Source organism: Pseudoalteromonas sp. Of7M-16 (genome assembly GCF_022347805.1).
Lineage (GTDB): Bacteria > Pseudomonadota > Gammaproteobacteria > Enterobacterales > Alteromonadaceae > Pseudoalteromonas > Pseudoalteromonas luteoviolacea_F.
Window position 1 is genome coordinate 57,672 of record NZ_JAKRFY010000025.1, and the last position, 44,072, is coordinate 101,743.

Consider the following 44,072-nt stretch of genomic DNA (forward strand, 5'->3'; position numbering starts at 1 on the left):
ATCATCAAATGGGTAGTTTAATTCCCATTTAGTTACATAACTCATTCGATATTATTAGATAAACGTCATAAGGATATTTTTTAAAAAATTCGTAATTGCGAGAAAGTATGGCTAAAAAATCCGCTTGAGATATGTAGTATTGTCAGACTGTCAAACGAGGTAGTTTGATTTAATGGTAGGTAAGCAAGAAAAGTCTATAAAAAGTAGATGGTCTAAGTTAGAACAATGTAGAGCTCAAGTACAGCTTAAGCTCTACATTAGATATGGTTACAATGACAAGCTATTTAAAATATCGTCATCCACATTGTTTGAAAGCGTGACTTTCAGTTTTGGCGTTCTGGCCATTTCACGTTTAATTGCAAAATTTGCTTCTTCGTTACGTGCCCAGCTACGACGTGCTATACCATTGTTCACATCAAACAATAGCATTGACTTCAAGCGGCGCTCAGCATCGCTCGATCCATCTAGCAACATACCAAAACCACCGTTAATCACTTCACCCCAGCCTACACCGCCACCGTTGTGGATAGACACCCAAGTCGCACCACGGAAGCTATCGCCAATAACGTTGTGAATAGCCATATCTGCTGTAAAGCGACTTCCATCATAAATATTTGATGTTTCTCGGAAAGGTGAGTCTGTACCACTTACGTCATGGTGGTCACGACCTAGTACAACAGGGCCAATTTCACCACGCTCAATCGCATCGTTGAACGCTTTTGCAATTTTCATACGGCCTTCTGCATCTGCATACAAAATGCGCGCCTGAGAACCCACAACCAGTTTGTTTTGCTTCGCGTCATTAATCCAAGTGATGTTATCTTGCATCTGTTGCTGAATTTCTTCAGGTGACTCAGCCATGATCTCTTCAAGCACTTTCGCGGCAATCGCGTCTGTTTTATCCAAGTCTTCAGGCTTACCAGATGTACATACCCAACGGAACGGACCAAAACCATAGTCAAAGCACATTGGACCCAAGATGTCTTGAACGTATGACGGGTATTTAAAATCAATGCCATTTTCCGCCATCACATCGCCACCAGCTCGTGACGCTTCAAGTAAGAACGCGTTTCCATAGTCGAAGAAGTAAGTACCTTTTGCTGTGTGCTTATTCACTGCATCAGCGTGGCGTTTAAGCGTAGCTTGTACTTTTTCTTTGAATACTTCAGGCTCTTCACGAATAAGACGGTTTGACTCTTCGTAGCTAATATCAACCGGATAGTAACCACCTGACCAAGGGTTATGAAGTGACGTCTGGTCAGAACCAAGGTGAACAAAGATGTCTTCTGCAAGGAATGATTCCCACACATCAACGATGTTACCGATAAATGCGATTGAAACTACTTCCTCGCCCGCTTGCGCTTTTTTAACACGAGCGACAAGATCTGGCATGTTATCAACTAGCTCATCAACCCAGCCTTGTTCGTGACGCTTAATTGCCGCTTTTGGATTTACCTCTGCACACACTGTAATACAGTTAGCAATGTTACCCGCTTTAGGCTGCGCACCACTCATGCCACCAAGACCCGCAGTTAAGAAGATCTTGCCTTTCGGGCTGTCACCTTTTTCTAGTACTTTACGGAATGCGTTCATGACCGTGATAGTAGTACCGTGTACGATACCTTGCGGACCAATGTACATGAATGAGCCCGCAGTCATCTGGCCGTATTGTGTTACGCCAAGTGCGTTGAACTTTTCCCAGTCATCTGGCTGAGAGTAGTTAGGGATCATCATACCGTTGGTAACGACAACGCGAGGCGCATCTTTTGATGATGGGAATAAACCCATAGGGTGACCTGAGTACATATGAAGTGTTTGATCTTCTTCCATTTCGCTCAAGTACTTCATCGCAAGTAGGTATTGCGCCCAGTTTTGGAATACAGCACCGTTACCACCGTAAGTGATCAGCTCTTCTGGGTGCTGTGCTACAGCTGGATCTAGGTTGTTGTCAATCATCAGCATGATTGCAGCTGCTTGCTCGCATTTAGCTGGGTAATCTGAAATTGAACGCGCTTTTAACTCATAGTTAGGCTTAAAGCGGTACATATAGATACGACCAAAATCCTTAAGTTCTTGTGCAAATTCTGCAGCAAGCTCTTGGTGCCATTCTTTAGGGAAATAACGCAGCGCGTTTCTAACCGCCAGCTGCTTATCTTCAGGGCTTAAAATGTCCTTACGCTTTGGCGCACGGTTTGCTCCAGCAGGATACGGCTTTGCTTCTGGCAATACGCTAGGGATACCCTGCTTAATTTGTTCTTGAAAGTTCATCTCGGATTTCCTTAGTTCACTGTAACCGTAAATGCTTGTGACTTAACAAACTCAACCATAGCATCAATGTCTGGTTTAAGTAGTCTGTCTTCTTCAAGCTTCGCGACCTTTGTACGGATCAAGGCATGATTTTGTTCAATAATATCTGAACACGTATTTGGACGTCTAAAATCAACAGCTTGCGCAGCATACATCAATTCAATCGCGAAGATTTTTTCTAAGTTGCCTAAGATTTGATTAAATTTACGACCTGAAATACTACCCATAGACACATGGTCTTCTTGGCCCATAGACGTTGGTACACTATCCGCAGACGGTGGGAAACACAGTGATTTATTCTCTGTAACCAAAGCCGCTGTAGTATATTGCGGGATCATCATGCCTGAATTCAAACCACCAGAAGTAGTCAACAAACGAGGTAGGCCGTGTAAGCCTTCTAGTAGCAAATAACAGCGACGGTCTGAAATATTACCAAGTTCAGCTGCGGCAATCGACGCGTAATCAAGTACCATTGCCAAAGGCTGACCATGGAAACTACCGCCTGAAATGGCTTCTTCTTCACTGATCACAATTGGGTTATCTGTCACTGAGTTCATTTCAGTTTCAGCAAGTTCTTTTAAGTGGTTAAATGCATTGCGAGATGCACCATGAACCTGTGGGATACATCTCAGTGAGTATGGGTCTTGTACGCGATCGCACTCTTCGTGGTCTGCCATATTCTGTGAGTCTTTAAATAGACGGCGCATACGTTTTGCAACAGCGATGTTACCTTCAAATGCACGAATTGCATGTAACTCTTCGCGGAACGGCTGCTCACTGCCCTGCATACCTTCAATGCTCATCGCACCAGCAACATCTGCAAGATCCAAGAGGTAACGCATCTTTGTCAAACCAGTGATGGCGTGAGATAAGATAAACTGTGTACCATTGATAAGTGCCAAACCTTCTTTTGAGTCAAGGTCCATTGCTTCTAAATTATTGTCAGCAAGTACTTTCGCCGCAGGCTGGATCTCATCACCTACCCAAAACTCACCTTCACCTAAAAGTGGTAAAAATAAATGTGAAAGTGGTGCTAAATCACCTGACGCACCAACAGAACCCTGCTCCGGTACAACTGGGATAATATCGAGTTCGATAAACTTCAGCATGCGCTCAACAACTTCCAGACGAATGCCCGAGAAACCTTGGCTCAACGCGTGAACTTTGGTGATAAGCATCAGCTTAGAAATAGACTTTGCGATCGGGTTACCTACACCTACTGCGTGGGTAATAAGAAGATTTTTTTGAAGTAACTTTGTCTCTTCAGGGGAAACTTGGGTGTCGCACAGCGGGCCAAAACCAGTATTAATACCATAAACGGCTTTGTCAGATGCTGCCATCTTGTCTACACGTTGACGGCTATTGTTAATTTTATCTAATGCTTCCTGACAAAGCTCTGCTTCAATACTGCCATCGGCTATGCCGTTCACAATATCAAGGTTCAGACGATCTACACCATATCTAAACGTCATCTTATTCTCCTAAATATATGCTTTTCCTAAGCAACTGTGTGCTTGATGACGCAATATTACTCCTCAATTGATGTTTTATAAATTGTAGATAATCGTATTTCATTCCGATTTTATCAAACTTTAAGTTTTCACTTTGCTGAACATTCCTCTACAATAGCCGTAATGATGTTTTAAGGCCTTTTCTAAGCGTAAATATGCGCGGCTTTTTGGAGATAAACCTGTGCAAGTTCATGACGTTGACTTACGTCTACTGAGAATTTTTGTCGCTATTGTTGAGTCTGGCGGGCTGTCTGCCGCAGAGTCTCGCCTCAACATAGGGCGATCAACCATCAGCTCCCACCTATCAGATCTTGAAGTACGACTCGGAATCAAACTGTGTAAACGAGGACGTGGCGGGTTTGAGTTAACCGAACCGGGCAGAGTAACTTATCAAGCATCTCTTGAACTTTTGCAGCAATGTGAAGCTTTTGCAACTACCGTCGCCAGCTCTAAAAATGAGCTCTCTGGGCGTGTCACTATCGCAGTCATTGATACCATGGCCAGTGATCCTCGATGCGGTATTGCAAACGCCATCGCTTCTCTTAAAGCACAAAGTGACAACATTCAGTTTGATATTAATGTATGTGAAGCAAAAGAGGTTGAAACCTCAGTGATAAATGGTCGCTCATTAGTTGGACTTGGAGTTAGTCGCCACCACTTACGCGGCTTAGAGTACATTCCACTTTATGACGAAAAAAACTACTTGTACTGTGCAAAGGGTCACCCATTGTTTGACTGCAAGGCTTCTCAGGTAAGCAAGCAACTTAATAGTGCAGAGGTTGTTTCTAGTAACTATATGAGAGATAAAGAAGTTAGAAATGATGGACTTAACTACATGAACAGCGCTATCGCTTACCATGATGAGGGCATTGCTCACTTAATCCTTTCCGGTGCTTTTATTGGCTACTTACCGGAACATTACGCGAGCTATTGGGTTGATAAAGGGCTCTTTAAAGCAATATCTCCACAAAAATACGCTTATACTATTCCTGTCTCATTGATAACAGCAAAAAACTACTCAGCTTCCCCGCTTGCAAATGCCATTATTGAAGAGCTAAAGCGCAGCCATACCTATTAAAGCAATACTTGAGGGAAACCTTCCCGTTTCCCTTACGCAAATTTATTGTTTTTGATAAAACTTTTTGGTCATACCTTGACTTTTAGGTGAAACCAAACGATACCCTAGCTTTTCATAAAACGCTGGTTCATCGGCTATCATCGATACGTATGATCCTTCTAAAGCCACTGATGCTAAATATCGGTCAATAAACGTCATCACTTCACGGCCAAGCCCCCGCCCCTGATACTTTGGGTCGACTGCAACGTCAACGATTTCAAAGTTACAAGCACCATCACCAACAACTCGCCCCATTCCTATTAACAGCCCTTCTTCACGAATTGATACGCCGTATAATGAATTAGGTAAGCCAATTTCAGCGGCCTGCAAAGACTTAGCAGAAAGCCCTGCTGTCACCCGCAAATCACAATATTCTTGTGGTGTAGGAGTTTGTTCTTCAACTGTATAATTCATAATCTTTCCTCGGTAATATTGGGACGATTATACACGGAACTGTTTATTTATACAGTGCTTTGTTAATTTCCCCTCCTAGCTTCTAATATTAGAGAGATAAAATTTGATTCTTGAGTTGGCTAGTCGTAGAAGAGAAGAATAAGTAGCTAAGAATAAAAGTTCATGGAAAGCTAGGCTTTGCAAATAGGTAAGCGAAAACGCACTGTAAAAGCTTAATTTATTGGTATTAAAAATAATGTAGGGCTATTGCTAGCCCCTATTATCAATAATTATTGTTTAATATAAGCCGCATACGCTGTATTTGTATTTTTTCCACCCCAAGGTGTCGCGCCACAATGACTTGCCCAAAATCCTATTTTTTTACCACTGGCCATTGCTGTCAAAGCTAAACTGTACATCTGGTCAAAGCCCTCTTTTGTTTTATCAAGCTTCACAACTCCTGAGATATCGCAATTTTTAGGGTTTTGCATTCCATCTCCCCACATGTACACATGCCCATGCTCTACTTGGATATGTTTTATTAAGAATGCACCTGTATTAGCACTAGATATAAATGGAGCACATAAAAGGGCAAAAGCGATTATCTTTTTCATTATCATTTCCTTTAGTTAATATCAAAACAATAATAAGCAAAGATTTTAACAAACTCAACATACACATTAAAAATAGAGTAGCACATTATAAAATATATGAATTATTACATAAAATAACATCGAAAATAAATTACAAAAACCTGATAAAATAAATGGCTAACTAGCTTAATCTCACATCACTTAAAAACACAATTTTGATCTAACCCTAACACCCTAGCCAAAAATAAATGAGCATTTAATTCAAAGATCAGCATGTTCAATTACTGTTAGGTGATAGTAAAACTAATGATAGTCAGCTAAAGTGCAATTAGCCGTTAAATGCGGTTGGTGAGACCATGTTTTTAAAATTAAGTAAACATACTCTAAAAACAAAGTCTCTGCTAAAGAGAGGTATTACTAACAGAAAGTGCTGAGTTATGCCGCAGTAGTTATAAGATACTTTTCGGCGGTTTGCAGCCACCTGCTCTCCCCCTAAGATTGTAAACGCGTCCGATGTTAATAATATCGAGTATTTATGAGACAACAACCAATGCAACCCAAATAAAAGCATCTGAATTAGTCGTTTTAAAGCGGACATTGCAATTCTTAGATACGCGTTAAATCAAACATTTGGATATGCCACAACTAGCCATCTAGCGGTTTCATTTACCTAGCCCTTAATCTTGTTTCACGAATTGATTGCACTTTCTAATGCCAATTGCAGTTATCAAAGTAAACACACCATACATAACTATTTTTCCAATCCATGTAGATGAAGGCAGAGAGTAAAACAACCTTAAATAGTCATTTACAATAAATATGCCTAAGCCAACAATCACTGCTATTAATCTAAAGCACCAAAACCCACCATGTTTAATGGTATTCACAGACAATAGCAGCACAAGCATAGACATATAGTATGCAATTACAGACATCGCACCAGGTACGAAGCTAGGAGCATAGAGAAGAAAAGAAAAGACGACTAACAACCAATAGTAAAATCTTAGAATAAAGCTCTTATATTTCATTATCTTTCCTTGATATTCAGCGTATTTAATTCCAGTGCGATAGCTTTATTCGGCCATTTCCAATATAAACAAAAGTCAGATTAACCGCCCCAGCAGTATTATTGATTTCAACCAACTTATCACAATCAACCTGATTTGCGCATTCAAATACTTGGCCCAAAAATTCAAAAGATCCATTGTTCGATACAAAGGTGCTGTCCAGCAAATCAACATTTTGGTATTCGTAAACAGTATTGATTGAATCTTCTTGTTGTGAAGATATTTCGCTTAATTGATATCGCTTACTGCTACTATCCGCTGGGGGGTTTTCAATGTCCTTAACCTCGACTATGAGTTCGTAGCGTGTGCCCCAACGATAGTCAAAATTTTCAATGTCCCCATAAAATAGTTCAAACTCCTGTTCTTCATCTCCCTCCACTCTCAAGCACAGTTGCTGCGTAACACTTGTGCAGGGCGAGCGGTAAGGCGATAGCTTTATTGTTTCGGTATATCCTTTGTTGATATTATTTTGAGCCGACTCTTTTATGCTTGAGTCTATATTTGTGTTTTCACTAGATGACCCGCAAGCTGCTAAACCGATTGATAGAACACATAATAAAATGCGTTTCATATTATTCTTCCTTATATTGAAACATATAAAGAAGAATTGCATATTATCTTGCATTATTCTGTTTCTATTTGTAAACGCCACTACTTATCATCAAGCACTATTTTGCTTGCAAGCCCGATAAGCAATAAACCCGAAAGACCTTCAAGCACCTGTGTGTACTGCTTGGCTTTATCACTGCTAAACATCCAACTCCCAGCGATTGCATACACTAAATTGCAAATTGTTGCTAATGAGCTAAAAATCAAGCCATAAATTAATAGATGCAATGCGGCGTTTTCGCTATGGGGGTCGATAAACTGAGGTAAAAAAGATAGGAAAAATAACGCAACTTTTGGATTTAAAACACTGACGATGACACCTTGCATAAAGATATTGTTTGCTTGCGTTCCTTTATGTGTTAAGTCTAGTTGTGATGTCCCTTTATACACTGAAATCAGACATTTTACTCCTAGGTAGCCAAGATATAGTGCACCCAGTATTTTTACTATGTTAAATAACAGAGCCGAACTTAAAATAACAGCAGACAACCCCAAACATGCCGCAATAGTATGACAAACATAACCGGCACCAAGCCCCGATGCAGCCTTTACGCCACTTGTGACTTTTCCTCTCATGGTATTTGTTACGATATAAATAACATCTGGTCCTGGGATCAAGTTAATCGCCAAACAGGCCAAAACAAACACATATATAGAACTAAACTCCATTTATTGCACCTCTCACTCTATATTTACCTTTAAAACTGTCGTGAAATGAATACTCATCTATATAAAGGTAAAATGCACGATTAATGGTGTGCCTCTTTTCCCTTGGTATTCTTGATTGACTACTAAAATAATTGCTAGGATTAACCGTTCTCGATAATGAGTTGATTTACTTCCGCGTACATGTTCATATTAAACCCATCTCTGTTTCAATCTCTAGAAAATACAACTATATGAATTTACAGTTTTTGACGGCTTTTTGCTTTGCCAGCTTTGCTAGTCAACCTTATGCTAGTACACAACTTCCTGCAAACTCAACCTCTATAAAATTAAAACAGGTTATACGTCATGCAGACAATCAAGACTTTGAAGTCGCCAACCCAAGAGATGCATGGTTAACCGATGAAAATGCTCTACTAATAGTGAGCGGAGACAGTAATTCACTCTCAATCTTTAATTCGAGTAAAGATCACGCTTTCACTTATTCACAGAGCTTTTCTAAACAACATGATAAATCAGCATCGCTAGAAGGTGCTTCTAGTATTTCTTTTTTAAAAGATTCTGACATTGCTATTGTATCGGCTTTTTACAGTGGTTCACTGTCAACATTCAAGCTGGATGATAAAGGCCAATTTAATCACATTGAAACAGTCAGTGATCACCTAGATATAAAGCAAGCTTTCACTGCATATCAAGACTTGAAAGACCGGGATGTGTTCGGCCTTGTTGGAGCATGGGGTACGCATCTCAATCGAGATAATCAGCACTTATATGTTGCAAGCTACCAAAGTAACTCTGTGAGCGAGTTTAAAGTACGTGAGACAGGCCAATTAAGCGCGTTGGGTAGATTGCTTCCAAAATACGATTGGGGCCGACCAACATCTATAACCCAATCCAAAAATACTGATTGGTTGTATATCAACGGTTTCGAACAGAGCAAAATTTCTGTTCTATCTAAAACATCAGAAGGAAAATTCGCTGTCACACAGACAATACAGCATGATAAGAACGGGGTTAAATCCATGCTCAACCCACAGCAACTTATCGTGACACCTGACAATCACTATTTGTTTGTCGCTGCATCTAAAAGTAACGCCATAAACGTATTCAAAAAAGATACATCAGGGCACCTTAACCTTCATCAAGTTATTACAAATGAACAAACTCAGGGGTTATCAGGCGCATGTTGTATGGCGTTTTCTGACAATCAGAATGCCCTTTTTGTTGCTGGTGAAACGGATAAAGGCATACTCATTTTTGATTTCACACCGAGCACGGGGAAGCTTAAGTTTAGGCAGCATATAACTGAATTTAATCGCCACCAGCTTATGGGCGTTTCATCATTGAGGCTATCGGAAGACGAAAAACAATTGGTTGTTACGACAGGGAAAAATAATGAAATCTTTATTCTGAGCCTCGACTAGTCATTGAGCTAACCTGATTGCTTTGTCCGGTATGTCTTCCGATTTAATCATACCCATTTGTTATAAATGCATATATGTAAATTGGTTAATTAGTTGCCAAACCGGACCAGTAATTTTTTGCCAGCCTTTTTAGCCCCTTTAATATAAAGTGCTTAATTTTACCCACTCAAGCTGCCCTACATCTCTTGGAACGTCTAATTCTTCTGCGATATCATAGATTTGGTCAACCTGTTTATTTTCAAAATCTCGCTGAAAAGAACCGAGTCGCAACTTCATCCAGCTTTCAATGGAATCAGACTTATCAAATAGGGCAGGATTGTTTTCGATAGTCTCGTTCAACGCTTCCCAAATGTTTGATTGGATCTGGGGAGGTGTATCTTTCAAGTGTCCCACCACATCTTCCATCAAACCAACACCTTGATTTTCATAAGAATCAATTAAATTACTATATAGCTCCGTACGCTGTGATTCACTGGCCATTTTTTCAGTAAATAAGACATATCCTCCGTACGAGCTCTCGTATGCACTGGTATACTGACTGACATCTACCTGCTTGCCTACGTATTCAAAGATGTTGTTTTCACTGTCTTTGTCTACTTCATCAAGCATGTTCAAAAACGAAACCCTGTCATTATTTTTGACGTTTATCGCCATATCAATTATACCTCGGCTTTGCTCAAACGAACTTTCCTGTAAATGTTGATTAATAGACATCAGATCTCCTTCTGAATAACGATTTTCCGCTAGTAGATCAACGTATTGGTGAGTCAATTTACTAAAATGAATACTTTGCTGTAAGTGAGAACGATGATCCGCAGTCTGCGAAAAGCTATGCAACTGGATTTCAGCGGGTCCACGATACCCAAACGCGAGAATTGGTGAGTCTGGTTTATCGTTTATTTCTTTATCTGACAAATGTGCTAACGTATCGACAGTATCCTTAATTTGTTCTTCAGACATGTCGCTCATTAATGAAATCAACTGTTGTGATTTCTCTTTGTTATGACCAAAAAGACTGTCTAACCCAAATGAAGCGGATAACACATCAACAAACGCCGTCAGTGTCTCGTCATCCATTTTATCCATTACAGCCAGTAAATCTTTTGAGGGAATATAGGTTCTAAGAATATCACTTTGTTCCTTGCTTAACCTATCCTGATGGGTCAGAAATGCTTCAATATCGTGAGGGTTGGTCAATTCGCCATATTGGTATTGGGGTGGTTCGTTTGGAGATGACAAATTAATAACTTGGTAACGCTTTGCGCGAAATGGGAATGACATCAGATCTGGCTCTTGCTCAATTGTGGCAACCTCTCTACTGCGCAGCACCTCGTCAAGTTCTTCCCTTTCAGATTTAGAAACTTTAGCGTTTGACGCAAGTTGACGCATAGCCAACGAATCAACACTTTGCCCTGACTTAATTTGCATCTTAATCTCCTTATATTAAGTACAACAACATATCGGCAAGAATAACGGTATCTTTAATACTTATTGCTGAAATTTAACCACTTATTTGACTATCCTATTCTATTTATGTCGTTTATCAAAACCGTTATAACTATCGTTTATAGACGCATAAATTATTAAGCACTCTCACCTTTTTATTAATACTGTAAAAGCTTACTAAGTATTTAGGCTTGATAAAAAACGACACAAAAGTTAACATACTGTAAATAACGTATCTTTATCTCAACGTCGGCATTTACCCACTGTGATTAGTAAAGATTCTTAATGAGACAGGATACTCAATATTTTTATGGCGACAAAAAGCCCTAAATGATACTTGGCGATGTTAGTACTTGTATCACTTTAAAACACAACAAAAATCAATAAAATAAACATTAAGGAAGAAAGATGAGACTTAATAAAAAGAAACTAAAAAACCTAAGCCAACAAAAAGAGTTAGTGCAACAGCAAACACCAAATATTGCCGGTGGCTTTATTCGTTCGTTTGGGTGTGGACCTAACACATATCACCTTGGTACCTGCCCTTCTCATATGCCTTACGAGACAGGCTGTGCGTGCCCAGATACACACCCAATTCACTGCGCATAACACATTTACTGATATACACCTTAAAGATGCATCTTAAACGCATTTTAAATTGTGGTTTTTGCGGTATTGCGTAAATATTAAAGGCTGCTAAAACACCAACAAGTTTTATACAGCCTTTTAAATTCATAATAAATGGTGGTCACCCCCCATCCACAGTGTCAAATACATTGCTTTGATAGGTGTAGATTAAAGCCGACGCTGACAACTTTCATACACTAATTAGCTTACTTAGGTAAACATTGAACAATACCTGCTGTAAGTCGTTTTAAAAGCTTTTCGTTGATTTGGTTTTCACCTGCTTTTAGGCCTAAGATGTAGTCTTCTTTTTCCTTAAACGACATCTTGCTATTTATCTCTCCAACCATACACTTACAAAACGGACCATATTGAGGATGACCGCTGCGGCAAAGCAAGTTCATACGAACTTGAAATGCTGAATCGCCCGCATAAACTACTTTATTGTCTGTGAGATCATATACCACAGGAAACCAACGATATAATGTGTTTTCTTCGCCTTGCTTAACGACAAAACCGCCAATATGATATGTATGACCAGCTAATAGATTAACCTTAAATCGCTCAGGAAAACTATGACTTGTTCTTAGTGCATGATGAGCAAGTAATTCGTGCAAACCTTGAACTGTGTATATTTCAAGACTACCATCAAGCGTTGAATTAAACATTTTCCCGACTGATATATTTCTGTTATAGCCGCCTTTTATACCGTTAACCTCTAATAACCTTGATTCTGCTGCAACATATTTATTGTCAAGCTCGAGCGCGCTTTTAATTTTATTTTCGCATTCAGCATCGCATTGATTTGTCAACAATACACGCTGATCCGCTGACAAATCAAGATCGTTATACAGATATTTAGGCCCACTAGTACAACCAGATAATAGTACGATGAATAGAATAACAATATGCTTCATAAATATTCCAACAACTTAAATTTACAATATACAATAACTGTCTTTCACATTATCTCTACTGCGATGACGGCTATACTTGATTTACGACTGCAAAGGCGCACTCTAACATAGCTTTGCTGCGAGTTAACTTTGCGCATTGCTGCAATTGAGGGTGTGCTTTGCGATATGGTTTAATTGGTTTTCCATCCACACGCCGAAGACACTTTTCTGATGCGTATGGTGCGTAAACAGCTATAGGTAACGTGTCGTAGTCATAGATTTCATCAATAATATCGTACATGTTCAATGCAATAATGGCACTCGGAACAGTTTGATCATCATTTTCTATTTTTTGTTTATCAGGCAACGGCGCCAACATTTCCTGCTTACTTTTTCCCTTTGCTTTATAGTCAATCGCAGACGCCGCAATTTGATACAAAGATAGGCAAGCTGCCATACCATTATTTTCATTTGCTGCTGTAAAATGAGTCGAAAATAGAAAAGTGAGGCACACGCCTATTTTATACATATTTAGTCCGTTTTCATTGTTATTATAAGGTTTACTAAACGAGTTCAGGCCGATAAACAACCTTTATTTATTAAACCTGAAAAATAAACAAAAATACAATCTGTTATATAAGTAAAAAACCTGTTTTACTCGTTCAACACTGCATATGTACCACTTTCCGGCTTACTGTGAACCATTCACGAGTTCATTAAACCTACTGGTTGACACCGCAGCTGGGGATTTGACTTAGTCTAGGCATTTTCAGCAACCCAATTCTTTGGAAAAGCTTACCTGAATATAACAACTAAATTAGTGTTTAGGCCTTCACTTCACATTCAGGCTCAACCTCATGCGGCCTCTGCACTTTCCAAATCATGTACTAAGAATATCATTCTTATGAAATAAAAAATAAAATAATCAGCCAGTTACAAGTTTGTTTTTTTACTCACTGAAGGTGTGCTAAAGTCAGTTGATAAAAGAATAATAACTAGTTACCCCGATAAACGGGACGGACGCTCTATGGTAAAGCAATATTGGATCGGTGATTTCTTCATCGATTTATCCAGAAACCAAATCACGCAAAACAAACAGCCGCAAGTAGTCGCGCCAAAAGCATTAGCCGTTTTAACACTGCTAGCCAAAAATCAAGGTGAAGTAGTTAGCCAAGAAACACTGCTTTCAACAGTTTGGCCCGATACGATTGTTTCACCTAACAGCTTACAACGCAGCATTGCACAACTTCGCAAAGCCCTCGGTGATGATGGAAAAGGCCAAGTTTATATCAAAACACACTCTAAACAAGGTTACAGTTTAGAATGTGAAGTTAATTGGCAAGCAAACGTAAAAACTAAAAACACGGACTCTTGTGCATCGGTAACTGTAAATTCTGGCCCGCAGCCAACAACTCAAAAAGCACCAACCATTACTGAAAAGCTCACTCAATGGCGCTCAAAACTCCTTTTGCTGTTCTCCTTTATTTTTGTAAGTGGTTTTATTGGGGCGCACTTTTCAGCCTCTAGTGACACCCCGATGTTTTCTGTTGGCGAATTACGCGCGTTAACCTCATCGGATGGACGGGAGTTTGCCAGCATCTATTCTCCAGATGGTAAGTACATTATCTTTCATCGTTACTCTGAAGAAGCATGTGTCAACAATATTTGGGCAAAAGATCTCGCGACTAAGCAGGAATATAAACTTACAGACAACATAGACAGCTATGGCCGTCATAGTTTTTCAAAAGATGGAAAACAACTGGTTTTTATACGTACGGTCGACTGTGACGAACCTATCACACAAAAAAAATGCTTTCAGCTCATGAGTATTGATTTTGCCAAGGCTCTCAAGGCCCCCCAGCCTATGCAGCTCTTACTTGAATGTAAAAACTCAGAAATTACTAGACCGCACTGGTTAAATAATAACAACATTGCTTTGCTACAAAAAGATGAATCCCAGTGGCAACTGATCAGTTATTCGATCAGCGATAATGAAAGCCAAGTTATACATAAAGTGAATGATGGCAATATCGTCTATTATGATTACTCTACCAAAGACGATCTTTTGGCAGTTATTAGTATTCATAAAGATAACCAGCATTATATTGAACTACTAACCCCCAGCGGCGAACTTATTTCAAGCAATAAAATCGTATTTCCACCAGACACCGGTCGTCAGCGACTTTTTGTCGCAAACTTCTCTCCAATTGAAAACCACCTTGTGTTTAGTACCGGACGACAAATGTTTACCTTGTCTTTTGATGGACAAATAAACAATGTCAGTATTCCACTCGATCAACCGGCATTCTCGCCAAGCTTTCACCCTGACGGCGATCGGGCGTTAATTATAAAAGGCCAGTACGACAGCGATATACTGTCTATTCCATTGGCGGACCTTACTCAGAACAGCATTAATGATGACCAAAGTTCGATAACGCTTAATCGATCAACGGTTGCAGATGACAGTGCAGTTTTACAACCAAATGGTGAAACCGTCGCGTTTGTCTCTGCACGCTCTGGAGAAGATCAGGTTTGGCTAAGTAATAAGCAAGGTGTGAAGCAACTAAGTCAATTTCCCTTAGACAGCTATATATCTGGCATAAAGTGGTCTGTCGATGGCGCTAGCCTTCTAGTTAATGTGAATAATAAACTGGTCCAATTACAACTAGATGCACGTCAAACCAGCTATTCAGATGAGTACATAATACTAGAGCTGTTGCACTGGGACAGCGTAAAAAACACCGCGCTAACTCTGGCTAGCTTCCAAGGTGTTAGTAAGTTGACAGAATTCAACCTAATAACCGATGAAGTTCGTATTTTAACTGACAGACGGGTTAATTGGGCAAGTAGAACTGAAAGTGGAGATCTGATTTACTCGGACCATTTGGATAGATTTTGGCGCTCCGGAGCCGTGGAGGCTGAGCACATCCCGGCACTAGATGGGCACGGTGGCGATAGAAAACACTTTTTAGTCAATGGCAGTACAATTTATGGAGTGAGCAACGAACTTGAGCTTTGGTCTTACGATCTCAGCAACGAACAATTTAACGTTGTAGGCAAACTACCTAGCAATATCGCAAACATTTCTGAGATAAATGCCAGAGGGCTTTTTGCCACCGCTCGAATTTCGTCGAAAAAAGAAGTTGTCGAACTACTATTAAACTTATAAAAAATAGCGAGTTTAGATGCCCAAATAAACTTTGAATTCGCCATTCAGAGGTTCGTATATTGGGCAACTCTATTTTACGGTATGACCTATAAAACAGCTGGGACAATTAATTCATCCCAGCCATCTTGTTTTAATCTACATAAGAAGTCATTTTTTCTAAGTAGCTCCCTACATATTGTGTTTTGTCACTCGCGCTGTCATCAGAGTTATCTGAAAAGCCTGAAATAGACTGCACAAGAAGTTCAAAGCTATCATTTAAGGCATTGAATTTATCTTGAGCATGAGGCAGCTGGTTGTTGATGACATCATCTAAGTTAATTACTGCTCCATTAGCGAGTTCTGCTCTATCAACTTTGTCGTAGCCACTTTGATAGTAATTTTTGATAGTCAATATTTCTCGTGTTGATTTCAATTGGACTTGTAAATCATCATCATTACGCGACCAGCTTAAGTCTTCAAAAGAAATACCAGCTTTGAACACTAACCTATCGATATCTCCGTCTTGACCAGGGTTATACTTATCATGATTGTAAATGCTGTCATTGCCAGAACCTTCGCCCCAGTAATAAATATCATTGCCCGAACCACCATACAAGGCATCATCACCTTCGCCACCATCGAGTTTGTCATCGCCTGTTTGACCTTTAAGCCTGTCATCTCCTGTGCCACCATGGAGTATGTCGTTACCGGCCCTACCATATAACCTGTCATTGCCATCTAAGCCCAATAGCGTCTCATCTAGATCAGAAGTATAAAGTGACTCATCACCTTGGGTGCCTATAACTATATTTCCGCCTTCTGCGATTGAATCTGATATTATCGCCAGGTCGAGCACGCTGCCATCAGACAGTTCAGCTACTTTTAACTTTAAATTGTCGTCAGTGTAGTAGTCGAAATGATGTTTGATACTGAGCGTTTCACCACTAGAACTGAGCGTCACTTTTAAATCATCGCCATCACGCGACCAAACTAAATCGCCTGCCGAAACACCTTTTTTAAATACCAGCTTGTCAACGTCATTTGCGTTTCTTTGGCTCCAGCTGTCATGATCACCTTTGTCAAATGGAAGCGCTCCCCAAGGATCAACATTGTAAATTTGGTCATTACCTGACCCCACGCCCCAATAATACGTATCGTTGCCTGCACCACCATCGAGTATGTCGTCACCTGCGCCGCCATCGAGTATGTCGTTACCAACTTGCCCTTTCAGTATGTCATCTCCAGCGCCGCCTTGGAGTGTGTCGTCACCAGCTCTACCATATAAGCTATCGTTGCCATCCAAGCCCAACTGTATCTCACCTAATTCAGAACTATAAAGCGATTCGTTGCTTTGTGTACCTAAAACAACATTTATGCCTTCTGGTATAGATCCGTCTATAGCTGATAAATCGAGCTCGATTCCGTCAGACAATTCAACGACTTTTAACTTAGAGTCACTATATTCGATATCAAAATAGTTTTTGATACTCAGAGTTTCCCTACTGGTGATCAGAGTCGCTTTTAAATCAACCCCGTCGCGTGCCCAAGTTAGGTCGCTAGCAGAGATCCCCGCTTTAAATACTAACTTATCAATATCGTTTGCATCGCCAGGGCTCCATTTGTCATGGTTGTATATAAGGTCATTACCTGAACCAAGTCCCCAGTAATAAATGTCGTTGCCCGCACCACCATACAATGCATCGTTGCCAGCTCCGCCATCTAGTATGTCGTTGCCTATTTGCCCTTTGAGTCTATCATCACCAGCACCGCCATGAAGTCTGTCGTCTCCGGCTCTACCGTATAGCCTATCATTGCCATCTAAACCCAATAAAACTTCATCAGGATCAGACGTATAAATAGATTCACCGGCCTCAGTGCCCATCACAACGTTCGATGCGTCTGTGACTGACCCTTCTATCGACGCAAGGTCAAGCACAGTCCCATCTGCAAGCTCAACCACTTTTATCTTGGAGTCACCAAATTCGGGGTCAAAGTGATTTTTGATGCTCAATGTTTCCCCACTTGAGACCAGCGTCACTCTCAAATCATTTCCATCTTGTGACCAAACTAAATCGCTCGCTGAAATGCCCGCTTTAAATACCAATTTGTCGATATCACTCGCGTCACCTGGACTCCACTTATCATGGTTATAAATTCGGTCATTACCTGAGCCTAGCCCCCAGTAATAAATGTCATTGCCAGCGCCGCCATATAAGTCATCGTTACCCACGCCACCATCTAGTTTGTCATTACCAATTTGTCCTTTTAGCCTATCATTACCAGCACCACCATCGAGTATATCGTCACCAGCTCTGCCGTATAACCTGTCATTGCCGTGTAGGCCTAATATAACTTCGTCGGATTCTGTAGTGTAAATAGAGTCATCGTCCCCAGTACCCTTCACGAGATTGATATTCTCTACCGCGGCTTCCTCTATCGCCGCCCGATCTAGTATCGTGCCATCTGCGAGCACGAACGCGTCTAACTCCCAAGCGCCACGAGCAAAATAAAACACAACTCTGAGTGTTTCACCACTTGAGTTCAGCATCACTTTTAAGTCATCACCATCTCGTGACCAAGTTAAATCATTATGTGAGATCCCTTCTGTAAACAAGAGCTTATCAAAATCATCAGTGGAGCTGTGTGAATCGATACTGAAATTTGTAATAGTATCATTACCCGAACCAGCGCCCCAAAGGTAGGTATCGCTGCCACCTCTTCCTTCTAACTCGTCATCGCCAGCCCCGCCATCAAGTATGTCGTCGCCACCGTAACCTATCAGATGGTCATCGCCTCCCAAGCCCTTTAACACATCATCATTTCGATGGCCATGAAGATAGTCTGCACCTTCTGTACCTTTAGGAGTATTTAGTCCTTTTTCAATGGATGCTAGATCTAGCACTGTACCATCCGCCAGTTCTACTGATTCAATCTGATATCCGTCATATGTCACGTGGTTTTTTATCGACAAGGTTTCACCTGTCGACTTAATTGTCACTAGTAGATCGTCTATTCCGCGTGTCCAAATTAAGTCATTCGCGGTAATACCAGCTTTAAAAATTAGCTTGTCGATATGGCGAGAGTTACTTTGATCAGCACTGCTATAGTCATTAATGGTGTCATTCCCCGAACCTATTCCCCAAAAGTAGCTATCATTGCCCTCATCTCCTTGCAGGTAATCACTCCCGGTTCCGCCATCAAGTAAGTCGTCGCCTTCTCCTCCGTATAAGCGATCACTACCGGCCCCTCCATCAAGAACGTCGTCGCCTTCTTTCGCATATAAATTATCGCCACCACCTAAACCGAATAAAAACTCACTGAACTCTCCTCCATGTAGCCACTCATTCCCTTCAGTGCCCGTTATTGTATGAATTTCTTTCTCTATAGAATCAAGGTCTAGCACTGTGCCATCTGCTAACTCAACAACTTTTAACTTATAATCAATGTACTCTTCATTAAAATGAAATTTGATTCTCAGCGTTTCACCACTTGAGTTAAGCGTTATTTTTAAGTCATCGCCGTCACGTACCCAAGTTAAGTCACTCGCAGTAACTCCTTGTTTAAATACAAGCTTGTCTATATCGCTATTATCTTCGGACAAACTATAGCCAAAGTTCCAAATTTGATCATTTCCAGAACCATAACCCCAGATGTATGTGTCACTACCTAGGCCACCTTCTAAGCGATCATTTCCAGACCCGCCGTCTAAAATATCATTCCCAGAGCCAGCATTTAGTTCATCATTACCTAAACCGCCACCAAGAAAGTCATTGCCGGCCCCGGCAAAAATCCAGTCGTCACCACCTAAACCAAACAAGTAATTGTTATTTTCATTACCCTGTATTTTGTCGTTTCCTTCAGTGGGAATAGCCCTTCCAGACGTCAAGTCGTAGACAATACCAAGGGTCTCTGGGGAATAACCCGATATGTCTTCTGTTCGTATAAATTGCTCAACTGCATCGTGAAGTTGTTCTATGCTGACCTTATTGTATGGGTTTACTCCACGAGTAGCCTGAACAAAGTCCAATAGAGTGTTTACTGTTGACAAGTTTGTAGCATGATTTGCTTCCACATAGTCGAATAAATTATTAACCACTCGGTTAAAATCGCCCTCCCATACACCCGTTACAGCATTCTTGCTCCAATCTATTTCTTTAAAAAACGGTTTTAAATGGCTTTGGGCTGCAAGCTGATAAAAGACTGTATCTGACCAATTTCTAAAAACCTCTTCATAAGCCAAACCATAATTATGACCTGTCCCTCCTGGTCGAGGAAGATCAAAGCCATAAAAGGTCTCTAGCGCGCCAATTTTTCTAGCATCAATATGGGAAGGGTAATATGGTCGTTGCTCACCAGTCTGCCCTGTCCAAGCAAATATAATTTTCTCTAATAATGGCTCACGTTCAGCTCGTGAAGAGGCTGTTACAAATTGGGTTACTAAGCTTTGTAACTCACCAGTCTCATCTTGCGCCATAGCTTGATGAAGGGAGCGAGCTTTTCCTGAGCCTAAGGCGTCGGGCAGGCTGGCAATAGTATAGGAGGTTTCAATAGTACTATACTCGGATTCGGCTGGGTTCTGGTTGAACCAAACATCTGTCATTGTAATCTTTATGCCGGCGTTATTGGTATAACTACCTACTTGGCGATGTTCATTACCAAACTCATCAATGAATGTTTGATTGGTATATGAAATGCTCAATGACTCGACACCCGCTTCCGTAAGGGACAACAGCTCGCCTTCGTCGGTTTCGCCATCTTGATCAAGATCCTGAAAGATTCTTAGCTCACCAAAAGATTCATCATTTACATCAATAACACCATCACCATTTGAATCTAACTCTGCAAGCGCCTCAAAGCCATTGCTCGCCTTTAAGCCACTGGCTAATAAAGTCTGATCACCAAATAGTTCTTTACCAGAATTAATAACGCCGTCACCATTTAGGTCACGGACCAATAGCCCATCATCCGCCGCCACAAAACCAGTTAACTCTTTGAAGCCATCTCCATTATGGTCAAAGTGTATATTTGCCATCAAACCAACGGTTTCTACGCCATCACCATCTAAATCGAGAATAATAGGGCTAGCTGGGTTAGGTGCTGGGGTTTGAATCGAAATAGGAGCCAATAAATCTTCTTTAGATGAATTGTCAAAAACAGTTGTTAATCGCGTTACTTCTCCTGTTACCGTGTTGAATGTAAACTCGGTTGTATTTCTATTTTGATCCGTAATCTTAATGTAGTCGATATACCCATTTTGGGAAGTATAAGAAACATCGCTTTTTTGCGTGTCAATCACCAGCTTTCCTACCCCATTACTGGTAAAAGTCATTAAGCCTGTAAATTCATTAAATACGGCATCGTCGCTCGCTATCAAGTTGTCGTCAATACCGTCTCCATCACCGCCATTATTCTTATCTATGCCACCAGAAAATACTTCTGTGGTAATCGTTGGATTTGGCTCCTCACCTGAGCCAGTATCTCCTGAGCCGGTGTCACCTGAGCCATTGTCACCTGAGCCATTGTCACCTGAACCAGTGTCTCCTGAGCCATTGTCTCCTGAGCCATTGTCACCCGAGCCATTGTCACCTGAGCCATTGTCACCCGAGCCATTGTCACCCGAGCCATTGTCACCCGAGCCATTGTCACCCGAACCACCATCTCCTGGATTACCCGAATCATCAATTGCACTTTTAAAGGTGTATGCTGTAACCTCTATATTTTCTGCCGCAAGTTCAGCAGCTAAAGTCGTCATTTGATCATTAAGGGCAGCAAATAATTCGTCACGTCTGGTTTTAGTTATTGGCTCATAAACATTATTTGTTTTATCAGCGTGTAACTCATCAATATATTTTGTGATTTCTGCTCTTTTTTCATATAGCTTTTCGTAAAGTTTCTGCTTGTCTGCAATCGAGATCCCTTCAATCATGGCTGACGCTTCTTTTAATCTGCGGTTGTGCAAACCATTTATGCGTACTTTTTCACCATTAACGGTATTTGAGTTACTTGAATAGGCTATTTCGTAGTATGCTTCAGCCCAATCCTTATCTTTCAAAGCCTTTGATAAACTCGGTCCCACCATAGGAGAGCCACCATTAAAGGTCAAAGAAATCAGCGCTGCCTTTCTCCTATCTGATAAACCATCAAATACTGCTTGTGCAGCAGCTCTATCTCCATCCAGGTTATTATCTAGTCCGTCAATTGCTAACTTTTGGTAAGTAGGTAGGATGTCATTGAATACAGCTTCCATACTGCTGGTGTCATCAGGAAAAACAAAGGTTTCCTCTGGAATGGAGTTATCAAGCCGTTTGTCATCCGCCTGGTAGATTTTTAAAACATCGTTAACTTCTTTTATTCGATCATCTTTATTCGACTCTGTCCATTCCTTTCTAAATATAGCTTCCAAACTTATTTTTAAGGCATTAAAGTCAGTCTCTGATAGCGACGTTGTAGAGTAATTAAACTGTTCGAGTATGGCCTCTAGTACTTCTTCTTCTCTGAGGTTAAAACCTACGCCAATGGTCGGAATGCCTTTTGAATCAAGATAAATAGCTTTGACCGCGTCTTCATGGCTTTTAATTTCGGTGAATAAACTCATTTTAACTCTCTATTTTTTATCATTTAACTTATAGGAACATACCGGAGTGGCGCCGTAGGTATTTTTTGAACTGATATGCCCTGAAAATTCAGCAATTGAAAACCAGGTGCTATGATTAAGGTCTGGTATATTCTTAAAGCTCATCCCACTAGGGTAAGTCGGGTATATTTTATCCTGATATATTAAAAATCGACCTTTAGCACTAAAAGTGCCTTTTTTAAAATTCTTTTCTAAGATGGTGTAACTACTGTAAAACCCGTTAATTTGGGCTTGCTGTATTTGTTGTTGTTTTGTCATGGCCTCCCATTGCTTAACTCGGTTCCTTGACATGCTAACAACATCCACATCATTACCAGCCTCACCTTTTTCAAGCGGTCTACAAGTTTGTAAAGGCATTAACCTTCGAATGACGTGTTCTTTCTTACCATCATTATTGGCATCAAAAAATGCTTCACCTAGTCGGAAGTAGCCTAGCTGATAATCTTTTTCTCTATCTGGCCAAGCTTGCTCCCAAGTCTGTCTACCGCGGTATATCAGTTGATCAATTTCTTTAATTCTTTCCCCTTGAATTGGTGTAAACACCAATTCTTTAATATCCGGGTTATGTATGGTAGGTAATTTACATTTAAGTAATTCATCCCAAGGGCTTTGGTTAAGCTCTGCTAAAAAGGCTTCACACAATCCATTATCTAAATGATTTCTGGAGAGTTTAAAACGAGGCTGATGCTGCTCATTACCCGTATGGGGTGGTGTGTGTGTTTTGGCCACAGAGTTACTAGCAACTACAGTGCCCTGTTTGTGATCAGCTATGGCGTGCGCTAGTCTCTGAACGCTGCTAGCTCTGGCTTTGGTCGAAAAAAGCTGATTAGATTTTTTGTAAGCGCCGAGCGCTGCCTCATAATTTTTCAAACGCTCATAAGCAAGCCCTTGGTTATAGGCAGCACTAGCCTGCTGTTTACTGTTGCTACTTTGCTGCAAAACAATATCAGCTGTCTCTATAGCCCCTTTAAAATCACCATTTTTTATTTTAACAAGGGCTAAATTACCTAACGCATGGTAGTTTTTCGCATTGCGATTAACTTGTTCCATAAAACAAGCTTGCGCTTTAAGGTAATCCTTTTGACTATATAATGTAATACAAAGATCATTTAAAGCACGTTTTGATTCAGGGAAATCATTAGCTTGAGCATATAAACTCAAACTAAAAACCCCTGTAATTAACCCCATAATTTTTTTAAATTTATACATGTTAATCCTACGATAATATAAATTTGATTTTGCTTTTTTTGAAAAAGTGTATAGACATATTGGTTACTGACTAATGCCAAACTGAACTTTTTAAACATCGTAACCTCTACTTCCTGTTTATTCTGATTTAACGCTCTCTTGCCCCTTCATCTAAGTGCTGAATAATGGGCGAAAGTAAAAACTCTATAATGCGGCGATTGCCGGTTTTAATTTCAACATTGACGCTCATACCTGCACTTAAGGGGACACTCCGGTTTTCCACATTAATGTGCTGACTGTGAAGACGCACTTTAATCGGAAAATATAAACCGAGCCGCTCGTCTTTAACTGCATCGGTTGATACTTCAGTCACTTCACCCGTGATTGAGCCATAACGGGTAAACGGAAAACTGTCTACTTTGACCACAACGTCTTGCCCCACAAAGGTAAAACCAATATCTTTGTTTAGTAGTTGTGCATTCACTATAAGCTCATCATCGTCAGGCACTACGGTTAATAATTGTTGCGCCGGGGTGACCACTTCTCCTATGGTCGATAGCTGTAACGCCTCAACAATACCGTTTACAGGCGCTAACAATAGATTTTTTTCTGTGAGATATTGTTGCTTTTCAAGCTCTTGCTGCAGCGTTAATATCTCTTCGTTGATTTGACTAATTTCTGAGTGAAGCAACTTTTGAAGCTCAGTTGAGTGGGTTCTTTGCTCTTGGGCGTTTGTTTTAATGGCATGGTTAATTGAACTCACATTGGTTAGTTCAATTAGACGTTGCTCTTGTTGCTGTACGGCTTGCTGTTTAAGCTCTAAGTAAGTCGCTCGAGCGACAAGTTTTTGGTCTTGTAATGATTCTAGCGAGTCAACTCGCTCATTGAGCAAAGGCAAAATTTTATCTAGCTGCACAAGCTTGGCTTTTGCGCCTGCAAGTTGAGCTTCTAACTGCGACAATTTCGCATCATACACAGCTTGCTCATTTTGATATTGTATAAACTCTGCGTTTAGTAGTTGTTTGTGTTCAGTAGTTAACGCAGGGCTCACATCATCAAATATTTGTGCATTTTGTACCAGCTGTAATAGCTGTAACCTTCTTAACCGTTGCTGCTCAAAATTAGCTAACGACTGCTGGGTTTGTCTATAATTTGACTCAGCCAGTACAGGCTCTAATGATACGAGTACCTGACCTTTAGTAACTTTGTCACCATCCTCAACATGTATTTTCTGTACTGAGCCAGTTTCTAATGGCTGGATCACTTTGACTTTTTGTAGCGGTATTAACTGACCTTGTGCCTTTGCAACAATATCAATACGCCCAACTATGGCCCAAATAATTGCCAAGCTAAAAAAGCTAACGAGTGTCCAAAGTACTCCACGCACCAGTTTAGGCGGCGGTGCAGTTTGAACTTCTAATACTGGGGGTAAGAACTCGATGAGCTTGGTATTTACAATCAATTTGCTCATTATACAATCGCTCTTTTGGGCGCTTTAGATTGCGCGACCTTGTTATCTTGCAGGCTCGCTAAATGTGCATAAATACCTTCTAATTTAAGTAGATGTTTATGATCACCCTGCTCAACGATACGGCCATTGTCTAGTACTAAGATACGATCTGCGTCTCTAACCGCTGACAAGCGATGCGCCACAATAAAAACGGTTCTGCCTTTGGCTATCTTTTGCATATTTTGTTGAATGATGCGCTCAGACTCATAGTCAAGAGCACTAGTGGCTTCATCAAAAATTAGTATTGCTGGATCTGACAACAGCGCCCTTGCGATGGCTAAGCGCTGACGCTGTCCGCCCGATAAGGCTGAACCTTGCTCACCAACTTGAGTATCATAAGCTTCAGGCAGTTTTAAAATAAATTCCTCAGCCCCTGCTAATTGCGCAGCTTCAATCACTCTCTCAATGGAAGCCGAGGGATCAGAGAGTGCAATATTTTCACGAATCGTGCCGCTAAATAAAAAGTTTTCTTGTAGCACAACGCCAACTCTAGGCCTTAACCAAGCAGGGTTGATCAAATTGATATCAACACCATCGATATAAATTCTGCCCGAGTTCGGTAAATATAGTCTTTGCACCAGTTTAGTCAGTGAGCTTTTTCCAGAGCCTGAGCGCCCTACTAACCCTATTACTTCACCTGCTGAAACTTTTAGATTGATATCATTTAATACATTGGCTCTTTCAGGCGAGTAGCTAAAAGAAGTATGCTCAAAAATTACTTCTCCTCGTAATTTTGGTAGTTCTAGCTTGCTATTTGTGCCTGATTCAGTCGGCGTGTTGAGCACATCACCTAAACGTTCAATAGAGATTTTTGCCTGCTGAAAGTCTTGCCATACATTGGCAAATCGCATGATTGGTGCGGCAATTCTTTGTGCTAGAATGTTAAAGGCGATGAACTGGCCAATGGTTAAAGTTCCCTCAGTCACGGCCAATGATCCAAAATATAAAATTAATAAGCCAACAGTTTTAGTTATAAAGTTTGAAGATTGACTATATAAGTTGTTCAACTGAAACGCTTTAAAAGATACGCTTGTATACTGTGCTAATTTTTCGTCCCACTTGTTACTCATCGCAGACTCAACGGCCATCGATTTAATGGTCTCAACACCATGAACAGACTCGACTAAATAAGAGTGATTTTCAGCGCTATGTCTAAACTTTTTCTCTAAAGTGGCACGAATAGATGGACCCAGCAGATATGCGATGAAAAAATAAAACGGGAGGCTTGCAACAACAATCCATGTAAGGTCACTTGAGTAATAAAACATGACCGCAAAAAATACGAATGTGAAAAACAAGTCTAGGATCAGGGTGAGAGAAGTGCCTGTCATAAACTCTCGAATACTATCGAGCTCTTTGATTCTCGCAACAGTATCGCCCACTCTTCGCGATTTAAAATAGGCTAATGGCAACTTTAACATATGCTGATAAATTTCACTGCCGAGCCCGACATCAATTCGATTGGTTGTATGGCTAAATAAGAAGGCTCGCATTGCACAAAGCAGTACTTCAAAAAATATGACACAGAAAAAGCCAATGGCTAATACATTTAATGTTGTAAGACCGTTGTGTACCATTACTTTGTCAATGGCTACTTGAAAGAATATTGGAGATGCTAAGCCAAACAGTTGTATAAAAAATGACGCGACTAATACTTCAATAAAAAGTTTTTTATACTTTTTAATTGCCGGTATAAACCATTTAATACCAAATTTGGCTTTTTCGGAAATAACTTGCTCTCTTGGTGATAAAAATAAAAAGTCATTAATGAAAAATTTATTAAAATCAGCAAAGCTCATTACTTCTGGTGCATTTCCTTTCGATAAATCATGTATCAACACACCTTTGTCATTGATCTTTGCAACAATCGCATAACGACCATCTGCTTTCTTAGCAATCGCTGGCAAACTATGCTCATTGATATTGTCTAAATCTATTGAGATGAACTTTGCTTTAAACCCCGTTGATTTAGCAGCTCGAAGCAACTGAGTCTCAGTTAAAGCAAGTTCGGTTATTTTTTGATGGTTATATTGAGCGTATAAGTCTTCAATATTAACATTGATACGATGAAATTTACCGATTACGGCAATGCACTGCAGGCCAGATAAGAATATATCTTGCTCGTTATTTTTCACAACTTCTCCATGTGATTTTATACAGAAAAAATAAATTTGAAGTGAATATTTTTTAGGAAGAAGCAGACAAAAAAACACATCACCCATTAGTGATAATGCGTTGTCGAGAAGAATAAGCTGATTCAGCGTCATTCAACGAATCACTCCAACTTTACCGGGTGCTAATAATAAAGTACCACAAAATGTTAAGTCAATAATTATTTATTAAAATGGCACAATACAATGACTAATTTATTTAATAATAAAGGGTGTGAGTAATTAATGAACAACTTGCCTTTATAAACGATAAAGCGCTTTAACGGAGTCCACTTGTTTAAATCTTCCAAGACCGGTTTGTAGGACGTTTTAATGGTTCATTTAGACAAGAATTTTTGGATGCATATTTGTTTGAATCTCTCAAACAAGTGAAATAAATGGTGTGGCTCTGGCATTTTAATTAAAACGAAAAGCTTCACGTGAAAGCCTTGGGGATCCGGAGCCTACCTCTTATCAAGCTAAATTATAAAGTTCTAGTTTACAGGCGCCTCGTTAACAGGGAGGTGTAAATCGGGCTTTCAGTTACGCCAATCCGCCATAAATATATTGGTAATTGGCTCTAATGCGATCTCACTCATTGCGCGCATTGATTCTGTCTATTTAATCTATGCCGAGTATTAAAGTATACTTTGAGGTATGCAAATCCAAGTGCCAGCTCAGTAACAATCGCCAACCCAATCCCCACTCCCGCATACTCTCGAACATATTCAAACGTCCCTAAAATAGCTAAGCCAAACATCATGATAATAAAACTTAAACATACCATTTGCCTTGACTCAGAGTGCTCTGCATTGCGCATCAACCAAGACAAGATACCAAGTGTTAAAAATAGAATGGCAGCCCGACGAGCCATGAAAGAGGCTGATTCGGTTTGAGGAATTTGAAATAAAGAATACATGAACTCTGGGAAAAGCAGCAATGCTACAAATAGAAAACCAGCAATTGTTGCCGTAACAACACTAAGTGTTTTAAATTGCATTAAAAATATCCTTTTTAGTTTGAACAGAGTTATATTTATAGACGCTTTAAAAAGTCAAAATGAATACATATTTGATGAGTAAGTGTCATCGTAAATTACGATGTTCAATTAGTGAAGAGGCATCACAAAAATGCCGACGCAATACGCATAAATCAATTTATAACGCGATTATTATGCCCTACAGCTAACTCGATTCGCTCTAAGTGGCACTGTCTCATCAATAGAAATAATGGCAAACCAAATGAAACACCAACCGCCATAGTGCCCATGACAGGCAACCATAACTTAGTCATTTTGAGCAGCTTACCTTCATACAATATAAAAGCGATTAGGGTAAAGGCGGAGATCAGCACGTCTAACCATGCAAATGATGAAATCTGGTCTTCACTTATTTGGGTATAAAGTTTCACTACACTTAACCCGTTTTCAGATACCCAAGGGATCAACATGCTAAACGGCAAAACTATGCCTAAAATACACAAAACGCCATAAACATATTTAATCATATTTCATCCTTATAATACTCTTAGAGTTCTCTCGGTGGCCAAATACTGACCTTATTTTCAATCACTACCTTTTAATTTAAAACTTAGTCTTTTTAGATGATAACTAAGTTTATTGGCTTGTGGCGCATTTTACGCGCTTTAGGTAACCTTTTTGGGTTAAAACTTGGCTGCCTTTTGGATAACTATTTATAAGAAGATCACCATTACTTAGTAACCAAGAAGACTGAGGGCTGCCAATTAGGCCAAATAGTGTTTCCATTTTGAAATCGGGCGTGAGCAGGCTAATTTTTCCAGAGTTTGACGATAGATGAGCCAGACCCGATGTCACTACCACACCAAAAGGCATTTTATAAACATCCTCAACGTTCATTTCTTCTAGTAAAATCATGTTGTTGGCTTTATCAACTCTTAGCAGCTCTCCGCCAAATTCACCATTGTCAGTGCCAATCAAAACTTCGCCGTCGAAATTAACAACCCACGGAGGTTGGACCGTAACCTTTTCGATTTTATAGTTTTTCCCTCCCTTATCATGATATGACCTGACAACCTGAGTTTTACTATATTTCCCTGTTTTTTTATCGAGTAATTTCAATATCCAGCGCCTGTGTATCGGCTCTACGTCAGGGTGCGCAGCTGCTAATTTGACAATGAACTCCTCCATTGACATATCGAGGGTCTCTCTTTCGATACTCCAAGTAAACTTTGTTTTATAGGGCTGTAATGATGGGTCATGTGTTTCGCAATTTATTTCTTCTAGCATGCTAGCAAAACTGCTACTGCTCAAAAAAAGGGCTGAAACAGCGAGTGTTTTATACATAACTTCCTTAAAATATTACATGTCTACCTGTTATTACCATGACGGACTATGGTATAAATTTCAATAGAGTACTGCAGTATTTATAACCTGCGTAGCCCTTTTTACCTTTGAGCTGATTAAGGTATAGATTTAGCCCTATAGTTTACCAATATTTCTTAAAGGATTCTGAAACAAGCTCCTTTCCAGTGACAGCGTAATAGATGAAAATTAGCGCTAATATGAGACAAGAGCTGACCTCTATTACCAGACTTGACACTGGCTCACTCTTAATAACAGATAGCAAAACACATATTATTCCCAAAAATCCTCCTAGCACTGCTGCCAATATTCTCAATATCATCTCGCGCCCCTCCTAAGTTTGGTTGTCGACAAGTAACCACGCTCTCAGATCTACCTCTGAAAAGTTGTTTGACAATAGGCCTGTGGTATTGAATTCATATACGCGGTGCTTTTCCAAATCCACTGGCGCCATAGTATATATTTTTATATTTAAAGAAACGAATTAACAGCCTTTATCGACTCGCAATTTTGGACAGTAAATATTGGGCTTTTTAGGAGCAAAGGTCCCCTAGCTCTGGGCGCTAATTATTTATGGAGCACGTTAACCACGAGCTGACAAGTGCAGCAAGCTCTTTTGGCTTTTCAAGAGGAAGCATGTGACCGCTGCCACAGGCTTCATAAACATGCTCATTCAGGTGTGTTTGTGCCAATTTCTGAAACCAATGGTGATTTATTATTTTATCCGCTTTACTGTAATAAAAGTAGATAGGTATGTTTAGTGTAAGCAATTGAGGTAGCAAGTTTATACGCTCGTTGGTGCATCGGTACTGGTTAATTAACGCGATTTCGCCTAGTTCCCTATCCATTAACTGAATTGTATCAACAATACTTGTACTACCAAGCTCACTAGTTCGATCAATGAGCCCATACGCTTTTTTAACGCTGATCCCGGCATATCCATTTTTTTCTATAAATGAAAGCATGGCTTGTCGAGATGACAATTCGTCAGCGAGCAACTGTGTTGGACTGTTAGCAACGACAAAAAGACGCTTGACCTGCTGAGGGTGCTTACTCGCAATATATGCTGCAAGATAGCCCCCCATTGAAAAGCCCAAAAGATAAATCGGCGCATTTGGTTCTGGGTTAGAGCTTACGAGATCAGCGACGATATCGTTAAAAAGTTTCTCGCACAGTTCATCCAGATTATTGGCATTAGGGATCTCGCAGTGCACTAATTTAATTTGGTGGTTCAGCTCACGACTTAGCGCTTCCCAAAGCCTTTGATTACACATGGTGCCAGGCAGTACATACACTTTATTATGCGTCACTGTATTACCTCAAATACCTTAATTGGATATCTATACTACATCAATATGACGACTGATTTAGGCTCTCTAACTTTTTTAATAGCAAATTTATATATCCGCGGCATAACAACACTACATAAATAAACACAAATGTATTTGTTATGTGTAACAACAACCATAATTGCTCAAAATTAAAGAAGTAGCCAGCCATTTGAATGACACCAGCAGCGGAAAACAAAAAGTAAAATGACATCAAAAGTTTTTGCGGAATAAGCATTGAGCTCGTTTTATTTTGCGGTGCTACTGAACTTTGGAAAAGCCCCTTTACTTTAATTAAGCTTATTTGATAGTAAATGATTTGGGTCAAATAAAGAACGCCGACTGCAGGTGTTACTTCTGTGGAATCAAATAGACGGTACGTGAAAAAAGCCACAAACGGGACAAAATGAATAACTGATCGCCAGTGTGCAACGTAGCTACTATCTGTTTCATTTCGATAGCGCTCTATCAAAGGGCCCAATAGTAGAGGAGATGCATGAATAAATGCAACCACGAGCCAAGGGATTTCAAAATCGAGTAAACTCATAAACTCAACTGCTGGCGAAAGGATCATCACCCAACATAATGCAAGTTCTAGTCGTTGTAATTTTGGTAGCCCTTGTTGTATGGATATTAGTGACACTGTTATCAAAAAAACCACAACGACACTCGATAAATAGCTGATTTGTAATACATCAATTAACACACTTTAAAACCTCAACTTTACTTTTTTACCAACAGCCTTGTTCAACAACCTGTTCAATGTAGCCTTTAAATACCATTTTTCAATTGCCGCACCAGTTCAGGTGCCATCTTTCTTTGTTATGAGCACAATACAAAGCCACTTTACTAGGAATTTAAATGCGTGTCATTAGCATTAAGTGTATTCGCAGCACATAGTCTATGATCCACTTTCCACTAGGCGAAACAAGGCGCGGTGTTGTTTAATGCTCGTCAGAATTTCGGGGGCCAAGAACATATGCTATTTACTCAGTATTGCAATCCCTTGTTGTACCATTTCAGTGAGGTGATGCAAATCATTTTGGAACGTTGCACTACGCAAAAATAGATTCAGATCAAAAGTTAAAAATATTTTTATATTTTTTAAATTTGTTTTTTTGCATCAATTGTCAACTCGCCATTGTTTAAAATTCCAAATTCATATCCTCTTCACATCCAAAAGAACAAAATTCGCACACCTATTTCAACCTTGTTTTTTTAAGGCATTTAATCACTATTCCCTCAATTATTTTAGTTAATAAAGTTCAATCATTATATTTCATAAGCTTACATAATTTAAAAACTGTTTCATAACAACAAAAAACCTCATTATTGAAATATATAAGTAAACAAAATCAAAAAGTTAAGCATAAAAAATTCTTAAATTAGAAGTTTCAGATATGAAAATAATTATCAAAGCGCTTGAATTTTCAGGGGGTTTACACAATAAAAATTAGCCGCTAGGTTATTTGTCAATCAGCAACGGTTGAACATATAACTTAAGGTTTTAGAGCCCAGCTAATGCCAAGTAATGATGTTAACCGGGAGAGTACATATCAAACTATTCATTTAGGCGTGTATATCTATTTTGCAGATTAAATAGAATTCGGCGCATGAATATATTCATATATCAGAGTGTTAAATGTTAAGTAATAAGGCAATTAACTTCTGCGCCAGACCGTAGTCCAGGGCGAATAAAGTCCTGTATTTAAAAAAACAATGGAGTTCCAATGAAACTAAAATTACTCGCAGCGCTTACAACTGGCTTTTTAGCAACTTCAGCATTTGCTCAAACTTCTGTTCAAGATATTGATGGCTACAACAGAACGACGACATACGCAAATGGCGCTGTTGATCGTATTGTCACTGATTCTTTAAGTGCACGTACATTTGAAGCTTGGGTGTACTATAAGGAAGCTGGCTCTGAGTGTACCAGTGGCTATATTTTCGATGAACTAACTGGTCAGCAATATGGGACTGTCAATATCGGCACAGGCGGCATTGGTGCGACCATGGTTGATACTGTTCATTTCAATAACGGTTTCACTGACGAACAACTCAAACGCAACCGCGTTCTTGCTTTGAATTGCCAAAACTTAGAAGGTGAGCAATTCAAGGTATACCATAAATTCTCAGCGCTGCCTGTTATCACATGGGATACAAACCTAGCTGGCGTTGGTGAGTACAAAAGACCAGATTGTACAGGTGCAAGCTCACACTGTGGCGGCCGCGGATGGTATGAGCAGGTGAGCTATACATCATCACTACACATCGACAACAAAAACAAAGACACTTACTGTTCTTCAACAATGAATGACGGTTTCGAGTCACGCGTATTCAATGGCTACGATAGCACACCACTATTCCACACAAACCATTATGCGCTAGAAAATGCAGTATATAACTACTCTGGTCCTGCGTTTAGACAAACTGTGACTTGTCACAGCCCAGTAGGTGAAGTTCAGCGTACTCAAGTATGGGTTGTATCCGGTGAAAACGATATCAACCTAGAAGTTGATTACACTGTTTACAAGTAATGCATTGAGCCGGTCGAGCTTTAAATGACTCGACTGGCCCTTTAAAGCTCACCACCACAGGGCTTAATGCTAATCACGTATTAATAATTATCAAAGAGAGGCCTTTTCTCTCTTTTTTGGCTTCTAACACCTACTTTACTCAGCAGTCCCTTCCGACTTACCTAAGTTACTTGTTTTTGCGATTACGAAAGCCATGTGTATTCACGCCGGGAAGTGAGTTCAGAATGCACACCTATAATTTAATTTACCATTCAATAAAAAAGGCGCCATATAAGGCGCCTTAATGAATCTATGCCAGGTTATTTCGTGTAACCACGTGGCATTGATGAGTCTGTAGTGTAGCGCTCACGCAATTTATCATGACGTGATTCAGTTGTTACCTGCTCGCCGTTGATCCAAATTTTATCAACTCGAGTGCTAAACTCGAACGGATCCGCAGTCCAAAGAACAACGTCTGCACGCTCACCTTTTGCTATTTTGCCGCCTTCGATGCCAAAAGCATCAGCAACATTTACTGTCATCGCTTTAAGGGCGCCTTGATGTGTCATGCCATTTGCAACAGCAATACCAGCATTGTAGCGCATTTGATATACATTGTGGCTACCGTCACCAGCAACATTCAAAATGACTTTTACACCCGCTTTTTCAAGCTCGCCAGCATTACCAAGATGTGCATGTAGCGCGTCAAAACCAGTTGGTAGGTTTGATACTGAGCTCACAATCACAGGTACTTCAGCTTTAGCTAACTCATCTTTTACAAGTACCGCATCGTCTGCACCTTCAATGATAAGATTCAAGCCAAACTGTTTTTTCAGTTTGATAAGTTCTAGTAGCTGAGAGGCGCGTGATGCAGAAGCCACTACCGGTAGTTTGCCATTAAGAACTTGGATCAGTAACTTTTCTTCCGCTGAAGGATCTTTGTCTTTTTTCTTATCTTTTTTAGCGGTTAACTTTGCTTTTTGCTCAGATAACTTTTTAGAGAAAGCTTGAACAGACGCAGCACGAGAGCCATCGTCGCTCACTGCGCCTAAGTCGACAATAAGCGCTGTTTTGCGATCTGTCACACTGCCAAATTCACCAGATAAGTCTGCGACAAAAGCAAGACCTGAGAACACACCACTTTCACCCCAAGGTAAAGAAGGCACGCTTACATTCTGTGTTACTCCACCTTTTCTCGCATATGGGATAAGGCTTGAACGGGGGTTAAACGCAGAGCTTGGATCAAACTCAAGACCTGACTTGTCATATGCATCTACAGAACGAGATACAGCACCCACTTCAACCAAACCTAGATGGTTCATTGACCCGATAAGGCCAGGCGTTAAAATTTTCCCTTGTGCATCCACTGTAACATCAGCATTAAATGACTGAGGATTCACCGCTTTAATTTTGCCGTTCTCGATAACAACAGTTGCGTTTTCAAGCACGCCTTGACTGGTTAGTGTATGCACCGTGGCGTTGGTAATTGCTGTTACTTGAGCGAATACCGCCGAAGAGCTAAGCAACGCGCCAGTTAGGATAGATAATTTAAACTTGTTCATTGTTGCTCCCCTAGCGCTGACCTAACATAAAATCACTTACTGCTTGGTATTTACTGTCTTGGCGATCATAAACTTTTGCGCCATCGATAAATACTTTCTCAGCTTTTGAATAAACGCTAAATGGGCTTTGGTCCCAAATAACCACATCAGCTTGTTTGCCTGCTGCAATAGAACCTGTAAGCTCTTCGACACCTAGAGACTTAGCTGCATTGTAGGTGATCCATTTAATGGCATCTTCTTCTTTAATGTCAAAACCAACTTCATTGGCTGAGTACATAACTTTTGCAGCTTCGTGATTCAGACGCTGAATTGTTGTATCAGAATCAGAGTGGATCACAGCACACGAGTTCTTAGCAGCGTCAACAATGGCGACGTTTTCAAGAGACATGTCATATGCTTCCATTTTGAAGCCCCACCAATCTGGCCAAAGTGCCGCACAGTTGCCATTTTCACCCAGAAGATCAGCAACCTTGTATGCTTCAATACCGTGGTGGAAAGTACCCGCGTGGTAACCAAACTCTTTAGAAAGGTCGATCATCATGGCCATTTCCTCTGCTTTGTAGCAGTGGTTATGGATTAAGATTTCGCCATCTAGTACACCACGTAGCGTATCTAGCTTGATGTCACGATGAGGTGCATCAGGGTTTAAGCCAGCTGCATACTCAGCTTCATATTGCTCCCAAGCGCGCTTGTATTCTGACGCTTCGATCCACGCTTCACGGTAACCTGCCATGTTACCCATACGTGTTGTAGGTGCAACGCCTTGGCCGCCGTATACACGTTTAGGGTTTTCACCACACGCCATTTTTAGGCCATACGGTGCATCTGGGAATTTCATGCCTTGCATGGTTTCAGACGGAACATTTTTTAGTGTAACTGCACGACCACCGAATAAGTTTGCAGAGCCTGGTAAGATTTGTAATGACGTAATACCGCCTTCACGCGCACGGTTAAAACCTGGATCTTGCGGCCATACCGAATGCTCTACCCAAACTTGAGCTGTATTCGGGTTGATCATCTCATTACCATCTTGGTGAGACTCAACGCCAGGGCTTGGGTATGCGCCCAAGTGTGAATGGTTGTCGATGATGCCTGGTGTTACCCACTTACCTGCCGCATCGATGGTCGTGTCTGCACTCACAGACAAATCTTTGCCAACCTGGCTAATTTTACCGTCAACGATGTAAACATCAGCATCATTGATTCTTTCACCAGTACCGGTCAGAACTGTTGCATTTGTGATTAAGGTACTTGAAGTTGAATGAGGCTTATAAGTACTTGGGTAAGGGTTTTTCTCGATTGTGACTTTATCTTTTTGAGGACCAGTGTCTTGCTGGCAACCTAAAAGAGCTGTGCTTAGAGCAAGCACGATCACAGAGGGTTTGAACATATTCATATTTTCATCTCTGTAGTTTTTGTGACTGTAGTTATCAAAGAGACTGTAGCGAAAATTCACAAAAATTTCGATGCAAAAACCTCAAAATGCCATAAATTACGATAAATTACGTGAGAAATTGCAATATTGTATAACAATCAGGCACGACTTATGATTGCTCAGGTTGTTTTTTAGACACACTTTTACATACTTCGACATACTTTTGAAATAGGTTTTAATAGAAGGAGAAAAAGCTGCTAAATACGTCGAAACATCACGCTACCGGTCTGTTAACAAAATAATATCTGAAGTTTTTTTTTGTCAGCTTGAAACAAGTTAGTACGGCTTTTTTATTTTAATTAGATGTACTTACACAAGCAAAAATACAAATACATAATTCCTTACATTCGTACAATCTTCCCTTACAGCATTTTGAGTCGTTCAGAACAATACTCTAGTGGAATCGCACCTAAAAATCTGTTTGGAGAATAACGATGAAAGTACTAATGACCGCTGCTGCACTGACTGCGCTTGTATCTGTATCAAACGCTCACGCCGTTGAATTTGTTGCGGCTGATGACAGCCATGCTACTGAACTATGTATGGCTTTCGCCTCTGATCGCCCTCATATCATGCTTAAAGCGATGCGCGGACAACACACCGCCAAAGTACGTATTACCAATAAACTCGAATGCAACGACATGAATTTAAGTGAATTTGCTCATATGTACAGTTTAACGCGTACCGCCAAATTTATGAAAATTGATATAGAAACTGAAACATCTATCAAAGATATTGCACAAACTGAGTCAACACTGCCTGTCGTTTTATCTGGCTCTAAATAATGACTGATCAAATGGTGTGCATAAATTCGTTATCTATGCACACCTAGTTGAGTCAAGTTAGAGGATACTGGCGATCAATCCGAATAACCCGCCAAATACACCACCCCATACAACAAGCCATCCCAAATGAGTATGGATCATGTTTTGTACGATATTTTTAACCATCACCGGTGTTAACTCGTTGAGCCTTTCATCTACCGCATGCTCAATTGCCGTACGAATTGATTCAAGAGATTGTCCATTCGTTAACACTCCAGATATTTTGTCTTTAAAATCTGGCTGCTCGCTCATTTCTAACAAAGCCTCTTTCATTTTATCGGTAAAAGTATCTCGCATTGGTTCAATGGCTTCTTTACCCCCTACCATCGCTAGCATTGCGCCAAACTGAGAGCCTTCTATCACTTGAACAAGTTTGTTAAAGGCAATCGATAGATCTGCATGTTCTATCACTGGATTCAAATCAATATCGACCTGGTTTTTTTCAGCAAAGCTCTTTAACTTATCTTGATTAAAAAACTCATCTAAAATGAGCTCTTTAATGGCAATTTTAAACTCTTTGAATTTAATGGTAATAACGCCTGAACCATACAATCCGGGGACTTTTTCAAATAACATATGTACTGCAAGCCAGTTGGTAACAGCGCCTGAAAGCGCAAACAGTCCCATGGTGAACAGCAGATCATGATTTAAACCATAGCCAACAGCAACTAACATTGCAGCCATCAGGTTGGTGATAACACTTTTATTCAATGTGAACATCCAAAACATTTCAAAACTGGTGGCTATTCTATTAGATTTAAATTTGCACTCAAGTATTTGTGTTATAGCGAAAATCGATCATAGTTAGATCAAGTGCTCACTCGCCACCGGGCTAACTATGTGGAACCTAGTAAACCAGTACATCAGTGAAGCGATTCACGACAATTTTGAATTTACTCGAAAAACCCAGCTCCCCAGCAACCACAAGTCCAAAAACTATAAAATTGAAAATGACAGGCACAGCTTTCTGGTAAAGGTTGACCACATTAGTGCATTAGAGCGCTATGAGTGCGAAGCGGACAATCATACATTGCTTACTCGTGATAGTGATTTTTTAGTGGCCGACCCTGTGACGATTGGCTCTAGCCTTGAGTATTGCTTTAGCGTGTTTGAGTGGCTACCGTCGCAAACAGACAAACAAGACTGGTACCTGTGTGGCAGCACGCTTGGTAAAATGCACAGCCGCCACGAGCAGGAAATGTTTGGATTCGAACAAGACAATTATATCTTGGGCCTTTCACAACCAAATCAATGGCATAAGAAATGGTCAGTATTTTTCGCAGAAGAGCGCATTGCCTGGCAATTGCAATTATTACATGAAAAGAACATAGAGCTTGTGGATATCGATAGCTTTGTCGAATACATCAAGCCCTTAGTCAACCATCCTGTACAACCTTCTCTCTTACACGGTTATTTTTGGCGCGGTAATATCGCGTTTTCGAATGATAAACCCAGTGTATATTGCCCGGCTTGTTATTACGGGGATAGAGAAGTCGACATCGCCAACAGCGAATTATTTGCTCAGTTACCTGACGCTTTTTACACTGGATACAATGAAGCGTACCAAATTGACAAAGGATATCAACAACGTAAGCCGATCTACCAGTTATATAGTTTACTCTGTCATGCTAACGTCTTTGCTGGTGACTACGTCATTCAATCAAAACAACAGATCGAGCACATCCTAAAATAGCCGCAACATTGCGGTAATAATTGCAATAACTGCTATAGTAAGAAAAGGAGTTCAGGCGGTTGTTGGAGCCATATTATGAAGCAGCTGTATAACCAACGGATCAGCTGCCCCCACTGTGGTCATCATATATTTGTAGACTTAGATATCAGTGAGGGCGACCAAGATTTCTACGAAGATTGTGCCGCATGTTGCAATCCAATTCATTTAAACATGCACATTGATGAAGCCATCAATAAATTGGAGTTAAGAATCGACAGTGACGACGAACAAATCTTTTAGCCTATTGGGTTCAACGTATTTTTTCGCAGGTAGTGCTCAACCGTGTTGACGATAGTGTAAGTTTGCTGATCGACTTCAATGTTGAGCTTGTCACCGTCTTGTACTTTACCAATATTTGTAATAGATAGAGTTTCAGGGATGAGGTGAAGCCAAAATCCGTCTTCATCAACTTCACCGACAGTGAGGCTAGCGCCATTTACTGCAATAAACCCTTTGTAAAAAACATACTTGGCCCAGCTTGCATCCAACAGCAGTTTTATTTTCACATTTTCAGCCGTTTTAACGACACAGTCTACCGTGGCTATATCATGAATATGCCCGGATACAATATGCCCGCCCAGTTCAGTACCAAACGTCACCGAACGCTCAAAATTCACTTTATTGCCACACTTAAGTTCGCCCAAATTGGTTAATTTCAAAGACTCATCAATGACATCAAAGCTTACTTGTCCAACTACATCGGATTGACTCGTTTCAAATTGCACAACGGTTAAGCAACATCCATTCACAGCAATGCTGGCACCTATTGTGAGTTGTTGCAAATGCTCATTGCCAACAGATAACACCAAGCGCATGACGCCATCATTTAATATTGCACTGACAACAGATGCCTGAGTTTGAACAATTCCAGTAAACATGTTTTTTCCGAGGTAAAAATTATGCCGCCATTCTACCTGATGCCCAGCCCTGTCGAAACATATTTACACACTTATTTCGTAGATAAACATCACAAACTTCAATAGAATGCACTTTTTGAAATTACTGAGTTTTAGGATGAAGTTTGAACTCTGGGAAGCCAAAAAGTTAATTAGACTTGCCACACCCGTTCTATTAGCCCAAGTTACTCTCGTGATGATGTCTGTAGTCGATACCATGATGGCAGGACAAGTTAGTCCAAACGACTTGGCAGCACTTTCCATTGCTACTGGGGCACTCAACCCACTGATGTTTTCGTTGCAGGCTATTTTATTGGCACTCACTAGTATGGTTGCCCATAGTGTCGGGGCCAATGATCATGACAGCATTAAACGTTACTTCCAGCAAGGCTTATATTTAGCTGTCATGCTGTCGTCTTTAGGGTTTATAGCCAGCTATTTCACACCGTATTTATTTGCCAGTACAGGCGCAAGTCCTGAGATTGCGCAAATGGCACAAGATTATATCGATTATGTTAAATATGGACTGGTAGCGTTTTTGATCTTCTCTGTGTACCGAAATGTTACTGAAGGCATGGGTAACACCAAGGTTGCTTTTTATATTGGCTTACTTGGTTTAGGGATTAACGTTATCGCTAACTACATTTTTATATACGGCAAATTGGGTATGCCAGCACTGGGAGGTGCCGGGTGCGGTGTTGCCACCAGCATCGTTATTTGGACTATGGCTATTGCACAAATTTGCTACAGCCTAAGAAGCAAACAACTAAAAGGCAAATGGTTGCTCAGTGACTTTATGAAGCCGCACAAAGAGACCATTTTGCAAATAACTAAACTCGGCTTGCCTATCTCGTTTGCCACTTTTTTTGAGGTGACTTTATTTGCGTGTATCCCACTCTTTATTGCCGATTTAGGTGCAGTAGCCGTTTCTGGACATCAGGTTGCAGCAAGTGTAACCATGATCTTATTTATGCTACCGCTAAGTTTATCCATGGCAATAGGTATAAGAATTGGCAATATCAGTGGACAAAACAATATTGAACGACTGGTCAATGCAACCTACACCAGCTTTATACTGGCCGTTGGTGTTGCTGCTATTGTGGCACTCGGTACCTACTTGGTTAGATATGATATTAGCTGGCTTTATACACAAGAAAAAGAAGTCGCCATGCTCGCATCGAGTATAATTATACTCGCCTGTGTCTACCAATTACCCGATGCGCTGCAAGTTGCTGCAAATGGTGTTTTACGGGGCCTAAGATATACCAAGCCTATTACTGGCGTTACCTTTATCTCATATTGGGTAATCGGTTTTACCCTTGGATACGTATTGGCAAAAACAGACCTAATAGTGCCTGCGATGGGACCGACTGGCTTTTGGGTCGGCATTATAGTTGGTCTTACAGTAGCTGCTGTGATGCTGATATATTTTGTGAGGAGAAAACTCGTTGAAATGCAAACTGCTACTTATAGCACTTAGCACGGTTTTGTTAGGGTGCACACCTGCGCCCAGCGACACGAATCAAACATATACCGAACGCCTAGGAAAGGTATTCGATACTGATGGGTTATCTATTGAAGCGCTGAGTGTGTTGCCACACTCAGCCATCGACAAGCCGAAATCTAGTTATACAATATCTGTGATAGATCTTGCCAAACTCGGGCATTGCCGCGTTTCTACACACATTGCAAATCACAACAATCAACTAGGCAAGCTTGCTAAACCTAGCGAACAATTTAAGTATGCACTTAACTTCATTGCATACGCGCAAGCATGCATCGATGACGATAGAACACCAAAAGATGTGCAACAAGCCTTGGAGCTTGCAAGACAAGAAAAACTTGCGCAGCTCTACCCTATGCTCGCTTATGTATTTACCCATGAAAAAGAACTTACCCAGTTTTTTACGCTCACTTTCAGTGAAGTCCAGCGTGAAACCAGCCAAGGGGAAATACATGCCCTAGAAGCGTTAAATACGCTGACAAGCTTAATAAAGGATTTAAACGAACCAAACAAAGCCAATGGCACTATGCTGACAGATGCACTTGAGAAGCTTAATAACAATAGTTATGTGCAAAGTTTGATCACCAGTACCAGAGTCCAAATAGCTTGGAACAAAACAACCACGGCATGGCTTAGCTCTTTGGCGTTAGAGCGCAAAGTCTGCCCGGCTGGTAAAAACAAAAAGCGCGCTCAGGTACTCAACAACGTATTTCAAAAGTTCTATATCCAAGATATTCAGGCTTATCAATCACAGCTTGCCAAACGCTTACACGACATTGAGCCTCACTTTCAAACTTTTACAGATAAATTTGGCGGACAAGACTACCCTAATGTCGTCACACCATTAATAGCCGAGCTAAAGCAATCCGCCAAAAGCCACGTTTACTGGTGGCAAAACTTCTACAAAGTGTGCAAAGTTAGTCCGTTGTGATCGAAAAAACCGCAGACAAACAAAAATTTAGCAAAGTTACTTGATCCATTTCGCAGAGCACTATATATTAGCCGCCGTTGCCAAGAAACACGGCACATTGTACGACCGTAGCTCAGTTGGTTAGAGCACCACCTTGACATGGTGGGGGTCGGTGGTTCGAATCCACTCGGTCGTACCAACTTAATTTAGTTAAGTTATATAACAGTTTTATGATACGACCGTAGCTCAGTTGGTTAGAGCACTACCTTGACATGGTAGGGGTCGGTGGTTCGAATCCACTCGGTCGTACCAACGTTAACTAAATTAAGTAACATTTTATAGTACGACCGTAGCTCAGTTGGTTAGAGCACCACCTTGACATGGTGGGGGTCGGTGGTTCGAATCCACTCGGTCGTACCAACTTAACATCGTTAAGTTATATAGTTTTATTGTACGACCGTAGCTCAGTTGGTTAGAGCACTACCTTGACATGGTAGGGGTCGGTGGTTCGAATCCACTCGGTCGTACCAAGTTCTAAGCTCCCTCTCTTATTTTAAAATCCTTTTTAGCTCCTGAGAATAAAACGCTACTACTGTATTTAGATCTTCATCCTATCCGTACAAATTGCAACAACTGTGCATTTACTATTGATCACCGATCACCCGATAAATTTGGAGCCGATATTTGACGAAGTTGACACTATAAGAAATGAAAACCGGCATGATTCAGCACAGTACCTTATGTCATTGTTATAGTTGTGAGTACCTTTATGTTTATTGGATGGGATAAGCATAAAAATATAGCTAATTACATGATTATTTATCTGGCTTATATAAAGAAGTTCTGTGTTAGTTTTTGGAGTAAAACCATAAAAACTGGACCCTGAAGCAAGTTCAGGGTGACAGAAGTTCTCTAATTAACAATAAAGTTTCACCTTGTGCAAAAACATTACTCAGTACCAGCTAAAACGGCTTATTCCACCTAGCACAAAGGGAATGTACTCACACCATTCGCTGTCATTAACCCCGTTGCACCATACCGTCATCCCGGACTGGCTTCGGGATACATGTAAAGCTTATAACCGATACGTAGTTATCTTATGCAGCACGACGCTCTTCACCTTGCTTTGTAAGAAGAAACCAAGTTCAGTTCCGTTTTTTGGTATTTTCGTCCATAAATACTGGGCCCTGAAGCAAGTTCAGGGTGACATAAGTTCTCAAAAAATGTACTCACTGCGTTCGCCGTCACTACCCCTTTGCACCATACCGCCACCCCGGACTAGCTCCGGGATCCATGTAAAACTTATAACCGATACGTACTCACTGCGTTCGCTGTAATTAACCCGTTGCACCATATCGTCATCCCGGACTGGCTCCGGGATCCATGTAAAGCTTATACCCGATACGTAGTTATCTTATGCAAAACAACGCTCTTCACCTTGCTTTGTAAGAAGAAACCAAGTTCAGGGTGACAGAAGTTCTCAAAAAGTGTATTCACTGCGTTCGCTGTCACTACCCTGTTGCACCATACCGTCATCCCGGACTGGCTCCGGGATCCATGTAAAGCTTATAACCGATACGTACTCACTGCGTTCGCCGTCATTACCCCGTTGCACCATACCGTCATCCCGGACTGGCTCCGAGATCCATGTAAAGCTTATAACCGATACGTAGTTATCTTATGCAAAACGACGCTCTTCACCTGCTTTGTAAGAAGAAACCAAGTTCAGTGACGTTTTTAG

General features: G+C 40.5%; 34 protein-coding genes and 4 tRNA genes. 14 read left to right on the forward strand and 24 right to left on the reverse strand.

The features are described 5' to 3' along the window. Positions 1-267 precede the first annotated feature (267 nt). Both MHN81_RS21460 and hutH read right to left on the reverse strand, forming a co-directional pair. Entirely contained in the window at positions 268-2,268 is a 2,001-nt protein-coding gene (locus MHN81_RS21460; protein WP_239426680.1) for a urocanate hydratase, read from the reverse strand. An 11-nt stretch (positions 2,269-2,279) separates the two neighbouring features. Continuing rightward, positions 2,280-3,779 (reverse strand): histidine ammonia-lyase, encoded by a 1,500-nt coding sequence (hutH, locus tag MHN81_RS21465; protein ID WP_023399980.1) that lies wholly within the window; start codon positions 3,777-3,779, stop codon positions 2,280-2,282. A gap of 220 nt (positions 3,780-3,999) precedes the next feature. Here hutH and MHN81_RS21470 point away from each other — a divergent pair, with 220 nt between their 5' ends. After that, positions 4,000-4,896 carry a LysR family transcriptional regulator gene (locus MHN81_RS21470; RefSeq protein WP_023399979.1) on the forward strand — a complete coding sequence of 299 codons (897 nt, stop codon included), beginning with the start codon at positions 4,000-4,002 and terminating at the stop codon, positions 4,894-4,896. Positions 4,897-4,938: 42 nt separating this feature from the next. Here MHN81_RS21470 and MHN81_RS21475 read toward each other — a convergent pair whose 3' ends face one another. The 5 genes from MHN81_RS21475 to MHN81_RS21495 all read right to left on the reverse strand — a co-directional run bounded on the left by MHN81_RS21475 (position 4,939) and on the right by MHN81_RS21495 (position 8,266). Beyond that, positions 4,939-5,349 (reverse strand): GNAT family N-acetyltransferase, encoded by a 411-nt coding sequence (locus tag MHN81_RS21475; RefSeq protein ID WP_023399978.1) that lies wholly within the window; start codon positions 5,347-5,349, stop codon positions 4,939-4,941. 269 nt (positions 5,350-5,618) lie between these two features. Beyond that, on the reverse strand, positions 5,619-5,942 hold the full coding sequence (locus MHN81_RS21480; RefSeq protein ID WP_023399977.1) for a hypothetical protein: 324 nt from the start codon (positions 5,940-5,942) through the stop codon (positions 5,619-5,621). A 656-nt stretch (positions 5,943-6,598) separates the two neighbouring features. Further along, positions 6,599-6,949 (reverse strand): hypothetical protein, encoded by a 351-nt coding sequence (locus MHN81_RS21485; RefSeq protein WP_023399976.1) that lies wholly within the window; start codon positions 6,947-6,949, stop codon positions 6,599-6,601. Positions 6,950-6,974: 25 nt separating this feature from the next. Next, positions 6,975-7,559, reverse strand: a complete 585-nt coding sequence (locus MHN81_RS21490; protein ID WP_239426681.1) for a DUF4377 domain-containing protein — start codon at positions 7,557-7,559, stop codon at positions 6,975-6,977. Positions 7,560-7,639: 80 nt separating this feature from the next. Beyond that, positions 7,640-8,266: a LysE family translocator gene (locus tag MHN81_RS21495; RefSeq protein ID WP_023399974.1), complete on the reverse strand. Its 627-nt coding sequence runs from the start codon at positions 8,264-8,266 to the stop codon at positions 7,640-7,642. A 230-nt stretch (positions 8,267-8,496) separates the two neighbouring features. On the opposite strand from MHN81_RS21495, the gene MHN81_RS21500 reads away from it, so the two are divergent. Next, on the forward strand, positions 8,497-9,687 hold the full coding sequence (locus MHN81_RS21500; RefSeq protein ID WP_239426682.1) for a beta-propeller fold lactonase family protein: 1,191 nt from the start codon (positions 8,497-8,499) through the stop codon (positions 9,685-9,687). 138 nt (positions 9,688-9,825) lie between these two features. Here the strand turns inward: MHN81_RS21500 and MHN81_RS21505 are convergent, their stop codons facing one another. Continuing rightward, on the reverse strand, positions 9,826-11,115 hold the full coding sequence (locus tag MHN81_RS21505) for a hypothetical protein (protein ID WP_239426683.1): 1,290 nt from the start codon (positions 11,113-11,115) through the stop codon (positions 9,826-9,828). A 426-nt stretch (positions 11,116-11,541) separates the two neighbouring features. Between MHN81_RS21505 and MHN81_RS21510 the strand changes: the two genes are divergently transcribed. Next, positions 11,542-11,742, forward strand: a complete 201-nt coding sequence (locus MHN81_RS21510; protein ID WP_023399971.1) for a hypothetical protein — start codon at positions 11,542-11,544, stop codon at positions 11,740-11,742. A 224-nt stretch (positions 11,743-11,966) separates the two neighbouring features. On the opposite strand, the gene MHN81_RS21515 is transcribed toward MHN81_RS21510, so the two are convergent. Both MHN81_RS21515 and MHN81_RS21520 read right to left on the reverse strand, forming a co-directional pair. Next, positions 11,967-12,674 (reverse strand): hypothetical protein, encoded by a 708-nt coding sequence (locus tag MHN81_RS21515; protein WP_239426684.1) that lies wholly within the window; start codon positions 12,672-12,674, stop codon positions 11,967-11,969. 70 nt (positions 12,675-12,744) lie between these two features. Beyond that, the gene (locus MHN81_RS21520; protein ID WP_023399969.1) at positions 12,745-13,182 is read right to left on the reverse strand and encodes a hypothetical protein; all 438 of its coding nucleotides are present in this window, start codon (positions 13,180-13,182) and stop codon (positions 12,745-12,747) included. A gap of 498 nt (positions 13,183-13,680) precedes the next feature. Here MHN81_RS21520 and MHN81_RS21525 point away from each other — a divergent pair, with 498 nt between their 5' ends. Continuing rightward, entirely contained in the window at positions 13,681-15,822 is a 2,142-nt protein-coding gene (locus tag MHN81_RS21525) for a transcriptional regulator (RefSeq protein ID WP_239426685.1), read from the forward strand. 130 nt (positions 15,823-15,952) lie between these two features. Here MHN81_RS21525 and MHN81_RS21530 read toward each other — a convergent pair whose 3' ends face one another. The 9 genes from MHN81_RS21530 to MHN81_RS21570 all read right to left on the reverse strand — a co-directional run bounded on the left by MHN81_RS21530 (position 15,953) and on the right by MHN81_RS21570 (position 31,658). Then, positions 15,953-22,396: a calcium-binding protein gene (locus MHN81_RS21530; RefSeq protein WP_239426686.1), complete on the reverse strand. Its 6,444-nt coding sequence runs from the start codon at positions 22,394-22,396 to the stop codon at positions 15,953-15,955. 9 nt (positions 22,397-22,405) lie between these two features. Continuing rightward, a complete protein-coding gene (locus MHN81_RS21535) occupies positions 22,406-23,644 on the reverse strand; it encodes a tetratricopeptide repeat protein (protein ID WP_239426687.1) in 1,239 nt (412 codons plus the stop codon). A 127-nt stretch (positions 23,645-23,771) separates the two neighbouring features. Then, positions 23,772-25,094: an HlyD family type I secretion periplasmic adaptor subunit gene (locus MHN81_RS21540; protein ID WP_239426688.1), complete on the reverse strand. Its 1,323-nt coding sequence runs from the start codon at positions 25,092-25,094 to the stop codon at positions 23,772-23,774. Beyond that, entirely contained in the window at positions 25,094-27,268 is a 2,175-nt protein-coding gene (locus tag MHN81_RS21545; RefSeq protein ID WP_239426689.1) for a type I secretion system permease/ATPase, read from the reverse strand. Before MHN81_RS21545 ends, MHN81_RS21540 begins: the two co-directional genes overlap by 1 nt. 610 nt (positions 27,269-27,878) lie before the next feature. Next, a complete protein-coding gene (locus MHN81_RS21550) occupies positions 27,879-28,283 on the reverse strand; it encodes a hypothetical protein (RefSeq protein ID WP_023399963.1) in 405 nt (134 codons plus the stop codon). Positions 28,284-28,435: 152 nt separating this feature from the next. Next, positions 28,436-28,789, reverse strand: a complete 354-nt coding sequence (locus tag MHN81_RS21555; RefSeq protein WP_023399962.1) for a DUF2834 domain-containing protein — start codon at positions 28,787-28,789, stop codon at positions 28,436-28,438. Positions 28,790-28,898: 109 nt separating this feature from the next. After that, complete coding sequence (locus MHN81_RS21560; protein ID WP_239426690.1) at positions 28,899-29,606, reverse strand: hypothetical protein; 708 nt, start codon at positions 29,604-29,606, stop codon at positions 28,899-28,901. Between the two features lie 581 nt (positions 29,607-30,187). Further along, positions 30,188-30,934, reverse strand: a complete 747-nt coding sequence (locus MHN81_RS21565; RefSeq protein ID WP_239426691.1) for an alpha/beta hydrolase — start codon at positions 30,932-30,934, stop codon at positions 30,188-30,190. Between the two features lie 40 nt (positions 30,935-30,974). Further along, a complete protein-coding gene (locus tag MHN81_RS21570) occupies positions 30,975-31,658 on the reverse strand; it encodes a hypothetical protein (protein WP_023399958.1) in 684 nt (227 codons plus the stop codon). 1,024 nt (positions 31,659-32,682) lie between these two features. Here MHN81_RS21570 and MHN81_RS21575 point away from each other — a divergent pair. Further along, positions 32,683-33,489, forward strand: coding sequence for a hypothetical protein (locus MHN81_RS21575; RefSeq protein WP_023399957.1), 807 nt, complete (start codon positions 32,683-32,685; stop codon positions 33,487-33,489). Positions 33,490-33,788: 299 nt separating this feature from the next. Here MHN81_RS21575 and MHN81_RS21580 read toward each other — a convergent pair whose 3' ends face one another. Next, positions 33,789-35,030, reverse strand: coding sequence for an amidohydrolase family protein (locus MHN81_RS21580; RefSeq protein ID WP_239426692.1), 1,242 nt, complete (start codon positions 35,028-35,030; stop codon positions 33,789-33,791). Positions 35,031-35,040: 10 nt separating this feature from the next. Then, positions 35,041-36,426, reverse strand: a complete 1,386-nt coding sequence (locus MHN81_RS21585) for an amidohydrolase (protein ID WP_023399955.1) — start codon at positions 36,424-36,426, stop codon at positions 35,041-35,043. A 473-nt stretch (positions 36,427-36,899) separates the two neighbouring features. On the opposite strand from MHN81_RS21585, the gene MHN81_RS21590 reads away from it, so the two are divergent. Beyond that, positions 36,900-37,250, forward strand: a complete 351-nt coding sequence (locus tag MHN81_RS21590; protein WP_023399954.1) for a DUF3718 domain-containing protein — start codon at positions 36,900-36,902, stop codon at positions 37,248-37,250. Between the two features lie 57 nt (positions 37,251-37,307). On the opposite strand, the gene MHN81_RS21595 is transcribed toward MHN81_RS21590, so the two are convergent. Continuing rightward, positions 37,308-38,000: a hypothetical protein gene (locus MHN81_RS21595; RefSeq protein ID WP_036976557.1), complete on the reverse strand. Its 693-nt coding sequence runs from the start codon at positions 37,998-38,000 to the stop codon at positions 37,308-37,310. 127 nt (positions 38,001-38,127) lie between these two features. Here MHN81_RS21595 and MHN81_RS21600 point away from each other — a divergent pair, with 127 nt between their 5' ends. After that, on the forward strand, positions 38,128-38,982 hold the full coding sequence (locus MHN81_RS21600) for a fructosamine kinase family protein (RefSeq protein ID WP_239426693.1): 855 nt from the start codon (positions 38,128-38,130) through the stop codon (positions 38,980-38,982). Between the two features lie 75 nt (positions 38,983-39,057). Then, positions 39,058-39,261 (forward strand): CPXCG motif-containing cysteine-rich protein, encoded by a 204-nt coding sequence (locus tag MHN81_RS21605; RefSeq protein ID WP_023399951.1) that lies wholly within the window; start codon positions 39,058-39,060, stop codon positions 39,259-39,261. On the opposite strand, the gene MHN81_RS21610 is transcribed toward MHN81_RS21605, so the two are convergent. Then, positions 39,258-39,899 (reverse strand): riboflavin synthase, encoded by a 642-nt coding sequence (locus tag MHN81_RS21610; RefSeq protein WP_023399950.1) that lies wholly within the window; start codon positions 39,897-39,899, stop codon positions 39,258-39,260. The two genes, MHN81_RS21605 and MHN81_RS21610, sit on opposite strands and share 4 nt — an antisense overlap. 136 nt (positions 39,900-40,035) lie before the next feature. Here MHN81_RS21610 and MHN81_RS21615 point away from each other — a divergent pair, with 136 nt between their 5' ends. The 6 genes from MHN81_RS21615 to MHN81_RS21640 all read left to right on the forward strand — a co-directional run bounded on the left by MHN81_RS21615 (position 40,036) and on the right by MHN81_RS21640 (position 42,861). Further along, positions 40,036-41,397: an MATE family efflux transporter gene (locus tag MHN81_RS21615; protein ID WP_239426694.1), complete on the forward strand. Its 1,362-nt coding sequence runs from the start codon at positions 40,036-40,038 to the stop codon at positions 41,395-41,397. Next, entirely contained in the window at positions 41,366-42,352 is a 987-nt protein-coding gene (locus MHN81_RS21620; protein ID WP_023399948.1) for a DUF3080 family protein, read from the forward strand. The genes MHN81_RS21615 and MHN81_RS21620 overlap by 32 nt, the downstream gene beginning before the upstream one ends. 101 nt (positions 42,353-42,453) lie before the next feature. Then, positions 42,454-42,530 (forward strand) — tRNA-Val (locus MHN81_RS21625). A 36-nt stretch (positions 42,531-42,566) separates the two neighbouring features. After that, positions 42,567-42,643, forward strand: a tRNA-Val gene (locus tag MHN81_RS21630). A 31-nt stretch (positions 42,644-42,674) separates the two neighbouring features. Next, positions 42,675-42,751 (forward strand) — tRNA-Val (locus MHN81_RS21635). A 33-nt stretch (positions 42,752-42,784) separates the two neighbouring features. Continuing rightward, positions 42,785-42,861: transfer RNA gene (locus tag MHN81_RS21640), tRNA-Val, on the forward strand. 950 nt (positions 42,862-43,811) lie between these two features. Here the strand turns inward: MHN81_RS21640 and MHN81_RS21645 are convergent. Next, positions 43,812-43,949 carry a hypothetical protein gene (locus MHN81_RS21645; RefSeq protein ID WP_239426695.1) on the reverse strand — a complete coding sequence of 46 codons (138 nt, stop codon included), beginning with the start codon at positions 43,947-43,949 and terminating at the stop codon, positions 43,812-43,814. Positions 43,950-44,072: the final 123 nt, after the last annotated feature.

Excerpts from the sequence above, each read along its gene's own strand:
- MHN81_RS21460 (WP_239426680.1), bottom strand. The coding sequence starts at position 2,268 with ATGAACTTTCAAGAACAAATTAAGCAGGGTATCCCTAGCGTATTGCCA.
- hutH (WP_023399980.1), bottom strand. The coding sequence starts at position 3,779 with ATGACGTTTAGATATGGTGTAGATCGTCTGAACCTTGATATTGTGAAC.
- MHN81_RS21475 (WP_023399978.1), bottom strand. The coding sequence starts at position 5,349 with ATGAATTATACAGTTGAAGAACAAACTCCTACACCACAAGAATATTGT.
- MHN81_RS21480 (WP_023399977.1), bottom strand. The coding sequence starts at position 5,942 with ATGAAAAAGATAATCGCTTTTGCCCTTTTATGTGCTCCATTTATATCT.
- MHN81_RS21485 (WP_023399976.1), bottom strand. The coding sequence starts at position 6,949 with ATGAAATATAAGAGCTTTATTCTAAGATTTTACTATTGGTTGTTAGTC.
- MHN81_RS21490 (WP_239426681.1), bottom strand. The coding sequence starts at position 7,559 with ATGAAACGCATTTTATTATGTGTTCTATCAATCGGTTTAGCAGCTTGC.
- MHN81_RS21495 (WP_023399974.1), bottom strand. The coding sequence starts at position 8,266 with ATGGAGTTTAGTTCTATATATGTGTTTGTTTTGGCCTGTTTGGCGATT.
- MHN81_RS21500 (WP_239426682.1), top strand. The coding sequence starts at position 8,497 with ATGAATTTACAGTTTTTGACGGCTTTTTGCTTTGCCAGCTTTGCTAGT.
- MHN81_RS21505 (WP_239426683.1), bottom strand. The coding sequence starts at position 11,115 with ATGCAAATTAAGTCAGGGCAAAGTGTTGATTCGTTGGCTATGCGTCAA.
- MHN81_RS21510 (WP_023399971.1), top strand. The coding sequence starts at position 11,542 with ATGAGACTTAATAAAAAGAAACTAAAAAACCTAAGCCAACAAAAAGAG.
- MHN81_RS21515 (WP_239426684.1), bottom strand. The coding sequence starts at position 12,674 with ATGAAGCATATTGTTATTCTATTCATCGTACTATTATCTGGTTGTACT.
- MHN81_RS21520 (WP_023399969.1), bottom strand. The coding sequence starts at position 13,182 with ATGTATAAAATAGGCGTGTGCCTCACTTTTCTATTTTCGACTCATTTT.
- MHN81_RS21525 (WP_239426685.1), top strand. The coding sequence starts at position 13,681 with ATGGTAAAGCAATATTGGATCGGTGATTTCTTCATCGATTTATCCAGA.
- MHN81_RS21530 (WP_239426686.1), bottom strand. The coding sequence starts at position 22,396 with ATGAGTTTATTCACCGAAATTAAAAGCCATGAAGACGCGGTCAAAGCT.
- MHN81_RS21535 (WP_239426687.1), bottom strand. The coding sequence starts at position 23,644 with ATGTATAAATTTAAAAAAATTATGGGGTTAATTACAGGGGTTTTTAGT.
- MHN81_RS21540 (WP_239426688.1), bottom strand. The coding sequence starts at position 25,094 with ATGAGCAAATTGATTGTAAATACCAAGCTCATCGAGTTCTTACCCCCA.
- MHN81_RS21550 (WP_023399963.1), bottom strand. The coding sequence starts at position 28,283 with ATGCAATTTAAAACACTTAGTGTTGTTACGGCAACAATTGCTGGTTTT.
- MHN81_RS21555 (WP_023399962.1), bottom strand. The coding sequence starts at position 28,789 with ATGATTAAATATGTTTATGGCGTTTTGTGTATTTTAGGCATAGTTTTG.
- MHN81_RS21560 (WP_239426690.1), bottom strand. The coding sequence starts at position 29,606 with ATGTATAAAACACTCGCTGTTTCAGCCCTTTTTTTGAGCAGTAGCAGT.
- MHN81_RS21575 (WP_023399957.1), top strand. The coding sequence starts at position 32,683 with ATGAAACTAAAATTACTCGCAGCGCTTACAACTGGCTTTTTAGCAACT.
- MHN81_RS21580 (WP_239426692.1), bottom strand. The coding sequence starts at position 35,030 with ATGAACAAGTTTAAATTATCTATCCTAACTGGCGCGTTGCTTAGCTCT.
- MHN81_RS21585 (WP_023399955.1), bottom strand. The coding sequence starts at position 36,426 with ATGAATATGTTCAAACCCTCTGTGATCGTGCTTGCTCTAAGCACAGCT.
- MHN81_RS21590 (WP_023399954.1), top strand. The coding sequence starts at position 36,900 with ATGAAAGTACTAATGACCGCTGCTGCACTGACTGCGCTTGTATCTGTA.
- MHN81_RS21600 (WP_239426693.1), top strand. The coding sequence starts at position 38,128 with ATGTGGAACCTAGTAAACCAGTACATCAGTGAAGCGATTCACGACAAT.
- MHN81_RS21605 (WP_023399951.1), top strand. The coding sequence starts at position 39,058 with ATGAAGCAGCTGTATAACCAACGGATCAGCTGCCCCCACTGTGGTCAT.
- MHN81_RS21610 (WP_023399950.1), bottom strand. The coding sequence starts at position 39,899 with ATGTTTACTGGAATTGTTCAAACTCAGGCATCTGTTGTCAGTGCAATA.
- MHN81_RS21615 (WP_239426694.1), top strand. The coding sequence starts at position 40,036 with ATGAAGTTTGAACTCTGGGAAGCCAAAAAGTTAATTAGACTTGCCACA.
- MHN81_RS21645 (WP_239426695.1), bottom strand. The coding sequence starts at position 43,949 with ATGGTGCAACGGGGTAATGACGGCGAACGCAGTGAGTACGTATCGGTT.